This window comes from Thalassotalea euphylliae, assembly GCF_003390335.1.
Lineage (GTDB): Bacteria > Pseudomonadota > Gammaproteobacteria > Enterobacterales > Alteromonadaceae > Thalassotalea_F > Thalassotalea_F euphylliae_B.
In genome coordinates this window covers 2017644-2075314 of the sequence record NZ_QUOU01000001.1, presented here as the reverse complement: position 1 = coordinate 2075314, position 57671 = coordinate 2017644, and the positions used below count along the sequence as shown (strand labels likewise).

At 42.2% G+C, this 57671-nt stretch carries 49 protein-coding genes, 6 tRNA genes and 5 pseudogenes (2 of these 60 cut by a window edge); 32 read left to right on the top strand and 28 right to left on the bottom strand.

The window, feature by feature from the left end; all coding sequences use genetic code 11:
* Positions 1–171, bottom strand: the beginning of a protein-coding gene (locus tag DXX93_RS09145; RefSeq protein WP_116007831.1) for a methyl-accepting chemotaxis protein. 1863 nt of this gene lie to the left of the window's left edge; only the first 171 of its 2034 coding nucleotides appear in the window; it begins with the start codon at positions 169–171; its stop codon lies beyond the left edge, outside the window.
* A 303-nt stretch (positions 172–474) separates the two neighbouring features.
* Here DXX93_RS09145 and DXX93_RS09135 point away from each other — a divergent pair.
* Positions 475–1504 (top strand): IS630 family transposase gene (locus DXX93_RS09135; protein WP_441351376.1). Its coding sequence is split into 2 segments (ribosomal slippage): positions 475–933 and positions 935–1504, totalling 1029 coding nucleotides; the frame shifts between segments, so codons are not numbered across the junction.
* Positions 1505–1731: 227 nt separating this feature from the next.
* On the opposite strand, the gene DXX93_RS09130 is transcribed toward DXX93_RS09135, so the two are convergent.
* The 8 genes from DXX93_RS09130 to dnaQ form a co-directional block, all read right to left on the bottom strand.
* A tRNA-Asp gene (locus DXX93_RS09130) sits at positions 1732–1808 on the bottom strand.
* Between the two features lie 116 nt (positions 1809–1924).
* Positions 1925–2001: transfer RNA gene (locus tag DXX93_RS09125), tRNA-Asp, on the bottom strand.
* A 70-nt stretch (positions 2002–2071) separates the two neighbouring features.
* A tRNA-Asp gene (locus DXX93_RS09120) sits at positions 2072–2148 on the bottom strand.
* A 59-nt stretch (positions 2149–2207) separates the two neighbouring features.
* Positions 2208–2284 (bottom strand) — tRNA-Asp (locus DXX93_RS09115).
* 53 nt (positions 2285–2337) lie between these two features.
* Positions 2338–2414, bottom strand: a tRNA-Asp gene (locus tag DXX93_RS09110).
* Between the two features lie 28 nt (positions 2415–2442).
* Positions 2443–2519, bottom strand: a tRNA-Asp gene (locus DXX93_RS09105).
* 155 nt (positions 2520–2674) lie between these two features.
* Complete coding sequence (locus DXX93_RS09100) at positions 2675–4123, bottom strand: TIGR03503 family protein (protein ID WP_116007828.1); 1449 nt, start codon at positions 4121–4123, stop codon at positions 2675–2677.
* Complete coding sequence (gene dnaQ / locus DXX93_RS09095) at positions 4111–4836, bottom strand: DNA polymerase III subunit epsilon (RefSeq protein ID WP_116007827.1); 726 nt, start codon at positions 4834–4836, stop codon at positions 4111–4113. The genes DXX93_RS09100 and dnaQ overlap by 13 nt, the downstream gene beginning before the upstream one ends.
* Positions 4837–5038: 202 nt before the next feature.
* Here dnaQ and rnhA point away from each other — a divergent pair, with 202 nt between their 5' ends.
* The gene (gene rnhA, locus DXX93_RS09090; protein ID WP_116007826.1) at positions 5039–5503 is read left to right on the top strand and encodes a ribonuclease HI; all 465 of its coding nucleotides are present in this window, start codon (positions 5039–5041) and stop codon (positions 5501–5503) included.
* A gap of 124 nt (positions 5504–5627) precedes the next feature.
* On the opposite strand, the gene DXX93_RS09085 is transcribed toward rnhA, so the two are convergent.
* Positions 5628–6116 carry a DUF2919 family protein gene (locus DXX93_RS09085; protein WP_116007825.1) on the bottom strand — a complete coding sequence of 163 codons (489 nt, stop codon included), beginning with the start codon at positions 6114–6116 and terminating at the stop codon, positions 5628–5630.
* A 6-nt stretch (positions 6117–6122) separates the two neighbouring features.
* Positions 6123–6920 (bottom strand): DUF599 domain-containing protein, encoded by a 798-nt coding sequence (locus DXX93_RS09080; RefSeq protein WP_116007824.1) that lies wholly within the window; start codon positions 6918–6920, stop codon positions 6123–6125.
* A gap of 244 nt (positions 6921–7164) precedes the next feature.
* Between DXX93_RS09080 and DXX93_RS09075 the strand changes: the two genes are divergently transcribed.
* The 6 genes from DXX93_RS09075 to DXX93_RS09050 all read left to right on the top strand — a co-directional run bounded on the left by DXX93_RS09075 (position 7165) and on the right by DXX93_RS09050 (position 16145).
* Positions 7165–9477: a carbohydrate binding family 9 domain-containing protein gene (locus tag DXX93_RS09075; protein WP_116007823.1), complete on the top strand. Its 2313-nt coding sequence runs from the start codon at positions 7165–7167 to the stop codon at positions 9475–9477.
* 127 nt (positions 9478–9604) lie between these two features.
* Positions 9605–10390, top strand: coding sequence for a substrate-binding periplasmic protein (locus DXX93_RS09070; protein WP_181902177.1), 786 nt, complete (start codon positions 9605–9607; stop codon positions 10388–10390).
* Positions 10391–11057: 667 nt separating this feature from the next.
* Positions 11058–13016 carry a serine/threonine protein kinase gene (locus DXX93_RS09065; protein WP_116007821.1) on the top strand — a complete coding sequence of 653 codons (1959 nt, stop codon included), beginning with the start codon at positions 11058–11060 and terminating at the stop codon, positions 13014–13016.
* A gap of 8 nt (positions 13017–13024) precedes the next feature.
* Positions 13025–14005 (top strand): polysaccharide deacetylase family protein, encoded by a 981-nt coding sequence (locus DXX93_RS09060; RefSeq protein WP_116007820.1) that lies wholly within the window; start codon positions 13025–13027, stop codon positions 14003–14005.
* Entirely contained in the window at positions 13959–14870 is a 912-nt protein-coding gene (locus DXX93_RS09055; RefSeq protein WP_116007819.1) for a hypothetical protein, read from the top strand. The genes DXX93_RS09060 and DXX93_RS09055 overlap by 47 nt, the downstream gene beginning before the upstream one ends.
* A gap of 132 nt (positions 14871–15002) precedes the next feature.
* Positions 15003–16145 (top strand): LysM peptidoglycan-binding domain-containing protein, encoded by a 1143-nt coding sequence (locus tag DXX93_RS09050; protein WP_116007818.1) that lies wholly within the window; start codon positions 15003–15005, stop codon positions 16143–16145.
* 52 nt (positions 16146–16197) lie between these two features.
* Here DXX93_RS09050 and DXX93_RS09045 read toward each other — a convergent pair whose 3' ends face one another.
* The 4 genes from DXX93_RS09045 to DXX93_RS09030 all read right to left on the bottom strand — a co-directional run bounded on the left by DXX93_RS09045 (position 16198) and on the right by DXX93_RS09030 (position 20400).
* Positions 16198–16761, bottom strand: coding sequence for a hypothetical protein (locus DXX93_RS09045; protein ID WP_181902176.1), 564 nt, complete (start codon positions 16759–16761; stop codon positions 16198–16200).
* Between the two features lie 55 nt (positions 16762–16816).
* Positions 16817–18223: an RDD family protein gene (locus DXX93_RS09040; RefSeq protein WP_258872633.1), complete on the bottom strand. Its 1407-nt coding sequence runs from the start codon at positions 18221–18223 to the stop codon at positions 16817–16819.
* A 155-nt stretch (positions 18224–18378) separates the two neighbouring features.
* Positions 18379–19551 (bottom strand): vWA domain-containing protein, encoded by a 1173-nt coding sequence (locus DXX93_RS09035; protein WP_116007817.1) that lies wholly within the window; start codon positions 19549–19551, stop codon positions 18379–18381.
* Positions 19552–19554: 3 nt separating this feature from the next.
* Positions 19555–20400 carry an AAA family ATPase gene (locus tag DXX93_RS09030; protein ID WP_116007816.1) on the bottom strand — a complete coding sequence of 282 codons (846 nt, stop codon included), beginning with the start codon at positions 20398–20400 and terminating at the stop codon, positions 19555–19557.
* 160 nt (positions 20401–20560) lie between these two features.
* Between DXX93_RS09030 and cysK the strand changes: the two genes are divergently transcribed.
* Complete coding sequence (cysK, locus tag DXX93_RS09025; protein WP_116007815.1) at positions 20561–21529, top strand: cysteine synthase A; 969 nt, start codon at positions 20561–20563, stop codon at positions 21527–21529.
* 149 nt (positions 21530–21678) lie between these two features.
* A complete protein-coding gene (locus DXX93_RS09020; protein WP_116007814.1) occupies positions 21679–22107 on the top strand; it encodes a hypothetical protein in 429 nt (142 codons plus the stop codon).
* Between the two features lie 86 nt (positions 22108–22193).
* Here DXX93_RS09020 and ggt read toward each other — a convergent pair whose 3' ends face one another.
* Both ggt and DXX93_RS09010 read right to left on the bottom strand, forming a co-directional pair.
* Complete coding sequence (gene ggt / locus DXX93_RS09015; protein WP_116007813.1) at positions 22194–23951, bottom strand: gamma-glutamyltransferase; 1758 nt, start codon at positions 23949–23951, stop codon at positions 22194–22196.
* A gap of 25 nt (positions 23952–23976) precedes the next feature.
* On the bottom strand, positions 23977–24597 hold the full coding sequence (locus tag DXX93_RS09010; RefSeq protein WP_116007812.1) for a tRNA-uridine aminocarboxypropyltransferase: 621 nt from the start codon (positions 24595–24597) through the stop codon (positions 23977–23979).
* 61 nt (positions 24598–24658) lie between these two features.
* Between DXX93_RS09010 and rrtA the strand changes: the two genes are divergently transcribed.
* On the top strand, positions 24659–25258 hold the full coding sequence (gene rrtA, locus DXX93_RS09005) for a rhombosortase (RefSeq protein WP_116007811.1): 600 nt from the start codon (positions 24659–24661) through the stop codon (positions 25256–25258).
* 2 nt (positions 25259–25260) lie between these two features.
* Here the strand turns inward: rrtA and DXX93_RS09000 are convergent, their stop codons facing one another.
* From DXX93_RS09000 to DXX93_RS08990, 3 genes are all read right to left on the bottom strand, one after another.
* Positions 25261–25968: an LrgB family protein gene (locus DXX93_RS09000; protein WP_116007810.1), complete on the bottom strand. Its 708-nt coding sequence runs from the start codon at positions 25966–25968 to the stop codon at positions 25261–25263.
* Positions 25961–26434 carry a CidA/LrgA family protein gene (locus tag DXX93_RS08995; RefSeq protein ID WP_181902175.1) on the bottom strand — a complete coding sequence of 158 codons (474 nt, stop codon included), beginning with the start codon at positions 26432–26434 and terminating at the stop codon, positions 25961–25963. Before DXX93_RS08995 ends, DXX93_RS09000 begins: the two co-directional genes overlap by 8 nt.
* Positions 26435–26973: 539 nt before the next feature.
* On the bottom strand, positions 26974–28185 hold the full coding sequence (locus tag DXX93_RS08990) for an EAL and HDOD domain-containing protein (protein WP_116007808.1): 1212 nt from the start codon (positions 28183–28185) through the stop codon (positions 26974–26976).
* A gap of 364 nt (positions 28186–28549) precedes the next feature.
* On the opposite strand from DXX93_RS08990, the gene DXX93_RS08985 reads away from it, so the two are divergent.
* Positions 28550–30943 (top strand): YgiQ family radical SAM protein, encoded by a 2394-nt coding sequence (locus tag DXX93_RS08985; RefSeq protein WP_116007807.1) that lies wholly within the window; start codon positions 28550–28552, stop codon positions 30941–30943.
* Positions 30944–31064: 121 nt separating this feature from the next.
* Entirely contained in the window at positions 31065–32654 is a 1590-nt protein-coding gene (locus DXX93_RS08980; protein WP_116007806.1) for an ABC-F family ATPase, read from the top strand.
* A 113-nt stretch (positions 32655–32767) separates the two neighbouring features.
* Here the strand turns inward: DXX93_RS08980 and DXX93_RS08975 are convergent, their stop codons facing one another.
* Complete coding sequence (locus DXX93_RS08975; RefSeq protein WP_116007805.1) at positions 32768–33730, bottom strand: integron integrase; 963 nt, start codon at positions 33728–33730, stop codon at positions 32768–32770.
* Between the two features lie 252 nt (positions 33731–33982).
* Between DXX93_RS08975 and DXX93_RS08970 the strand changes: the two genes are divergently transcribed.
* The 12 genes from DXX93_RS08970 to DXX93_RS08915 all read left to right on the top strand — a co-directional run bounded on the left by DXX93_RS08970 (position 33983) and on the right by DXX93_RS08915 (position 45838).
* Positions 33983–34447 (top strand): hypothetical protein, encoded by a 465-nt coding sequence (locus DXX93_RS08970; protein ID WP_116007804.1) that lies wholly within the window; start codon positions 33983–33985, stop codon positions 34445–34447.
* A 439-nt stretch (positions 34448–34886) separates the two neighbouring features.
* Positions 34887–35201: a hypothetical protein gene (locus DXX93_RS08965; RefSeq protein ID WP_116007803.1), complete on the top strand. Its 315-nt coding sequence runs from the start codon at positions 34887–34889 to the stop codon at positions 35199–35201.
* 445 nt (positions 35202–35646) lie between these two features.
* The gene (locus DXX93_RS08960) at positions 35647–35937 is read left to right on the top strand and encodes a hypothetical protein (protein WP_147302667.1); all 291 of its coding nucleotides are present in this window, start codon (positions 35647–35649) and stop codon (positions 35935–35937) included.
* Between the two features lie 118 nt (positions 35938–36055).
* The gene (locus DXX93_RS08955; RefSeq protein ID WP_116007801.1) at positions 36056–36289 is read left to right on the top strand and encodes a hypothetical protein; all 234 of its coding nucleotides are present in this window, start codon (positions 36056–36058) and stop codon (positions 36287–36289) included.
* A 2052-nt stretch (positions 36290–38341) separates the two neighbouring features.
* Positions 38342–38908, top strand: coding sequence for a hypothetical protein (locus DXX93_RS08950; protein ID WP_147302666.1), 567 nt, complete (start codon positions 38342–38344; stop codon positions 38906–38908).
* 131 nt (positions 38909–39039) lie between these two features.
* The gene (locus DXX93_RS08945) at positions 39040–39447 is read left to right on the top strand and encodes a hypothetical protein (RefSeq protein ID WP_116007799.1); all 408 of its coding nucleotides are present in this window, start codon (positions 39040–39042) and stop codon (positions 39445–39447) included.
* Between the two features lie 118 nt (positions 39448–39565).
* On the top strand, positions 39566–39967 hold the full coding sequence (locus DXX93_RS08940) for a hypothetical protein (protein ID WP_147302665.1): 402 nt from the start codon (positions 39566–39568) through the stop codon (positions 39965–39967).
* A 1105-nt stretch (positions 39968–41072) separates the two neighbouring features.
* Complete coding sequence (locus DXX93_RS08935) at positions 41073–42176, top strand: acyltransferase family protein (protein WP_116007797.1); 1104 nt, start codon at positions 41073–41075, stop codon at positions 42174–42176.
* A gap of 942 nt (positions 42177–43118) precedes the next feature.
* Complete coding sequence (locus tag DXX93_RS08930; RefSeq protein ID WP_116007796.1) at positions 43119–43406, top strand: hypothetical protein; 288 nt, start codon at positions 43119–43121, stop codon at positions 43404–43406.
* Positions 43407–43862: 456 nt separating this feature from the next.
* Positions 43863–44855 (top strand): restriction endonuclease, encoded by a 993-nt coding sequence (locus DXX93_RS08925; protein ID WP_116007795.1) that lies wholly within the window; start codon positions 43863–43865, stop codon positions 44853–44855.
* 138 nt (positions 44856–44993) lie between these two features.
* Entirely contained in the window at positions 44994–45416 is a 423-nt protein-coding gene (locus tag DXX93_RS08920; RefSeq protein WP_116007794.1) for a T6SS effector amidase Tae4 family protein, read from the top strand.
* Positions 45413–45838, top strand: a complete 426-nt coding sequence (locus DXX93_RS08915) for a hypothetical protein (RefSeq protein WP_116007793.1) — start codon at positions 45413–45415, stop codon at positions 45836–45838. The genes DXX93_RS08920 and DXX93_RS08915 overlap by 4 nt, the downstream gene beginning before the upstream one ends.
* Before the next feature lie 34 nt (positions 45839–45872).
* Here DXX93_RS08915 and DXX93_RS08910 read toward each other — a convergent pair.
* Positions 45873–46028, bottom strand: a pseudogene (locus tag DXX93_RS08910) (IS110 family transposase); the annotation flags it as partial.
* Between the two features lie 58 nt (positions 46029–46086).
* Between DXX93_RS08910 and DXX93_RS08905 the strand changes: the two are divergent.
* The 3 genes and pseudogenes from DXX93_RS08905 to DXX93_RS08895 form a co-directional block, all read left to right on the top strand.
* Positions 46087–47117: pseudogene (locus tag DXX93_RS08905) on the top strand (IS3 family transposase); the annotation flags it as partial.
* 58 nt (positions 47118–47175) lie between these two features.
* Positions 47176–48378: an IS256 family transposase gene (locus DXX93_RS08900; RefSeq protein ID WP_116006715.1), complete on the top strand. Its 1203-nt coding sequence runs from the start codon at positions 47176–47178 to the stop codon at positions 48376–48378.
* A 34-nt stretch (positions 48379–48412) separates the two neighbouring features.
* A pseudogene (locus DXX93_RS08895) lies at positions 48413–48544 on the top strand (IS3 family transposase); the annotation flags it as partial.
* A gap of 7 nt (positions 48545–48551) precedes the next feature.
* Here the strand turns inward: DXX93_RS08895 and DXX93_RS08890 are convergent.
* From DXX93_RS08890 to DXX93_RS08880, 3 genes and pseudogenes are all read right to left on the bottom strand, one after another.
* Positions 48552–49262 (bottom strand): annotated as a pseudogene (locus DXX93_RS08890) (IS110 family transposase); the annotation flags it as partial.
* A gap of 8 nt (positions 49263–49270) precedes the next feature.
* A protein-coding gene (locus tag DXX93_RS08885) for an IS3 family transposase (protein ID WP_116007792.1) occupies positions 49271–50427 on the bottom strand; the annotation gives its coding sequence in 2 pieces (ribosomal slippage) (positions 49271–50184 and positions 50184–50427; 1158 coding nt in all).
* 63 nt (positions 50428–50490) lie between these two features.
* Positions 50491–50586: pseudogene (locus DXX93_RS08880) on the bottom strand (IS110 family transposase); the annotation flags it as partial.
* Between the two features lie 323 nt (positions 50587–50909).
* Here DXX93_RS08880 and DXX93_RS08875 point away from each other — a divergent pair.
* The 3 genes from DXX93_RS08875 (at position 50910) to DXX93_RS08865 (ending at position 52399) form a co-directional block, all read left to right on the top strand.
* On the top strand, positions 50910–51341 hold the full coding sequence (locus tag DXX93_RS08875) for a hypothetical protein (RefSeq protein ID WP_116007791.1): 432 nt from the start codon (positions 50910–50912) through the stop codon (positions 51339–51341).
* A gap of 225 nt (positions 51342–51566) precedes the next feature.
* Positions 51567–51947, top strand: a complete 381-nt coding sequence (locus tag DXX93_RS08870) for a L,D-transpeptidase (protein ID WP_116007790.1) — start codon at positions 51567–51569, stop codon at positions 51945–51947.
* Positions 51947–52399, top strand: coding sequence for a hypothetical protein (locus DXX93_RS08865; RefSeq protein WP_116007789.1), 453 nt, complete (start codon positions 51947–51949; stop codon positions 52397–52399). The genes DXX93_RS08870 and DXX93_RS08865 overlap by 1 nt, the downstream gene beginning before the upstream one ends.
* Positions 52400–52755: 356 nt before the next feature.
* On the opposite strand, the gene DXX93_RS08860 is transcribed toward DXX93_RS08865, so the two are convergent.
* Entirely contained in the window at positions 52756–53706 is a 951-nt protein-coding gene (locus tag DXX93_RS08860; protein WP_116007788.1) for an IS110 family transposase, read from the bottom strand.
* A gap of 477 nt (positions 53707–54183) precedes the next feature.
* On the opposite strand from DXX93_RS08860, the gene DXX93_RS08855 reads away from it, so the two are divergent.
* Entirely contained in the window at positions 54184–55539 is a 1356-nt protein-coding gene (locus DXX93_RS08855) for a Fic family protein (RefSeq protein ID WP_116007787.1), read from the top strand.
* 239 nt (positions 55540–55778) lie between these two features.
* Here DXX93_RS08855 and dgcA read toward each other — a convergent pair whose 3' ends face one another.
* Together dgcA and dgcN are read right to left on the bottom strand one after the other, a co-directional pair.
* A complete protein-coding gene (gene dgcA, locus DXX93_RS08850) occupies positions 55779–56795 on the bottom strand; it encodes an N-acetyl-D-Glu racemase DgcA (RefSeq protein ID WP_258872632.1) in 1017 nt (338 codons plus the stop codon).
* Positions 56795–57671, bottom strand: the 3' portion of a protein-coding gene (dgcN, locus tag DXX93_RS08845) for an N-acetyltransferase DgcN (protein ID WP_116007786.1). The gene runs 131 nt beyond the window's last position; only the last 877 of its 1008 coding nucleotides appear in the window; its start codon lies off the right edge, out of view — the gene reads right to left on this strand; its stop codon occupies positions 56795–56797. The genes dgcA and dgcN overlap by 1 nt, the downstream gene beginning before the upstream one ends.

Genomic DNA, 57671 nt, shown 5'->3' with positions numbered 1-57671 from the left:
TGTCGTGGTGTTTACTTCTTCACGTAGTGTTTTTTGTTCAACTGCCAATAAGGCACTTGCTGATTGTGTTATTGAAATATAACCGGCAACGATAACCAGTAACACAATGGCGATAGTGGTTGCAACGGCTAATTGAAGCGTCAGAGAAAGTCTGGAAAATTTGGTAAGCATAAATATCCTATAAAAAGCTGGAGATGGTCAGAAATGCTAGGCAATATATTTAGCTTATTAATTGATTGCAATCATAAATAACGTTTTAATTACGAACCATCATCAACATTAACAACAGGTTAACTATTGAAAAAACTGGTTAACATTGACGTTCAAATATTCATCTAAAAATACTGAGCGGAATAAGTATTCAGTTAGCTTTAATGATGAATTGTAAAAACTCAGTCGATAGATTTGTTCACTAATACCAATTGAAATAAACATGTGATCTAATAGCCATGACTTTTCAACCAGTAGATCAGCATGCATCACCCAACAGAATTAAAAAAGCTCGCCCAACAAGAAAGTAACGCGAGAGTCCGAATGAGGTTGCTCGCCATTTATCACTTTTCACTTGGTCAAAATAGAGCGCAAATAGCTCAATTACTCGGTGTTGCTCGAGGCAGCGTTAATAAATGGGTTAACAGCTACCTATCGGCAGGGCTTAAAGGGCTGCAATCCAAAGTAAACAAGGGGAGACCCTCCAAACTCTCACAAGCGCAACTGAATCAGCTGTCAGCATTTGTGTTGTCCCATGCAGAAAAAAACAGTGGCGGTAGACTGATTGGGGAAGATATTCAACAGTTCATTGCTCAAGAATTTGATGTGACTTATTCACTACGCAATATCTATCACCTGCTCCATGCGCTCGGCTTTAGTTGGATAACGAGCCGCTCCAAGCATCCTAAGCAATCCGAACAAGCCCAAGCGGTTTTTAAAAACCTTCCGACTGGAAACGATCCTTAACACCCCATGGCATGTCCAGCCCGAAGACGTTGATGTGTGGTTCCAAGATGAGGCTCGTTTTGGCCAGCAAAATCAAGTAACAAGAACGTGGGCGAAAAAAGGAAGTCGTCCACGGGCGGTTAAACAACAGCAGTTTGACTACGGCTATTTATTTGGTGCTGTTTGCCCTTCGACAGGCCAAACCGAAGCGCTAATTACGCCGCTCGTCAATAAAGCGATGATGACAGAGCACTTGTCTCAAATATCCAAAGCTACACCTCAGGGTAGACATGCGGTGGTTATCATTGATGGTGCGGGGTGGCATACAATGGATACAGCTAGTCCATTTTCTAATCTTACGCTAATCAAGTTGCCACCCTATTCACCAGAGCTAAACCCAATTGAGCAAGTGTGGCAATGGTTACGCCAGCACTGTTTATCTAATCGTGTATTCAGCGGGTTTGATGAAATAGTAGAACAAGTCTCAGTGGCCTGGAATACATTCATTTCGGATATTGATAGGGTGAAAAAACTCTGTACTCGCGATTGGATCAAGGTGGTCAGATAATTATTTCAATTGGTATAAGCAGAATTTGAGCAAAGCGTTGTTATTAAGTAACCGATGTTCAAAGAAGAAGCCGTTGGTGAGCGTGCTAATACCAATATGAGTAAGTATTAAATAAAACTGCGACAAGATAGCTATTTATTAAAGCTAATTTAAAGGACTAAACTGTGATGAGTGCGAACTTAGCGCTTTTATTATTTTCGAAAGGAAAAACAAGATTGAGTAAATAGTGGCGGAGTGGACGGGACTCGAACCCGCGACCCCCGGCGTGACAGGCCGGTATTCTAACCAACTGAACTACCACTCCGCAGTATTTACTATTTAGGCATTCGTATTTAAAAGAACTTAAATAAAACAGCCTGAAATAAATTTTGTATTCAACAAATGTATTGTTTCTTACTGTCGCTTATAAATTAAGAATATTGGCGGAGTGGACGGGACTCGAACCCGCGACCCCCGGCGTGACAGGCCGGTATTCTAACCAACTGAACTACCACTCCGCAGTGCTTAACCTAAGGTTAAATATTTTACTATTCTTAATATTCAAAACGTTAATTCAAGATAAAGAGTTGGCGGAGTGGACGGGACTCGAACCCGCGACCCCCGGCGTGACAGGCCGGTATTCTAACCAACTGAACTACCACTCCGCAGCATGACTTACCGATTAACCGGTAAGATTTTCTTTATTTGAATTCACCTAACGACTTGGCGGAGTGGACGGGACTCGAACCCGCGACCCCCGGCGTGACAGGCCGGTATTCTAACCAACTGAACTACCACTCCGCATTTAGCTATATGCTACGTCGCTAAAATGAAGATTGATTTATTGCATTAAGTGGCGGAGTGGACGGGACTCGAACCCGCGACCCCCGGCGTGACAGGCCGGTATTCTAACCAACTGAACTACCACTCCGCAGTTAATACAAAACAGGATTTTAAATTGGCGGAGTGGACGGGACTCGAACCCGCGACCCCCGGCGTGACAGGCCGGTATTCTAACCAACTGAACTACCACTCCGCGTTTAAAACTCTGCTAATCAACAACATCTCGTTGAATGCGGAGCGAATATTACGGATATGATTCCTATCCGTCAACCACTTTTTTGAGATTATTTTCTAAGTGGACATTTGCCGAACAATAAGATCGAAATACCAGCAAAAACCTGTGATTTTCTAGCTTTTTTCCAACGCTTTAGCGTTTTTCCTGCGGCGTAAAAAAGCGAAAATGCCATAACCAAGTGCCGCAATGATTAAAATAATGCCATTGCCAATACCAATAAATAGCAAGGTTTCTTTTTCTTCTTGCGCTTTAATCGCGGCCTGCTCTTGTTTAAGTATCTCTAGCTCTTCTTCAATGGACAATTTTTCTTCGACGACACTACCTGTTAGCTGATCAAGCTCCTCTTGGCTAAGTTCAATGATCTCACCTTGTTCATTTACTGTTGCCACCAGCTCATTTGGATCGCGCTCAACATTAAACGAAAAGTCAGGAACAACTAATCTAAACTCCCTGCCGTTTTTGGTTTCACCAAACGCACTGATGTTGACGCGGTGAACACCTGGCTCGGTATAACTAATTTCATGTATCCGACTTTTACCAACCCCTTCCATGATTGAAAAAGCTTCGACTTGTTTATCAGGAAACGTGACTTTGCCTTGGAACACCATGCTATCGACGTCGACCAGCTGGTCGTCAATGGCAATATTGAGCAGGTGTTTACTTTGCGCATCCATCGTCGGCTCGGCACTGAGCGTGATCGGATTAGTATGCACAATTACTGGCTGCTGTCTTAGCTCTCGACTCGCCATGGGTAGCTTAATGAAATAAAGTGGTATCCATTCACCTGGCGAGAAGGTCAATTCAAACTCGCCAGTAAAAACACCATCGTCTGCGTATTCATCCAAATTTCGGCCATCATCGCGAAACGAAGTTAACTTAATTGGCTCTGCGCCAAAATTGTCATATGCCGAGTTGTTGGTACTGAAAAAATCAACATCTAAACGAACCACATCTTTAAATGCTGGGTTATCGATAGCTAATTCACCATTATAGAGTTTACCCGTTAGCTTGATGGTTTCTCCTGACAATAAAACACTAGGCAGCGGATCCACTTCAATGCGAACTTGAGACATAACCATAATATGGCTGCCAGTTTGAATTTGCCCTATCGCCTGCCAAGGCCCCGGCATAGGGTTTTTCATTTTAACCATGTCAAAGGTGCGATCGTCATACCAATCCACTTGTTCTCTGTCGTGCTGGTTTACTTTTATTTTGCTGCCGTCAGGGCGAACGAGAATAACGGGCGGCGAACCGGGTTGGCGGTAAAAAAGCAGGGTAACTTCGTCAACTTGTGCATCAATGCGAAAGCGATTATCGAAATACGGTATCTGATTCGTGACATTATCTGCGTCATAATAATCAATTTTAGGGCTCGGCTTGTTTAGCATCGACGGTTGCTTAGCCATGCTGTTAGTTGCGGTGGGTTGACGTTCAATGTCTGTCGTTGCAGTTGTTGCCTGTTCGACTGGCGCTGTGTTTTGTGCCGTCTGTGCCAAACCCGCAAGTGATGAAGTGCTCATCACCAGCACACCAGCACTCAACAACCGGCTTATTTTAACCATAGTGGTGCACTTCCTTTTTGCTCAACTACATCAAGCCTTTCTTGATGTGCTAACAATTCATCGGCAGAAGCGCGCACAATCTTTAGCGGCGATCGGTTTTCCGCCAATCGACGAATGCCACCCGCTTGATCATTACCATCCCCCTCATCTGCATTTAAATTAAACACCTCTTGCTTACGCGTCATTTCGATGTAGACGTAAGCCAATAACTGGGCATCGATCAATGCCCCGTGATAGGTACGGTCAATGAGTTTATCGACACGATAGTGCTTAGCGAGAAAATCTAGCGTTTTAGGAGAGCCAAACTCGTCTTTGGAGACTTTCAAGGTATCGGTTACCGTACAAATGTCATCTGTCATCGGCAACCCAGCATTGACCATGCCAAACTCATGATCCATAAAGCCAACATCGAATCGCGCATTGTGAATGACTAATTCGGCACCGCGAATAAAGTCGATAAACTCTTGGGCAACTTGATTAAACAGCGGCTTGTCCGCCAAGAATTCATTGGTCAAGCCGTGAACGTCAATAACTTCCTGCTCCATTTGGAACATAGGGTTAATATAGGCATGATAGGTGCGCCCCGTTAGCTGACGGTTGATCATTTCAACACAACCTATTTCAACAATACGATGGCCCTCTTTGGGATTAATACCGGTTGTTTCGGTATCCAGTACGATTAAACGTTCTTCTTGCTTAGCTGGGTTTGACACTTAACACCTTTGATTACAGCGCGCCTGCGTAAATTCACTGGCATAATGAAGGAGCTTCATAGGATAATAAAAACTTGATAATAAAAACAGTACAATAAAGTACAAGCACCATTATTGAGTGTTAATGAACAGCGGCGAGTTTGCTTAAACATCTAGTTTGATGGGACTCAATATCGGCAAAAAGTTTAAAAGGCAGTAGTTAATGCAAAAGCATGTTTATATTTATACCGACGGCTCATGTCTCGGTAACCCTGGCCCAGGTGGCTATGGTGCGCTACTCATCTACAAAGCGCACAAAAAAGAATTGTCACAAGGCTATCAACAAACCACGAATAATCGCATGGAGCTATTAGCGCCCATCAAGGCGCTTGAGTCACTAAAAGAAAGTTGCAAAGTCACCATTACTACCGATAGCCAATATGTGCGCCAAGGTATCACCAACTGGATTCACAACTGGCTTAAAAACAACTGGAAAACGGCGAGTAAGCAGCCCGTAAAGAATGTTGACTTATGGAAGCAATTGCACGCCGAAGTGCAACGCCACGAAATCGAATGGAAATGGGTAAAAGGCCATTCCGGTCACCCTGAAAATGAGCGCTGCGACGAGCTTGCACGCACCGCAGCCGAAGGGAAAAATTTAATCATTGATCAAGGATTTGGCAATTAAGCAATTCATGTTCAAGCCCTTCAATGCCTTACTGACTCAGAACCTAAAGAATTAACTGCCTCACAGCTTGAATACCTCAATATTGTAGAAACTCAGCGTTTTGGCACTTGCACCGCTACCCGTCTTATTTTTCTGGTAGCGGCTCAGGAAACTCCGCCAGATTCAATTTCAAGCGTTTACTGCGCAAACACAGTAGCGCCACACACAAAGCCAACGCTAGCTGAATTAACATGGTTGCAAGGTCAGTGAGTTGCCACCAATAAAAGCCCGCAAAAATAATAAGGCTATCTATAATAAGTGCAACGATAATAACGTTAAGCGTATAAGGCCAAGCGCGTTTAACCCAGCCACTGGCATTGGGGCGCCGTAAACTCACGAGTAATACGACCAACAATCCCAAACTACCTGATGCTAAATTCAAATAAAACAACTTAGGATCTGGATAAATTGACTGGATAACCCCCACGCGATCATTAAAGTTGGTCACCGACATCATCCACACTAAGTAGCCGCGCAGCAAGAATGCCAAGGCGAGATATATTGTTTTAGAAAGTTTGACACAATCAAAACGATCGAAATCACTGACGCTGTAGTGTTTAAATTGCTCTACCACAGTGTTTTAGCCGCCTTTCTTTGGAGACACAGTTGAAGGTATCGTATGTGCAGGTTTAATCGATGCCTTGGTTTGATTAATCCCATCACTTTGCTTCTGCTCTCGTTCAACCCATAACAAATCTTGTGCAACAGTAATTGCCCTGACGGCTTTTGACTTAAATTCGCGAATATACAAGGTATAAACCACCACCAAACTCGCCAGCGCAAACAACAGCGGATGGAAAAACCAACAAATAGCCGCTAACGAAAAGTAATATGAGCGCAGTCCATAGTTATACGAGTGCGCCGCCTGATCTTGTACCACCGCCATCTGCTTGGCGTATTGTTTTAAATTGGGGTTAGTTCCGGCTAAATCAATAGGTGCAGCGCCAATCATGACATTCAAAAAACCATATTGACGCATTGACCAAGTAAAATGGAAAAACGCGACGACAAAAATAAAAGCAAGCAAGGCCAATTTCAGTTGAATGGCTAAATGGTTAGAGTGATCGGCGAAAGGCAGTGAAGCAATCACCTCTTCGAGCTTTTCGATTTGCGCAAACAAAGTCAAAATACCCGCAATGACCAACAGTGAGGTTGACGCAAAAAAAGCGATATTGCGCTCTAAGTTCGCCAGCAAAGCGGCCTCGCCAACACGTACATCACGAGTCATTAACTCATACATCCAATGAATTCGATGCTGATGTAAACACCGCGCGATACAGTTCGTTGTTTTAGCTTGGCGCCGAGCAAACATAGTGTAGCCCGCCCAGCAAAGCACAAAGATAGCAATTGCGGAAATGTCAAACCAACTAAATGGCATAAATGAGCGCTCCTAAGTTACGCCAATGGAATTTATCACAAGTGAGCTTATACCAATCGAACTTATGCATCATTTGCTGACCAGCCCTATTCCTATTAACAACTTGCAAGATTAATAAGGTGTGGATAATACCATGTGAAGTAGGTGTAAAGCATTTGTAAACTTAGATTTGTTTACTTCACTGCATTCTGACACAATAACCGCCCGATAAAACAACAATAATATATTATTCAAAGGCTTTTAGATGTTTGCCTACGGCTGTAAAGGACTCACTGTCGCACTTTTATGTTACTCATTTCTTTCACTCGCAGACCCTTTTATACAGCAAGCTAAACAAACGCTTGATATTCCTTTTAGTGATTTAACTGCCAATATCGATGGCGATTTAAGCGACCCTATTTGGCAACAGGCAAAAGTGATTGTGCTTGATAATGTGACTAGCCCTTATGAAAACACGCCAAGTCCCGTAAAAACAGAAGCTTGGGTCATTGATAACGGCAAATCACTGTTAGTTGCATTCAAAGCTTACGATCCCAACCCCAGTCAAATGATCAGCTCTATTGGCGAGCGCGATACTAAATGGTTTGACGATGTCGTGGGCGTTATTATCGACCCACTGAATAACCGCCGATTGAGTTATAACTTTTTTGTTAACCCATACGGCGTACAAAACGATGAAACGTTTAACGAAATTACCGGACAACCTAACGAACTCTGGGATGGTATCTGGCAGTCATATGGCAAGGTAACGGAATTTGGCTACCAAGTTGAAATGGAAATCCCCTATCAAATTCTCAATTTTGATCAGCAAGAAACCATTCAACATTGGCCGTTTGAGCTTGTCCGCATTTACCCAAGAGCTCAACGTTTGCGTATCTCAAACGTAAAACTAGACCGAGACAACGCCTGTTGGCTTTGCCAATACCCGATGGCGACGGGGTTTGAACACGCCCAAATTGGTCGCAATTTACAAATCACCCCTGCACTTGTCGCCAGTTATGATCAGCAAAGAGACATTTATGACGAACAAGCTGATTGGCAAGAGGAAACAGATATTGAGGCAAGCCTTGATTTACGTTGGGGCATTACCCCAAAAACTCTGCTAAATGCGACTTTAAACCCTGATTTTTCCACCGTAGAAGCCGATGCTGGCCAATTAAAAGTTAACAATACGTTTTCATTGTTTTTCGACGAGAAGCGCAGCTTTTTTCTGGAAAACCAACACTATTTTGAGAGTATTACCAATTTAGTGTACACCCGAAATATTGCCGATCCTGATTACGGTGCAAAATTAACGGGCAGTGAAGGTGCCCACAATTTTGGCGCCTTTATCAGCCATGACGAAGAAACCAATTTTATTCTATCGGGGAATTTGAGTGCGCGTATCGCCTCGCTCAATACACAAAGCCACTCTGGTGCACTGCGTTATTTATATGACATTAATCAGGATATCACCTTAGGCGTGATTTCAACGTTTCGCCAAGCCGATGACTATCACAACTATGTGACGGGTATCGACGGTAGTTACCGCCTAAATGGGGCTAATTCCATAAAGCTCCAGTGGTTAACCAGTGATACTGAATACCCTGAGAACTTGTTTAACGATTTTTGCGGTGTTAACTGTTTGCCTAACGAACAAGTGCTGCGCAGCCGCAAAGACGGCAGTTTTTCTGATAAGGCATATCAAATAAAGTATTTACACAACTCTGAGTACTGGACATTCGATGCCCAAAGGCAATGGTTTGGCGACGACTTTAGAGCGGATCTTGGCTTTATTAATCGCGTCGATTACGTCAACGATCATATCAATATTACGCGCAATTTTTACCAAGACGAAAACGCGCTTTGGTCAACAATAGAACTTGGCAGTAAGTATGCCATTCAACACAATGAAAATGGCGAGCTTATCAACCAAGAACAATCATTTTATGTGTTCGCTGACGGCCCATTGTTATCCAGAGTGGAGCTTATCTACGCAGACGCGAATAAAGTGGGGCTGCGTCAAAACGATGCCAGCCTTGCAATTGATGGCAACACCGAGAGATTTAATGAGCGGCAGTGGCGCTTTTTTGGCCAGCTTAGACCTGATAATAAAACCTACCTTTCGCTCAACGGCACACTTGGCGAGAAAATAGATTATGACAACAATCGTTTAGGGGATATTACCGAGCTGGTTGGTAACCTTACTTGGCATCCTACTGCGCATATAGAGCTTGATTTGTACTACACCTATAGCGAGCTAGATGCTCAAGGCGAAAATGTTTTTACCGCTAACTTAACAGATCTTCGCTTGCGCTATTACTTTGATGTCCAAAGCTCACTAAAGCTTAGCCTTGTTTACCGCGATATAGATTACAACCCCGAAAACAATCCGCTTTCGTTCTTCACCGAGCAAGAGCGCGGGTTGGCAACACAACTGATTTACGCCTACAAGTTAAATCCGCATACGGTATTTTTCTTGGGTTATTCTGATAACAGTTTTGAAGATGATTTTATCGGTTCGCTAAAACAAGACAGGCGTACAATATTTACTAAAATAAGTTACGCTTGGCGTTAACCATCAGCCTGTGGCTTTTACACGTATTTTCAGTGCTTGCTACAGATGATTTTATGACTTGCTGACTGAAAAAAATTCAGTTTTATGGAAAAAGAGAGACGCTAGCATGTGCAAAGGAGTTAGAACAATGGGTATATTTACACGCTTATTGTTGTTTGCGTTTTGTCTAAGCTCGGCAAACTTACATGGTGCGAATTTAGTCATTGCTTCTGATGATGCCCCGCCCCATATGATTGCCCGAACAAACAGTGGTATTGACTTGGATATCGTGAGCCAAGTATTAACGAGCCTTGGATATAACCTGAGCTATACCTACGCCCCCTTGCACCGTGCTAAACAAATGGTAATAAGCGGTAAAGCCGATGTCATTGTGCCTACGTTTTACCAGCAAGATAACGAACAACTCTATTTTTCGGCGCCGATCATTGACTATAAGCCGACCATATTTTCACGGCGAAAAGACAGTCTAAATATAAATGATTTTAATGACTTAGCCCACTATTCCGTAATTTCTTTTCAAGGGGCAACGGGCTATTTTGGCCAAGCTTATGAACAAGCCGTATCGAAAACTAACTATCGTGAACTACACGATATGTCAAAATTCCCGGCCTTGTTATTGTCTAAACGTACCGATATTGTGGTACTCGATTACTACATTTTTTATTACTACTTAAATACTATAATCGGTAATGAAGGCGATACTGGCGTGATGTCTCGCCACCAAGCAACTAACTACTTAATACAAAGCCACCCGTTAATACCTCCAGTGAGCGCCTACGCGGCATTTTACTCAAAAGCACTAAGAGATGAATTTAATCGCGCACTGGCTCAGTTTATCAACACCAAGCAATACGAAAAAATCATCAACAGTTATTTATTTTCCACCCGTCCCGACATACAAACGTTGAAATAGCGGTCATTTCGCCAAATCGAAATGAAATGGCAGCTTGTTATTAATATGCTATCAATGGCGTCAATCATATTCACTGGCATCATGTTAAACGGCACAACAACCCCACTTTCAGCTTCTCAAGTACCATTATTTCCTTTGCTGTTCTAGAATTACATTTAATACCTATTGAAATAACTACTTAATCATTCAGCGAGAATTAAAAGGCTTAGAGACACAGGTTATATGCTCCATGCATAACCTAAGTACCTACATCCATGTAGGCAAGGCATTGATTGCAGAGAATGGTTATTCCACTTTTTGCATGGAAAGCAAAATCAATAACGCCGCATATGAGCCTTTTAAACTCGCCCTTTGGGAGCGTGTCAGCGTCGCGATAACTGCGCCAAATTGATGAGATGTAGAATAACTATATCAACAAAAATTTGGCTTGTTCTCCCACCGCTGACATCGCTCTGAATTGATCAATTAATTAATTTCAACTGGTATAACGATAACTTGCTCAAAACAGAGCTGTACACATTGTAACTCGCCAATTAAAGCTGTTATGTGCGTGCTGACCAATAACCAGTTTTAGCGATTTTTTATCAACGGTTTTCCGCTGTTTATTGAAAACTCCAGCTCAGCGCTGATATGCGTTAACGGAATTAACAGTATTGCAGGCAAGAACATGAATAAAAATATTGGACGCTACAAAGTTATTTCAACCATTGGCTCTGGAGCTATGGCGAATGTATACAAGGCCCACGACCCACAAATCAATCGCACCTTAGCGATAAAAGTACTCAAACCTGAACATGCGAGTAATGAAGAATACCGGTTTAGGTTTGTGCGCGAAGCAAAAGCCGCTGGCGTACTAGTCCACCCAAATATTGTCACTGTGTACGACGTTGGCGAGGAAGACCAACACCCCTATATGGTGATGGAGTTACTCGAAGGTAAAATGCTTGAAGACTACATGGAAGATGAGTTTGAGTTTCAACTAGAAGATATTATCAATATTGGCATTCAACTGGCAGAAGCATTAGATTACTCCCATCAAAAAGGTGTTGTGCACCGAGATATCAAGCCTTCCAATATCATTTATGTCAAAGAGTGCTCGCAAGTACGCATTACCGATTTTGGTATTGCCCATTTAGACGAAACACAAAATACAAAGTTAACCCAAGTCGGTATGGTGTTAGGCACCCCGCAATACATGTCGCCAGAGCAAATTAAGGGAGAAGCGGTCGATGGTCGCTCTGATTTGTTTTCAGTTGGGGTGATTTTATACCAGTTACTCGCAAACGAACGTCCGTTTACTGCCAATACCCTTGCTACCTTGTTTATGGAGATCATCAATAAAACGCCACCACCGTTAGAAACCGTGAGACCCCACCTGCCCAGTAAACTCTATGGCGTGATAGAAAAACTCCTTCATAAGCAGCCTGATAAGCGGTTTCAAACGGGTGGTGATTTGGCCGAAGCGCTAAAAAAAGCCCACAAGCAATTGTCTAGCTCTGAAGACACTATGAGTAGCCGCTATGCCATCAAGCTCTTACTCGCTTGGTTAACGAGTCAGACTAAGTATTACAGCTACTTAGTGGCCCGTGGATTAACCAATAAAATAGATTTCTTAATGACCAAACTTGGCAAAGAAAGCACTAATTGGTCACAGCAGATTAAAAAAACGGCAAAAACCTTAGATCATAAGGTCGAGCAAAAGAAAAAACTCTGTGAAGAGCATCGTCAGCATTTAAAAATTCCACTCAAACTCAAATGGCTTGCCGTAATGACGATTGGCGTCAGTATCACGCTGACTCTGGCCAGTTCAATTGTCTATCACGCGCAACTCAATTCAATGCGACACTTTATTCTGGATTCGGGAAGTTCACTGGCGAAGCTGTTGGCAACGGAGAGCGCCTTGCCAGTGTTGAGTGAAGACTGGATAAACATCAAGACGATTGTCGACAGCCTGCAAAACAATCAGGAATTTATGTATCTCTATATTCTTGATCATAGAGGCATTTTACGTGGCAGTTTTGATATCGACCAGCTCGGGCAACCATTTGAATTTAAGAATTTACCACCGCAATCACAGCCTTATGCCAATACCATCATTAGAGACTGGCAGTCACATGAGTCCGGTGCCGTTTTTGATTTTGAAGCCGCAATTACGTTTCAAAACAAAAAAGTAGGCACTGTGCACTTGGGGCTAAGCCAAGCGCCACTCTCATCTGCTGCCAATGTCACCATGTGGATGATGTTACTTTTGTTCGTCGTCACCACACTATCAGTGATCATCGTCACTTACCTACTGATCAAAAGGATCACGACATCCATCGAGCAAATTGACGAAGCAATCGTCAATGTCATTGAAGGCAACTATGAAACGGTTGATGAAAGCGCCCGTGTCGATGAATTTGGCGTGTTAGCAAGTAATTTAAACAAGCTCATTGTCAAGATTGACACCCTCAGCCCCGCACCCGACAAAGAACCAAAAACTGTCGCCCCCTCCAGCACGCCAGATAGCGATAAAACCATAGTGAAAGTGGCACATACTGAGCAGCTGATACAAGATACAGACGAAACCGTGATCATGACCAGTAATCACGGCGCTGAGCCAAAGTCAACGAGCGTAGAAAAGTAGGTAATATCGTGACACATGTCTCTGCTATTTTGGTTTCTCTTTGCTTGCTGATGCTCAGCGGCTGCGCTCAGCATTCAGGCTTATCGATAGAAATTGCGAAAAACGCAGAAGAAGTCATCATTTTCACAGGAGAAAACGACAGCTTTAACAGCATAGCAAAACGCTATTTGGGCAATAGCGACTTAAAGTGGCGAATCCAAGACCACAATGACATTAATACTTATCAACCTGGGCTTTATTTAAGTATTCCACTCGCGCGAAAAACCCATTTTGGCTTTTATGACGATTATGAACAACAAGTCCCGATACTGGTTTATCACAACTTTGGTCGCGTCAATACGGCAACTACCATTACTGCTGATAAATTTAAACAACAACTGTTGTATTTAGTTAACAACAATTTTAGGGTAATCAGCTTAAAGCAATATTTTCAGCATATTCAATTGGGTCAGCAAATCCCCAAACGCGCTGTGATTATTACTATCGACGATGGCTATCGAGCCACCTATTCCATTGCTTTTCCGATATTAAAAGCGCTGAATTTACCAGCAACGGTGTTTATTTACTCTGACTACATCAGCAACGGAGGTCTATCAAAAAAACAGTTAAACATAATGCAGGCATCAGCATTAATCGATGTGCAACCACACTCTAAAACCCACCGAAACTTTAACCGACTGCACAAGGCAGAAACCCAACAGGCATATTTAGACAGCATTGACGAGGAAGTTGAAGTTTCAACGCAAAAAGTCGCAAAAACTCTCAATTCGATATTATCACCGCGTTTTTTTGCCTATCCATATGGCGAAGTTAATCCAGTAGTCACAGACAAACTCACGAGTGAAGGCTTTGACCTTGCATTCACTGTTGTCGGGCAAAGCAACAAAGCCTATAACGCTCCTCTACTGTTGAAAAGATACCAAATATTCGGAAATCACAGTTTTGAAAAATTTCAGCAGATCATCGAAAGCAATAAAGATTTTCACTAGCGTAGCGGTCGCAGCGGCCGCACTCGTTTTCTTGTCGAGCTGCAAACTGACCTCAGCTAAACACCAATTTGCTGCCGAGCAATACTTTGCAGCAAAGGCTCAGCAAGCCATTCGCGATAAGCAGTGGCAGCAAGCAGAGATATATGCAAATGCAAGGCAATCAGTTAACCCATCTCAAGACGGACAAAGTGAACGACAAACAATTAACGCCCATAGGTCACAAGCAATTGCGTCACTAACGTCTCAACTGACACAAAAAAACACCAACCAAGTTGAGATTTTGCGCAGTTTGTTAACCATTGAGCCGAGTAACTCAGATTATTTCCAGCAATTGAGATCCTTAGTCACAAAGCAGCAAATGGCGCGTTTAGCGAGAAAACATCACAGGCGTGAAATTGCTTGGCAAGCGCAATTCGACTCGCTAGCAAAAACACAAACAGCTGCTACCAACAAGGCCAAAAACAAAGGTCAAAGCAAGGCAGTTAACGCGGAAGTCGCAGTAAAAAGCGCAGCGCCAATCGCAGGTAATCAAGCAACGGCAAAACCGTTTGATAATAAGCGCTGGCAGCGAACATTTGCGACACTAATTGAGCAGGGACAATTAGCCAACGCCGCTAATATACTTATTGCACAGAGTCACAGCGCTGCTAACCAAAATACCAATACGCAAACCTTTATCGCTGAAAAACGCTCTGCTTTAGTGGAAGCTCTTTACCAAAAAGGGCAAATCGTATTCGCTACCAGTATCAATGAAGCAATTAAGCTATGGCAACTGTGTGTCGAGTTAGATCAGCAATACCAAAAAGCCAAGATTAAACTCATGATGGCATATAAAGTTCAGAAGAATTTTAATGAAATTGAATGAGGCCTTTTCAGACTATCGCTGTGCGCCAATAAAAACAAAACGACTTACGGGATAACTGCTAGAATTATATCAATTAAATGTAAATTCCTGAAAACAGCACCAACCTTTATGTACATCTAAAGGAAAGTACATATGAATGACACCAAGCACAGTGTTTTACTGATACTGCCATTGTTGCTCTTATCGGCCTGCCAATTGGGCGGGCAAAAAAACGTGGCCCCCTCACCGCAAGTTGTAGCAACCAATGAGCAGCCTGCACCTAAGTTATATACAGGTAATAGTCATCAAGACGTCATTGCTGCGACCAATGCTTTACATCAAGGGCGCACTGCCGACGCCAAAATCATACTTGAGTACGTGCTTAACCAAAAACCAGACAATTACTTAGCGAACAAACTGCTAAAACAAATCAACACAAATCCAGTCGCGCTATTGGGGGAAACGTACTTTATTCATCAAATTAAAAGCGGGGAGTCACTGTCTAAACTGGCCAAACAGTACCTTAACGATCAATATATGTTTTTCGCATTAGCGCGCTATAACAATATTGCTAACCCTGGCCGAATAAAGGTGGGTGATAAGATAAAAATACCAGGCGAAGCACCCAGTATCACTGAAATAGCATCGTCAGACACGACAGATAACCTTGACGATGAAGAAGCGACGAGTGAAATTGAAGCTTTGGCCGAAACTAACATAGCAGAAATAAGCGAGCCAATAGTTAGCAACGACGTTGAAATAGCAGAGCAGTTTGAACGCCAGAATTATCACGAAGTATTGCTGCGCGCAACTCAGATTGAATTAAGCCCTTTTGATCAAGATTTGGTAAAAGAAGCCGCATTAGCACTGAGCAAAGAAGCTGATGAAGAAGGAGCGCCAGCACGAGGATTAGAAATACTCAGCAATATTGGCGTTTTGCTGGATGACCCGCAGTCGTTGCAGCCGAGGATAAACGAGCTCAACCAACACCTGCAAGCCAAACAAACACTCGCTGACATTGATGTTAGTGAGCGCCCTGCAAACCTGTATGAAAGTCTGCTAACCGTAAAACGCCAGTATCCTCAACTGGCAACGACCAGTAAGTACCAGATGCTACAAAGCAAGCTCAGTGAAGACTATCACACGCAAGCTATGCTCGCCCTTCGTCAGCAGCAACTGGACTCGGCGATTGCCCTTTGGGACAAGGTGCTGACATTAGACAGCAAGCATGAACTGGCAATAATTCACCTCGATAGAGCTAAATCGTTAAAGCAAAAGTTGCAATCACTTGAATAGCTTGTTTCAGCGATTGAAACTTCGATATGAAATATCAGCCACCGCAAGTGAATTATTTAAATTTCACCTTTTTATTGGAGCGTTGGTAAGTGCGACGCTCAGGCTCTGTCCACTGCCCTTTTTTTAGATAACTTGTCGATACGGTAAGCTTTTCAGGGCTCATGGTACTGGTCGATTTTACCTGTGTAATACCATCTTTGTTGCCCGTCACCGCTTCATAAGCAACAAAACGGTTGTCACTTAATACCTCAATCGTACCTTGGGTGTAAAAGCCTGCCGTAGTGAAGTAGTAAAACACCAACTGCCGTTTGGTTTTATCAAAGAAAATTAACGACTCACCACCATACATACCATCATTGATCGAATGCAGGGTACGCAATGTCGTACCATTTAATGCCTTTTCCCAATGCGACACGTCAACAACGGTAGGCTTGCCATTTTCTTCCTCAAAAACCGCTTCCCACGTGCCTAAGTATGGTTCAAACATGGCCAGTTGCTCGACAAAAGGAGCGCCCTTTGCAAAGGCTCCCAACGGCACGATGTAGAGAGTTAGGTAAACAGCTAGGTAAAGAGCTGGGTAGAGCAAGCTAGCCGATAATAAGTTACGTACCTTCATTTTATGCTCTCCAATTCATTTTTTACTTTCTTTTACATACTGAGTTTTTACACGCTTAATGTCTTGGGTTCACCGCTTTGGCATCAACAACGACAGTTGCAGAGATCTTATCGTGAATTGCCTGACGGTTTGCATCCCAAAAAATCTGCATAAACCCTAATAACCCCGTTGCAATACCGGCTCCGTAACCACCGTATCGACCAAAGCTATCCCATAGAGAAAGCGGCGTACCATCAAGTTGAATCACCCGTATGCCACATAGTTTTTTACCCGGTGTTTGACCACGCCACACAGCGGTTAGCGCCGTAAAATAAAACGCAGCCCAGCCAAAGCCTAGTCCTAAATCGTGAATAATGCCCTTAAATAGTTCAACCAGTGAATAAATCGGTTTATCTGGGGCTTTTGCTTTCTCTACTGTAGGGGGATTTTCAACGGGCGATGCCTTTTCGGAATCATCAGTTTTTGCACTTTGTGCCACTTGCGTCTCTTCAATTGGCACAGCAGTTGAACTATCTGAAGTGCCCTGTTCAGCCTGCGGTGATAAATCAAGCGAGGCAATAAGTTTATCCTCCAGCACCTGATACTGCCCTTCTGGTACGTCAATATCTGCAAGGCTTTGCTTGATCACTTCCTTTTTTTCGGCCATGGTCAAACCCGTTTCATCAAGTGTCGCAACGCTAGGTGCGAGGGCTTGATACCAGCAGTCGGCATCCATGCACTCGTCCTCACTTAAAGCAGACATTGCTTGTCCTATCGCTAAACTAAACAGTATTTTGTCACCAATGGTTGCCGCTATTTCTTCGCCTTTTTCAGCATTGAGCTCTTGGTAGACTTTATCTGTGTACTCGTTTTTGCCACTGTCATAATATTTGTTGCTGTCCGACCAGCCTAAGCCATTAAACATATCCGGTAATATCGACAACAAGACAATAAAAGTCGTAAATGCAGCGACAAAGCGCATTAACTTACGACGTTTTCTGCCTTTGGTATAGCCCATTTCGTCGGCGCGCTTTTGACTCCCCAAACGGTACAAGGTGACCGCAATCACAATCGCCAAGAGCTCGCCAGGCGCGCCACTTAACATGGCAATCAGCAGGCCGTCAATGGTAATCGCAACACCGCGCTTCATTGGCGAGGCAAGTGGTAAGCCAAACAGTGATTTGTCTATTTCAAACGCAAATGGCGTCAAAATTTGGCGCGTTTCATTGCTGCTCATTGGTGGATATGGGTGTGACTGAGATTGTAGATTTGGCACTTTTTCTTGAGTTTGGCGAATAAGTTTTTCGCTTTCTTTTTCGTATTTGAGATCGCCTTCGGTACTTGCTTTATTGTTTAGCTTGTGTTGTTCACTGCTTTGTTGGGGCTGACTTGTTGCTTTCTCGCCATTTATTGGGGAGGCGTTAAGTTTTTCTGTTACTTGCCCAGTTTTTGGGGTTTCATTGGCTTGTAATTCGGTTGGCACGAATAGCTCCTTTTGGCGTGCACTGAAAAGTGAGCTTTTTTCTTGATGTTTTTTGCTCACTTTTCTCATCTTTTTTGAAAGTAAAAGTTTCTGAAAATTAATGTTTCTGATAGCTAAATTTTTTGGAAGCTAGTGTTTCTAAAAAAAGCGCCACATTACAGTAGCGCTTTAATCCCCTCGGTAAGACCGGAAATGGTCATTGGGTACATTTTTTTATCCACCAATTGATGCATAATCTTGATTGACGGATAGTAATGCCAAGCTTGCTCTGGCTGAGGGTTTAACCAAATCACCTTATCAAAGTGATCGGTGATACGCTCCATCCACACGCTACCGGGTTCTTGATTCCAGTGCTCAACACTGCCACCGGGGTAAGTAATTTCGTAAGGCCCCATGGTCGCATCACCGACGAAAATCACCTTGTAATCACGGCTAAATTTATGGATCACATCGAGCACGTCCATCCCTTCATTGTAGCGACGTTCGTTGTCGTGCCATACCTGCTCGTACAAACAGTTGTGAAAATAAAAGAATTCTAAATGCTTAAACTCGGTGTGCACAGCCGAGAACAACTGCTCACACACGCGGATGTGATCATCCATCGAGCCACCAACATCAAAAAACATCAAGACCTTAACTGCGTTATGGCGCTCGGGCTTCATTTTAATATCGAGGTAGCCAGCATTTTTCGCCGTCGCAGAAATCGTATCATCCATCGCCAGTTCCTCACTGGCGCCAGTGCGAGCAAACTGTCTTAACTTGCGCAGTGCGACTTTAATATTGCGCGTGCCGATCTCAACTTGATTGTCTAAATTGCGATATTGGCGTTTATCCCACACTTTCACCGCTTTGCGATGACGTGATTCATTTTGACCAATGCGAATACCTTCGGGGTTATAGCCATAAGCACCGAATGGCGAGGTGCCTCCTGTGCCAATCCATTTGTTGCCCCCTTGGTGGCGTTTTTCCTGCTCTTTTAGGCGCTCGGCAAGTGTTTCCATTAACTTGTCAAAACCGCCCATGGCTTCAATCGCTTGCTTTTCTTCTTCGCTCAGTGTCTTCTCTAACTGCTTGCGCAACCAATCGTCAGGAATCGTCGATAAATCCAATTCCAACGACTCAACACCCTTAAAGTAATCGGCAAAAGCGCGATCAAAGCGGTCAAAGTAGCTTTCGTCTTTGACTAAAATGGCGCGGCTAATCGTGTAAAAGTTATCAATATCGGCAAATACGACGTTTTGCTCGAGCGCGCGAATTAAATCCAACAGTTCGCGAATCGTGCATGGCACCCGATATTCACGTACTTTCAGGAAAAAATCTATCAGCATAATTTATCGACCTGAGCGATTCATAAAGGCAAGTTTTTCAAATAAATGCACATCTTGTTCGTTTTTCAATAACGCCCCATGTAGCGGTGGAATTGCTTTAGACTGCTGGCTTTCGCGTAACACTTCTGGCGAAATGTCCTCAGCTAACAAGAGTTTTAACCAATCGATTAGCTCAGAGGTAGACGGCTTTTTCTTTAATCCCGGAATATCGCGCAATTCAAAGAATGACGCCAAGGCTTGATCAAGTAACTGCTTTTTGATGCCAGGGAAATGCACATCAACAATTGCTTGCATCTCGGGTTTATCCGGGAAATTAATGTAGTGGAAGAAGCAACGGCGTAAAAATGCGTCAGGCAGCTCTTTTTCGTTGTTGGAGGTAATGATCACAATGGGGCGCTGCTTGGCAACCACGCGTTCTTGTGTTTCATACACGAAGAACTCCATTTTATCGAGCTCTAGTAGTAAGTCATTCGGGAATTCAATATCCGCTTTATCAATCTCGTCAATCAACAAGATTGGGCGCTTTTCATGGGTAAACGCCTGCCATAACTTGCCCTTAACGATGTAATTGCCAATATCTTTGACCTTTTCGTCACCGAGTTGGCTGTCACGAAGACGCGATACCGCATCGTATTCATACAAACCTTGCTGCGCTTTGGTGGTCGATTTGATATGCCACTGGATCAATTCGGTGTCTAAGCTCGCCGCCAACTGTTCCGCCAGCATGGTTTTACCTGTGCCCGGCTCACCTTTAATAAGCAATGGACGCTCTAATGCAATGGCAGCATTAACGGCAAGTTGCAATTCTTTCGAGGCAATGTATTCAGAAGTACCTGTAAATTGAGTCATAAAAATCCCAAAAATTGATCTAAAATCGTAATTTCGTTATTCCATTTTTGCATATAAGATATAACGAAATATCACTTTTTTTTTTGTAATATCTAGCTACTCTAATGGAGTAATTCCAACAATTCTATATTGTTAACAGAATATTCTACAGGATCCGAACATGACTTCTATCTTTCAAGACAACTCAACCAGTATTGGTCGTACTCCTCTGGTTAAGCTTAATCGCGTAACTGGCGGCAATGTATACGCAAAAGTTGAAGCAAGAAACCCAAGTTTTAGTGTTAAGTGTCGTATTGGCGCGAGTATGGTCTGGGATGCAGAGCAAAAAGGTTTGCTTGGCGAAGGCAAAGAAATTATCGAACCAACCAGTGGTAACACAGGTATTGCCCTAGCCTTTGTCGCAGCTGCACGCGGTTACGCAATTACCTTAACCATGCCAAACACCATGAGCCTAGAGCGTCGTAAGTTATTAGCAGCACTTGGCGCAAAATTAGAGCTAACTGAAGGCGCAAAAGGCATGAAAGGCGCCATTGAAAAAGCACAAGAAATTCGCGATTCAGATCCAGAGCGTTACGTGTTGTTAGGTCAATTCGACAACCCAGCTAACCCTCAAATTCACGAAGAAACAACAGGGCCAGAAATTTGGAACGACCTTGACGGTCAAGTTGATGTATTCGTCGCCGGTGTTGGTACGGGCGGTACCATTTCAGGTACCAGCCGTTACTTCAAGAAGACGCAAGGTAAAGACGTCCTATCAGTGGCAGTAGAGCCAACCGATTCGCCAGTGATTACCCAAGCCAAAGCGGGTCAAGACCTGACACCAGGCCCACACAAAATTCAAGGTATTGGCGCAGGTTTTATTCCTGGCAACCTGGATTTAGACTTAGTTGACCAAGTTGAGCAAGTGTCTAATGACGACGCCATGGCAATGGCTCATCGCCTCATGAAAGAAGAAGGTATATTAGCGGGTATTTCTTCTGGTGCGGCCGTGGTTGCAGCGAAACGACTAGCAGAGCTTCCTGAAAACAAAGACAAAAACGTTGTTGTTATTTTACCAAGTTCAGCTGAGCGTTACTTAACGAGCCCATTGTTCTCTGACAGCTTCAGCGACAAAGAGCTAGTCCAATAAGCCCGTCTAATAAACTTGGCTAAAAATCAGATAACTCTCTGATTTGATTAAAAAAGGCGCACTTGGCGCCTTTTTTCGTGCATCTGCGTTAAAGTTATGGCTAAAATAGGCCAAACCACGGATTCTATTTAGGTAATTGACCACTCATCATGAAACGACTCGTTGCTATTTTCGCTGCTTTCAGTATTTTTCTTACTGGTTGCTCAGGTGAAGACGAAATCACAGAACTGGCAAATCCCGAACTTGTTGCCGTCGCATTCTTTGACGCGCTATACAATCAAAAAGATGTGCAAAAAGCCGCCTCTGTATGTACCCCAAAACTGGCGCGCATTTTATTGCATTACAAGTCACCAACCGCTGTTAGCCGCCACCTGTTCAACATGCAGTACGACAAAGTTGAGATCAGCCCCGACGATACCGGCGTAAAAGTACGTGAGCAATTCAAAGATGATGCTGATATCGTGCTTTACTTTGACGGCTATTTTCAAAATGAGCGCGTTAAAGATGTTAAACGCATCAGCTTAAAGCAGTTAGACGGTCGATGGGTGATCGACAAAATTCTAAAAGACCCGTTCTAAAACCAAAACTATAATTTAAATAACAAAAGGGCTTCCAATTGGAAGCCCTTTTGTTTTGAAGATAACGCATTACGCTAATAACACGTCTACTTGGCGAATACCTTACCTTCACGGCGTGGGTCGGCACCGCCGTATAATTTGCCATTTTTCACTTCAATAGCATGCACACCACTGTTTAAATCACGCACCATCACTTTATGGCCTCTCGCCTCAAATGCCGCTTTTAACCCTTCAAGCTCAGTGCCTTTTTCTAGTGTCGTCACTTTGTTGCGATTGGTGACTTTCGGCAAATTGATCGCTTGCTGCGGATTTAACTGCCAATCCAGCACACCGACAATGGTTTGCGCGACGTAATTGATAATTCGACTCCCGCCTGGCGAGCCAACAACAAGTTTTAAACTACCGTCTGGGTTAAAGACCATCATAGGTGCCATTGAGCTACGTGGCCGCTTAAATGGCTCGACGCGATTTGCCACGGGCTTACCATCACGCTCTGGCGACAGTGCAAAGTCCGTCAGTTGATTGTTTAAAATAAAACCATCCACCATGACTGCTGAGCCAAAGGCCATTTCAACACTTGTCGTCATTGAAATGGCATTGCCATCACCGTCGACAATGGAAATATGACTTGTTGACGGTAGCTCAAAGCTGTCGTTATCAGCGTACGTTAACGCGACTGGCTGACCGGCATTGGCCGTTCCCATGTCTTTGTCTGGCTTAATTAACTGCGCGCGTTCATTCATATAACTATCAGCCAATAAGGCTTGCGTCGGCACAGTGACAAAATCTTCATCTGCGACATATTTATCGCGATCGGCAAAGGCTAGGCGCGAACTTTGCGTGAATAAATGCCATGGCTCAATACTGTTGGCGGGTAATTTCGCCAAATTAAAGGCTTCCAATTGTTTGAGTATTTGAATAACCGCGATACCACCGGAGCTTGGTGGCGCCATACCGCAAACTCGGTAGCTGTGATATTGACCACAAACAGGTTCGCGCCACTTGGGTTGATAGTCTTTCATATCCTTTAGTGACAGGGTACCTGGTGCAATCGGCGCATTGTTGACCGCCGAGACAATACGCTGTGCGATTTGGCCTTGATAGAAAGCATCTACGCCCTGCTCGGCAATGGTACGATATACCTGAGCAAGCGGCTTGTTGACTAAGCGCTGACCAGCTTTGATGGGTTCACCATGGGGGAAAAAGTAGTTCGCAATTTCAGGCAGTTTGACGATACCTGGGTTAAATTTCATCGCCACTAATTTTTCAAGCCGAGGCGACACAATAAATCCCTGATCTGCAAGGGTAATGGCGTCATCGAAAAGTGCCGCCCAAGGCAGTTTTCCATAGTTGTCGTGAGCAGCTTTCAAGCCGCGTAATACGCCTGGTACACCAACCGAGCGACCGCCAACAACGGCGTCAATCCACTTAATCGGCTTACCTGAGCTGTCGATAAACATATCAGCAGAAGCTTTGGCAGGAGCCGTTTCACGGCCATCTACTGTGGTAAGCTGTTTATTGGCTTTATCCCAGTGGAGAATAAAAGCACCGCCGCCAATACCTGACGACTGCGGCTCGACTAAGGTCAGGACCAGTTGCACGGCAATCGCAGCATCAATGGCACTGCCGCCCTTGGCTAAAATTTTATAACCAGCTTCACTGGCATAAGGGTTGGCAGCGGCGACCATATAGTCGTTACCAACAACAACTTGCTTTTGGGTAAGCCCCGTTGCCGCTTCTGGCTCACGTGTTTCGCGGACTTTGCCATCGGTAAACGCAGCAGCGCTAAACGAGCAGGTTAAGGCGAGGCTTAACACACTCATGGATAATAAGTGTTTTTTCATGGATAGTGCGACCTGATAAATTAGCTTAGCTCTTGGGTCTAAACGATAACTGATGTTGATTGTATTGCGCAAAACTTTCTCTTAGCGCCGTGTAACAATCAGGTGACTGTTCGATAGCAGCAAGTGCATAACACGTTGCTTCTAACGTAGACAATGCATTCGCTTTCTGTGTTTTGCGCATGTCGTATTGCCCGTTTATGCCACTGGGTAGACAGAGCTGCGGCAACTGCTGCAAGCACTTGGACAATTGGAACATTTTGTATGCTTTTTTCCAGGTGCCATCAATAATCACTAACGCAATGTCAGACAATGACCTTGTTTGCCCGCCACCACAATGAGGTGGTAGCTCAGGTAATAATTGAGGTGTTAACTCAACGGCCTTTTCCCCCGGAAAAATAACGTACAGTTGCTTGTTGGTTGATTGCAACAGCGATTGAAATGCGTCGTGCTCATCAAAGTTCTCACCAATAAATAATTGCTTGTGTGCTAGTGACGTTAATAGTAAATCTGCACTGCCTTTGGGGTGAGCAACTTCTTTGGGGTGCTGAAGTAATATAATTTCTACTTTGTTGACTAGCGATACAACATAGCGGCAAATACACCTAGCAGGTGGGCGACAACATTTGTCACAAGTGGCTCTAGCCATGTTTACCTCAACTCTTTAGACTAAGCGCAAATACTAAATTAGCGCAGGTAAAATACAAGGTTTGTTTTCCTTACAACGCATCAAATGCTCAACTTGGCAGCAATTCGCCATAGCCACAGGACTTGCACTGCTCGCCTTGCTCGCCTTTTACTTTGACAGCCAAGTGAAACACTTTGATTTTTATCGCTTGGCAATTTATGAAGGCGAATATTGGCGACTCCTTACTGGCCATCTATTTCACACCAACGGCACACATTTACTGTTAAACTTAACCGGATTGGCGCTAATTACCGCCCTACATCGCCACTTTTATCAGCCGATAACCTTTACCTCACTGACACTATTTTCCGCGATATTTATCAGTGGCTTTTTAATACTTGATGGCGATCTTGAGCGCTATGTCGGCCTATCTGGGCTGCTCCATAGTTTTTTTGCTTGGGGAGCGCTAAAAGACATCCAAGCGAAAGAAAAAACGGGGGTATTCCTCTACCTGGGTCTGTGGGTCAAAATTTTAATGGAGCAAACTCAAGGTGCAAGCCAGCAGATTGCAACCTTAATCAACGCCAACGTTGCCATTGACGCACACCTTAGCGGCGCCATTGCTGGCACCTTGTTCTTTGCACTGGGTCTAATGATTAAACGCGTGAACACAAAGGGCTAGGCTTACATCAATATTTGCAGCAGCACAGGCGTTAACAAGGGGCTAAAAACAGCGGTTAAAAATGCCGATAAAATTAACGCGAGTGAAGCAAATGCGCCATGGTCGTAACTGATCGATGTAATGCTGGCGGTGCCTAATGCGTGGCTCGCGCAACCAATAGCAAGCCCTTGCGATTTTTTACAATCAACACCGCACAATGATAGTAACTTAGGCCCAAGTGCCGCCCCAACAACGCCAGCCACAATAATCCCAACCGCAGTGATCGCCGCCACGCCGTGAAGTTCATCGGTTAAGGCTAAACCAATCGGCGTTGTTACCGACTTTAAAGACAAAGACACCGCCACGTCAGTTTTGTTAAACAACCAATAAGCCATTGAAAAGTTTGCGCAAAACATCAAACCAATGGCGCCACTTAGCACCAACACCACTTGCTTAAACTGCTTTTTGATCACTTGTAGCTGCTGGTATAAAGGAAACCCCAGGGCAACCACCGCAGGTTCCAGTAAAAAGCTATAAAACTGGGTATGTTGATAATATTGCGCGTAACCAATATCGGCGTACAGCAACAATGGGATGATGACTAACATCGACATCACCATAGGGTTTAACCAAATTAACTGTGTTTTTTGTTGAAATTTAGCAAAACACTGATAAATCAGTAACGTGAGTAAGCAATAAACAAGAAATTCTGCAATTAAAAAACTAGTCATGTGGCGTTTGCTCGGTGCTTAATTGTGTCGCTTTTTTCGTGACTTTGGGTGTCGGTTTTTGCGTCACTCGTTGATAGCTCCAACCAACCAACACCATCAATGCCAAGGTTGAGACAATGGTAAACAATAACAATTGCCAGCCACTCGCTTTAAGTAGGCCAAAATAATTCATGATGCCAACGCCTGCGGGCACAAAACAAACCCCGATGTGCTTCAAAATAAAACTTACGGTTTGCCCAATGCGCTGAGCGTCTAGCCAATTAAAGTGCAGCCCAAGTGCGAGGTAGCACATGCCATATAAACTGGCAGGTAGAATAGAGAAAAAGGCGCAGGTAAGGTATCCCAACGCCAAACAAATAAAAATAGCCACTAGGCTGTATAACGCTTGATAAGCTGGTGCTCGAAAGGAGTGCAATGCCCGAAAAAACTGACGCAAAATCAACACAGAAGTAAAAAGTAAAGTCACGCTATCATATCAGGCAATGGGAAATTGTCATCACTAGCGCATCAATGCTGAGTATAACCGCCTAAAATTGCATCACCGGCCCTGCTGATATGAGATGAATTATCACTCATGGCTGCGTTTCGGCCGCGACAGCCGAGTTAGTAGGGATAACAGCTTGAACGGTATGACAGCTCACTCAACAGCTCGCGATTTGAAAGCGTTGAACGTCGCCGCTTTACGCTAAGGTGTGATGCATCAATATATCTGAGCCGATAAAATCGTCAATCCAAGCGTTTCGTACTTAGTATATAAATTCGGCAAAGTAGACAGTGGGCTAGCGTGAACGCCTTGCGCGGAAAGTATCAGCATAATAAACAATACCGAGGCCGTTTAAGCTCAGTAAGACATATCAGAAACAAGCCTTGATTGAATAATAGGCAAGTATTGGAGCAAACCTTTTATTTATTCACAAGACAAACGGCGATAGCACTTTAAAACTCGCTGGTTTTGCAACCAGTTAGCGTATTTGTTATTTCTTCGTTAGCAATAGACAGTTCACATTACGCCGTTAATGATTGGCACCACTTACTTGCTGCAACAAAGTCCTGATGGATTATTTGAGCGTCAAGCATATAGGTATCAATTAAACTGTTAATTTCTTCGCTATTACCCAGTATGTAACTCGTCGTTAAGGTTAGCAGTTCCCCTAACAAACCGTCATTGCCCAGTAGCGCCAGTTCGATTGGTTTTGCCAATGGAATTTGCCTAACCACTTCACTAATCGGCTGACCTAACACAACATCAATAGAGCTCAGCAAGCCGGTAATAAAGGCCAATTCTTTAATTTGCACAAACATCCCTTGGCCAGCAATCGCTTCCATCAATTTAGCCGTCACTAATGCCTGCTTTGCTGCTTCTTGGGTTTTTTCTGTCGTCATTTTGGACAATGCCAAAATTGACACAAATTGGCGTAATTTTTCTTCACCTAAATAAGCAGCGGCTTGTTTTAACGAGGTAATTTCAACACGCGTGCCAGTTGCTACATTGTTCACCATTTTTAACAGGCCAACACTCAATTGCACATCTTGACTTATCACCCGCGCGATAGCATCAAAATCCATTGGCGATTTGAATGCCTCGTTCATCAAACTCACCATTTGTGCTTTTACAGGTGCTAGGGTTTGCCCCTCAATAATTTCAGGTTCGTGATAAAAGTAGCCCTGATAATAGTTAAATCCAACTTCTACCAATGATAAGAGCTGCAGATTACTTTCCACTTTCTCCGCCACCAACTTAATATCGTACGGCTTTAGTCGCTCGCTCACGCTAAATAAACGCTTGGGGTTAATAACGTCTATATCGACTTTGATATATGCTAGGTAGGGAAAAAATGCGTCCCACTTACGGCCTGTATCATACGCCGTTAATGCCAGTTGATAGCCACGCTGATGGTACGATTTCACTAGTTTGAGTAGGCGCTCAGCGTTATTTTCTTGCTCAGCGACCTCTATCACTATCGATTTTGGATCAAACAACAGGGGGAACTTATGGACTAAGCACTCTTGGGTAAAATTAATAAACGCCACTTTCCCCATTGTTATCGCTTCAATATCACCATGAATGTGGTTTTGAATAATAAGCTTAGCGCTCGCCACATCGGGATCCACAATAGGAAATTCGTTTTTCGAACTATCGCGAAAGAGTAATTCGTAACCTATGGTATTGGCATTGCGGTCTAAAATAGCTTGTCTTGCGATATAAGTACTGTACATGATAAAGGCATTATTCCTGCTGTTTAACGCTTATTTAAAGCTTTTTAAACGCCTAGTGTTGTTGTAAAGGCGACATAAAATACATGATTTTTACCACCAAGAAAATGTAAACCAAATGTTATTAGATGCAATTACAGTTAGTACAACTGGGTTTGTTAAAAAATTGCTAACTAAAACAAAGCTTAGTATCAATTTGGGCGGTGATCGAATTGTGTAAAAAAGTTGTCGCTAAACACCGCTCCAATATTTTGTTATAATCGCGCGCCCGCAATTTGGCGCACACCAGATGCGAGGCTATACACTGACTGTGTAGAAACTATGTTTAAAGAAATTACGTTTAACATCGATTGATTAGGCCAATTTAATGATTCCATTGCCGAAAACCACCTTGTTTGAATACCCAAAGTACTGGGCAGAATGCTATGGCACGGCGCCGTTTTTGCCGATGTCGCGTGCAGAAATGGACGAACTTGGCTGGGACAGCTGCGACATTATTCTCATTACTGGTGATGCTTACGTTGATCATCCAAGCTTTGGCATGGCGGTGATTGGCCGTATGTTGGAATCACAGGGCTTTCGCGTGGGCATCATTGCCCAACCAGACTGGCACTCGAAAGATGCCTTTATGCAGCTAGGTAAACCTAATCTGTATTTTGGCGTGACCGCTGGCAATATGGATTCAATGATCAATCGCTACACCGCTGAGCGACGTTTGCGCCATGACGATGCCTACACACCGAACAACGAAGGGGGCAAACGCCCCGACCGCGCCACTCTTGTGTATTCACAGCGCTGTAAAGAAGCCTACAAAGACGTGCCCGTAGTGCTTGGCGGTATTGAAGCCAGCCTGCGCCGTATTGCCCATTATGACTACTGGTCAGAAAAAGTTCGCCGCTCAATTTTATTTGATGCCAAAGCCGATATTTTAATTTACGGCAACGCCGAGCGCCCGTTGGTGGAAGTAAGCCACCGTATCGCAAAAGGCGAACCAATTGACACCATTACTGACGTGCGCGGCACCGCATTTTTAGCCAAACATGCCTTACCCGGCTGGAAAGGTATCGATTCTCGCTCAATTGATAAACCGGGCAAAATTGACCCCATTCCAAGCCCATACATTGACACCACTGCCAGTGAAACGTGTGATTCAGCTAAAACTCAAGTGCAAACAGTTGAGCCAGAAAAAGATATCACCAAAGCGGCGCAACCCATTCAGATAGCCGAGTATCGAAACACACAGTACCGAAATAAAACATGGGAAAAGAAAAGTAAGCCATGGGAAACCACTTACATTAACTTGCCTACATTTGAACAAGTGCGTGATAACAAAACGCTTTACGCCCATGCATCACGGATTTTCCACCAAGAGGTAAACCCCGGCAGTGCGAAACCGCTTGTGCAAAAACATGCCGACCGCATTATTTGGTTAAATCCACCCGCTTACCCGTTATCAGAAGCGGAAATGGACGGCGTATTTGGCTTACCGTATCAGCGTGTACCTCACCCGACTTACGGTAAGGCGAAAATACCCGCGTACGATATGATCAAAACCTCGATTAACATTATGCGCGGCTGTTTCGGCGGTTGTACCTTCTGCTCAATTACCGAGCACGAAGGCCGTATTATTCAATCTCGCTCAGAAGAGTCGATTTTACAAGAAATTGAAGATATTAAAGAAAAAGTACCGGGCTTTACTGGGGTAATTTCTGATTTAGGCGGCCCAACTGCCAACATGTACCAGCTGCGCTGTAAAAGCCCGAAAGCGGAAGCGACATGCCGAAAGCCAAGTTGTGTGTGGCCTACCATTTGTGGTCATTTAGATACAGATCACACGCCAACGATTAACCTTTACCGCAAAGCACGCAATGTAAAAGGCATTAAAAAAGTACTGATTGCCTCAGGTGTGCGCTATGACTTAGCCGTTGAAGACCCGGCTTATGTCAAAGAACTGGCCGAGCATCATGTCGGTGGTTATTTGAAAATAGCGCCAGAGCATACTGAAGAAGGGCCACTGAATAAAATGATGAAGCCCGGCATGGGCAGTTATTATCGTTTTAAAGAGCTATTCGATCATTACTCGAAGGCAGCGGGTAAAAAACAATACCTGATCCCGTATTTTATTTCTGCGCACCCGGGCACCAAAGATATCGACATGGTGAATTTGGCGCTGTGGCTAAAAGAAAACGACTTTAAGCTAGATCAGGTACAAAACTTCTACCCTTCACCACTAGCGAATGCCACGACCTTGTATCACACGGAAATTGATTCACTGCGCAACGTCAGAAAAAACAGTGAAACCGTGCCTGTGCCTAAAGGTGGGCGCCAGCGCCGCTTACACAAAGCCATTTTACGCTATCACGATCCAAACAACTGGCCACTTATTCGTGAGGCATTAACCAAAATGGGGCTAGCCAAACTCATTGGTAATAAACCCGGCTGCTTAGTGCCAGCCCAAAGCAAACAAGAAGGCAGTTATCAGCACCACAAAAAAGGTGGTAAAGGTAAAAACAACGCCCAAGGCTTTAAAAAAGGCGAAGGCGTCAGACGCTCATCAGGTGCTTCAAGTAAAAAGGGCAAACAAGGCTTAACACGCTTTAGCGATAATCAATTTGCTGATAGGCAAAATGACGCCGAAAAATCAGGCTCAGGCGCTAAAAAGCGCCCTGCTGATAAGCGCAAGCAGTCAAGGCCAAAATTCTCTGGTAACAAGCCAGCTGCAAACAAAAACAACAGCAAGAATAAGAACAAACCACGTTAGCGCTAGCGAAGGTGTGCGCAAGCCTGTCTGTTAACGTGCTGACGAAAGTGTAAATTTAAAAATTAAATAAATCGCGAGCGCTAGCTTATTTTACTAATCGCTCCACTAAGGAAAATATCACGTGCTAATTGCAAATAATATCACCCAACAGTTTGGCGCTAAGCCACTGTTTGAAAACATTTCTCAAAAATTTGGTAACGGTAACCGCTATGGTTTAATTGGTGCCAATGGCTGCGGTAAATCGACCTTTATGAAAATTTTAGGTAGCGATTTAGAGCCAACGGGCGGCAATATCAGCCTAGATCAAAACGATCGCATTGGTAAGCTTCGCCAAGACCAGTTCGCGTTTGAAGACTATTCGGTAGTCGATACTGTGATCATGGGTCACACCGAATTATGGGCAGTAAAAGAAGAGCGCGATCGCATATACGCCCTGCCTGAAATGAGTGAAGAAGACGGCATGCGCGTTGGCGATTTAGAATCACTTTACGCTGAAATGGACGGCTACAGTGCAGAAAGCCGCGCGGGTGAATTACTGCTCGGCGTAGGTATTCCAACCGAGCAGCACTACGGCAAAATGAGTGAAGTAGCGCCCGGTTGGAAGCTACGTGTGCTATTGGCACAGGCACTATTTTCTGATCCTGATATTCTGCTGCTCGACGAGCCAACCAACAACTTGGACATTCACACCATCAAATGGCTTGAAGACACGTTAAACGAGCGTGACTCAACCATGATCATTATTTCCCATGACCGTCACTTCTTAAACTCAGTGTGTACCCACATGGCAGATTTGGACTACGGTGAACTGCGTGTTTACCCAGGTAACTACGACGAATACATGCTGGCAGCAACTCAAGCTCGTGCTCGCCTTCTTGCCGACAACGCGAAAAAACAAGCACAAATTGCTGAATTGAAAACGTTCGTGGCGCGCTTCTCAGCTAACGCCTCTAAAGCGAAACAAGCCACTTCTCGTGCTAAGCAAATTGATAAAATTCAATTAGATGAAGTAAAAGCCTCGAGCCGAGTTAACCCATTCATTCGCTTTGAACAAGAAAAGCCCTTGTTCAGAAACGTGATTGAAATTGAAGGCTTAAACAAAAGTTTCGACGATTTACACGTGCTAAAAAACATCAACTTAATGGCAGAAGTAGGCGAGCGCATTGCGGTTATTGGTGAGAACGGTGTCGGTAAAACCACGTTCTTACGCACCTTAATGAGCGAGTTAACCCCAGATTCGGGTGAAGTGAAATGGTCAGAAAACCACAACATAGGTTACTACGCGCAAGATCACGCTCACGAATTTGAACAAGACATGAACTTGTTCGACTGGATGAGCCAGTGGCGTAAAGAAGGTGACGACGAACAAACCATTCGCGGCTTCCTAGGTCGTATGTTGTTTTCTGCTGACGATATTAAAAAGTCAGTGAAAGTGCTATCTGGTGGTGAACAAGGTCGCATGCTATTTGGTAAGCTAATGATGCAAAAGCCAAATATTCTGGTAATGGACGAACCGACCAACCACTTAGATATGGAATCCATTGAATCACTGAACATGGCATTAGAGCAGTTCGAAGGCTCTTTAGTTTTCGTATCACATGACCGTGAGTTTGTTTCGAGCTTAGCGACGCGTATTATCGAAATCACAGCCGATGGTTATACCGACTTTGCTGGCACTTACGACGAATACTTAGCTTCGCAAAGCAAATAATTCTTTACTGCCCAAGTAGCTGAATTAAAAGCCGCTAAACTGCCTATTGTATGGGCTGTTGAGCGGCTTTTTTTGACTGATTTTGTAAGTCAGGGCTTTTGTAAATCAGATTTCTATAGGTCAGACAGAGGGCTTCTTACCCCATTGGCGCCTTGCTGCAATATGTGGGTGTAAATTTGTGTTGTTTTCACATCACTGTGCCCGAGTTGATCTTGAACCGTGCGAATATCGGCACCTGATTGTAATAAATGCGTAGCAAAAGAATGTCGCAATGTATGTGGCGTCACGTGTTTGTCTATATGCGCATTTGCGCTGGCTTGCTTTATCGTTCGTTGGATCTGCTTTTCATTGATATGATGCCTTCTAAGTAACCCACTTTCAGGATCAGTACTTAGCCTGCTTGCGGGAAAAACATACTGCCAAATCAAAGTTTTGTTTGCACCACTATATTTGTCACGTAAACGGTGTGGAAGCCAAACACCATCATAGTGATTTTTTTCAACGTCACACGACAACAAATATTTCACTTGTTCAATTTGCGCGGTAATTTTGGGAATTAATTCAGGCGCTAAGGTAACCACTCTATGTTTACCGCCTTTGCCATTGAAAATACGCAAACAACGATAATCGATATCGACGTCAATGACTCTTAGCCTCACCGCCTCCATTAAACGCAGTCCACTGCCATAAAGCAAACTCACCAATAAATGATGTTTTGCAGGAATGAAACTCATTAGCTGTTTAACTTCACCCTTAGTTAACACCACTGGCAGTTTGGTTTGCCGTTGACTTTTCACAAATGTGAGCTCTACGCCAAGCGGGTTTACAAAAATTTCGCGGTATAAAAAACTCAATGCATTCAGCGCTAAAGCTTGTGTTTTAGGGGCAACATTCCTGTTAATAACAATGTGAGTAAGAAACGACTCAACCTCCCTGTCATGTAAATCTTGGGGATGGGCAAAATCATGGAACCGAATAAAATCAGCGATCACTTTAAGGTAGCTAGCAATGGTGCGTTTTGCGTATCGGCGCTGATACATGTAATCGTGAATAGAAGTTAAAAACGGCGATTTCATTATTGTTCCTTCAATAAGATAAAAACCAAAAGCTGTATTTATATACAGTTTAGCTGGATTTATCAAAATTGCAGGATCGCGGACATTTTGTCCAATTTCGTCCGAGATAAAAATATTCTAGGGGAATTACTATGTAAAATTATATGCTTAGGGTATGGTTTAAAATTATTAAGAAGATTATTGGACAAAATGGCGTTAGAAAATTGGACATTTTGTCAGATAATAAATTGTTATGTATCACGGAGGAATGTGTTGAAAAAATTAAATCTTGTTGTTCTTTTCGTTCTTTTAGCAGGCTGTGTTTCTCTTCCTAAATCGGAGCAAGAGTTAAGAACAAACCACTATAAAATCGAATCTAAGTGCGCCCAAACAGAATTATTTGAAGCATTTGAAATCATTGCTCAAAATACAGCTCGTTGTCATGGCGGCTCTGAAGGTACAATCGTTCCAGCAGCAGGTTCTTATATGGCGTTATCTAGTGAAGATCGTATTGAAGGTTTAATTTCCAAAGATAGAACATCTGCCAAAATATCAGTCGAACACATTAACCCAGTTGCAGGTGGTTTTCTTCAACTTATCGAGCTACAAAAAACAGAATCTTGCCCAACTAATATAAAGGTTTATTTGCTTAATGATTCAACTAAGTGGAAAACGGCAACTGAATCAGTATTTAAATGGCTTGAGGGTGATAAAGATTCTTGCTTTGACTTAATGTGATACATAACAAAGCAATCAAGTGCGGACTAAAAAAGCTTGGCTTAGTTCGTTCCTCACTAATTATAGCCAAGCCTTTTTAGCCGCTTATTGCGGCGTTATGTACCACCACAAATTCAAGGATGAAAATTAATCAAAGAAAGCACTCTTTTCTGAATTTATCTGCACATTCATGTGTTTTTCGCCGTTAGTATTTTGTGCTTTTTTCCAAGAACAATTAGCGGCTCAAAATTCAGATTTAGTGTGTTGTGGTGGCGGGTAGCTGGCAGGTTGGGTTCAAATACTTTCTAAGTTTGGCTTTTAATCCAAACCTCAGTAAAGTAAGAAAAATTACATAACAAAACAATCAAACGGACGCGTAACGCTTGGCTCGCGCTCGTGCCTCGCTTAGTTTAGCCAAGCATTACTTGCCGTTTATTGCGGCGTTAGGTTACCAAAGCACATGGATGAATTAATAGAACTCAGCGTAAAAGGAAAGTTTCAGCTTTTTAGCTGTGCTAAAAATCCAAGACGTTCACTTGGAAGTGCCGCTTATCGACCTAACCACCAATTCGAGGGTCAAAAAGATTTTTTCATCGGGTTCGTTGAATTCGAAAATGGAGAATGCTTTCCTAATAAGACCGTAGCATCCGAAATTCATGTTATTTGTTCTAAACAAAAAGTTTCTTATTTTAAGCCTAATTGCCAATGGCTTGTTTTTGAAGGTAATGTACTTGTTGGTAAAGTTACTGCAAATTCCGTTGAACAGGTAACCTAACAAGCCAATTAAGTGCGGGACTGCTAAAGCTTGGCTCGGTTCCGCTTCGCTACACAAGTTTAGCCAAGCATTTATCAGCCTCTTATTGGGGCGTTATGTACCACCACATAGTCAAGGATGAAAATTAATCAAAGCATGCGCCATTTTCTGAATTTATCAGCACGTTCATGTGTTTTTCGCCGTTCGCGTTTAGTGTTTTTTCAAGAACAATTAGCGGCTCAAAATTCAGATTCAGCGTGTTGTGGTGGCGAGTAGCTGGCAGGCTGGGTACGTATACTTTCTAGGTTTGGCTTTTAACCTAACCTAATGTAAAGTAAGAAAAATTACATAACAAAACAATCAAACGGACGCGTAACGCTTGGCTCGTGCTCGTTCCTCGCCGATTTTAGCCAAGCATCACTTGCCGCTTATTGCGGCGTTATATGCCAAGGAAAATCCGTTTACCATGAAGGTTCAAATTACAAATATCTCTGGTCACCAAACAAGTAAAGTGTTTGCACTCACTTTTGCGATTTTAATGTTGCCATTAAGCTTTATCTCATTATTTATGTTTTTTATGGCACCAGAAATGGAAACTAACAATGGTGAACCATTCCCAAGCTTTCCGTTTCTATTTTTTGCTTTGGCTCCTTTATTTTACGGTGTAATGTTTTACTTTATGCAGCGTATATTCTGCTGGGCTTATAATATGGTCGCTAAAAAATTTGGTGGCTTCGAGTTTGAAACTCAAGACTAACTGGCATATAACAAGCGCTTCAACGGGACAAATAAAGCTTAGCTCCCGTCGCTGCGCTCCTAATTTTAGCTAAGCTAATTATTTGCCTGTTAAGCGGGCGTTATGTGTATAGGGAAGTATGAATCCAATCGAAAAAGAAGTTGAAAAACTATTAGATCAGGTTTGTGTCGATTTAGGTTTTTGCCTTCCGCCCAACGTAAAATCTAGGTTAATTAAATTCCCTCCTAAAACTTCAGAAAAATTCACTAAAACATTAATCGAAGTTGAGGGTTTTACTATAGAAACAATTGATAAATCTTTATACAAACAGTTGTTTGATAAGATTGATAGCGTTTATAGTAAATACACATAACAAGCCATTGCAGTGCGGGACTTTTTACAGTTGGCTTTCCTCACTGCGTTCGTTATTTTAGCCAACAATAAAAAGCCCCTGAATGGGGCGTTATGTACACCCACAAAGTCAGCGTTCGATAAACTGCTAGTTTAGTGGTTTTTCTCAAGATCGAGCGAGTTTCAATCTTTGTTACTGATAGATTTGTGGCAAGTACCGCCAAAAGTGAGTTTTTCGCCTGTTCAGTTTGGGAGCTAACGCTTGTTTGGGTAGGGTGTTTGTCAGCAGTTAGTAGCTTGTCGCTAAATCAACTATTGGAGCATGGCTCAAAATTATAACCTGGAGTGCTTAGCAAGCTAAAATAAAGTCAGCCAATGTGTTTTTCGCCAGTCTAATCTTGTAGTTGCCGCTCATTCAGGTATTGTTGCTTTCGAGCATTGGTTTTGTCGCAAAAATTAGATTTTTCTTGCGGCTTAATATGTAGTTTCTGGTATGGGTTCCAAGTAGGTTAGGGCTTATCGCTAATTCAAGTTTTGGCGTTTGGCTCAAAAGGCAAGCATCGAGTACTGTGGGCGTGAGGGTTGTTGTTTCCTCCGCCTCTTCTACAAACATTAGTTTTTTTGGTAAGTATCGATGGCCTCAGATAGAATACATAACCAGAAAATTAATCGGACTAAAAACGCTTGGCTTGGTTCGCTGCGCTCCCTATGATAGCCAAGCATTTTTAGCCGTTTATTTTAAGCGTTAGGTACCACCACAATTTCAAGGATGAAAGTTATTCCAATCAAGCGCCCTATCCTGAATTTATTTGCACGTTCATGTGTTTTTCGCCGTTAGCGTTTAGCTTTTTTTCAAGAACAGCTTGCGGCTCAAAATTCAAATTTAGCGTGTTGTGGTGGCGAGTAGCTGGCTGGTTCGGTACGTATACTTTCTGAGTTTGGCTTTTAACCCAACCTTCAGTAAACCAAGCTAAAATTTCCTAACAAAAAGTTCAACCGGACTTGTAACGCTTGTCTCGGTTTTTGCAAAAGACGCAAAAACACCAGCCAATCATTACAAGCCGTTTAACTAAAGCGTTATGTACCACCACAAATTCAAGGATGAAAATTAATCAAAGAAAGCACTCTTTTCTGAATTTATCTGCACATTCATGTGTTTTTCGCCGTTAGTATTTTGTGCTTTTTTCCAAGAACAATTAGCGGCTCAAAATTCAGATTTAGTGTGTTGTGGTGGCGGGTAGCTGGCAGGTTGGGTTCAAATACTTTCTAAGTTTGGCTTTTAATCCAAACCTCAGTAAAGTAAGAAAAATTACATAACAAAACAATCAAACGGACGCGTAACGCTTGGCTCGCGCTCGTGCCTCGCTTAGTTTAGCCAAGCATTACTTGCCGTTTATTGCGGCGTTATGTACCACCACAATTTCAAGGATGAATGTTAATAAATTCAAGCGCCCTTTTCTGAATTTATTCGCGCGTTCATGCGTTTTTCGCCGTTAGCATTTAGTGCTTTTTTCGAGAACAGTTTGCGGCTCAAAATTCAGATTCTGTGTGTTGTGGTGGCGAGTGGCTGGCAGGTTCAGTACGTATACTTTCTAGGTTTAGCTTTTATTCTAACTCTCCGTAAAGTAAGGTAAATTACATAACAAGCAAATTAACTGGGACTTAAAACTGCGGGCTCTTTTCGCTTCGCTCAAGTTTAGCCCACAATTTTAAGCCCGTTATTTGGGCGTTATGTACCACCACAATGCCAAGGATGAAAGCTAGTCAAATCAAGCGCTTTTTTCAGAATTTATAAGCACGTTCATGTGTTTTTCGCCGATAGTATTTAGTGCTTTTTTCAAGAACAGTTTGCGGCTCAAAATTCAGGCTTTGTGTGTTGTGGTGGCAAGTAGCTGGCAGGCTGGGTTCAAATACTTTCTAAGGTTGGCTTTTAACCCAACCCAATGTAAAGTAAGAAAAATTACATAACAAAACAATCAATCGGACGCGTAACGCTTGGCTCGCGCTCGTGCCTCGCGGATTTTAGCCAAGCATTACTTGCCGTTTATTGCGGCGTTAGGCTTTTATGGAGCATATGAGTAAATTCAGCATAAAATCCAACATTTGCCCTGATTCTTCCGAAATAACATACACCACTTTCTATGATGGTAAAAAATGCCAACATCAAGAAGTTACAGGAAAAATTGCAAAGAGAAGATTAGCTTTGGAGTACATAGTTAGAGACTTGTCTTCTTGTTTTGAATATCTACATTTACTCAAAAGCTGCCAAGAATCAGAAATAGCAAAACCTATATATGATGCCTTTGTTATTAAATATGGAAAGTGTTTTGCTTCAGGCAATGAACGTGGGCTGTCTTTAAAACCCAAAAATTATTTTCAAAATGAATCTATGTTTTATAAGACTCACCTAAACATTATAAAAACCAGAAACAAATATGTAGCTCATTCGGATAGTAGTGTTTATGAGCAAGGAGAGGTTTATTTAGCGACTAATGGCAGCGAGTCAAAGGTTTTTATTCCTGTAATCAACTACTCTCACCCAACAGATAAATCACTTGATCGGGAAATAGAGCTTTGCAAGCACTTAACTTCAAAAGTTGTGCTTGAGATTCAAAAACTTGATAGTAAGATCAAAGCCTAACAAGCGCATTAACAGGGACAAAAAACTGTTGGCTTTTGCTCCTTCGTCGCTGATTATAGCCAACAATTTTTTGCCCGTTATGCGGGCGTTAGGTTCACCCAAATTATCCAGCCGTGGTGCTAAGGACATATATGAATAACATTCATCTTTTTGCAGCCTTTTTCATCATTTATTTTTTATCTGGCTGTGCTGTCGGCTATGAACCTTGGGCAGAATTTCAAGACAAATTAATTGGGAAAAAAGCTTGGCGGATGGAGCCCCATAGGTTTGAGAATGCAGGTGAGCTTATTCGTGCTGATTATTTAGTAGCAGGAGAAGGCTTTACTCACACCTCAGTCAATGAAAACGGTGACATTATTCAACATTGGTTTGATGCTGAGGTTCTCCCAAACTTTTACAACAAAAATGAGATGCGTGGACACAAAGAATGGATCGGAAAATGTAAATTTTACCTAGTAGTAGATCCCGAAACATACGTAATAAAAAGCTGGGGCCATGATGAAGGCGGTAATCCACAAAGTTGTAGGCATTGGCCTTAGAGGTTATGAACCTAACAAGGCCATTATGGCAGGGACGCAAAACGCTTGGCTTGCGCTCCTTCGTCGCTGATTTTAGCCAAGCATTTGTGCGCCCCATATGGCGGCGTTAGGTATACCAATGAAATCCGAGCAAGGCGTACCACCGAAAAAAGAGTTTTTTATAGGTGTGCTCTTAACACTGGTTGTTGTTTTCGTTATTAATTTTTTCATTTCTGACGAAAAAGATGATCGCTTTCGTTTAATGTTTAGTGGATTTAATAATAACGAAATTCAAAGAATTACCTTGAATATCGAGGACTCTACTCTAGATTTTGTTAATCCTAAACTTGAGTTTCCACCAGTAAATAAGCAAACATTAACGTTTGTTGTCCCAAGTGAAACAGGAACGATTAACCTGACGGTCGTTACAAACAGTGGCGCTAAATATTCATTGTCAGATATCCCGTATAAAAGTGGTAAGTCAAATTACATCACCAAACAAGAAAACAGCATTATTTACGTAAAGGCACATTGGCAGTAAAGTATACCTAACAAGCTGTTTAACAAGGACAAAATACAGTTGGCTTTTGCTCCTTCGTCGCTTAATTTTAGCCAACTATATTTTGCCCATTAACAGGGCGTTATGTACCACCACAATTTCAAGGATGAAGGTTAATCAAATCAAGCGCCCTATTCTAAATTTAATCGCACGTTCATGTGTTTTTCGCCGATTGTAATTAGCTTTATTTTCTAGAACAATTGGCGGCTCAAAATTCGGATTTAGTGTGTTGTGGTGGCGAGTTGCTGGCAGGTTAGGTACGTATACTTTCTAGGTTTAGCTGTTAATCTAACTTTCGGTAAAGTAAGAAAAATTACATAACAAAACAATCAAACGGACGCGTAACGCTTGGCTCGCGCTCGTTCCTCGCTTAGTTTAGCCAAGCATTACTTGCCGCTTATTGCGGCGTTATGTACCACCACAAAGTCAAGGATGAAAATCAATCAAAGCAAGCACTCTTTTCTGAATTTATCTGCACGTTCACGTGTTTTTCGCCGTTAGTATTTGGTGCTTTTTTCAAGAACAATTAGCGGCTCAAAATTCAGATTCAGCGTGTTGTGGTGGCGAGTTGCAGGCAGGTTCAGTACGTATACTTTCTGGGTTTAGCTTTTAATCAACCCTCAGTAAAGTAAGGTAAATTACATAACAAAACAATCAATCGGACGCGTAACGCTTGGCTCGCGCTCGTGCCTCGCTTAGTTTAGCCAAGCATTTCGCGCCGTTTATTGCGGCGTTATGTACCACCACAATGTCAAGGATGAAAGTTAGTCAAATAAAGTACTCTTTTCTGAAATTATTAGTACGTTCATGTGTTTTTCGCCGTTAGCATTTAGTGCTATTTTCGAGAACAGCTTGTGGCTCAAAATTCAGATTTGGCGTGTTGTGGTGGCGAGTAGCTGGCAGGCTGGGTACGTATACTTTCTAGGTTTGGCTTTTAACCTAACCTAATGTAAAGTAAGAATAATTACATAACAAAACAATCAAACGGACGCGTAACGCTTGGCTCGCGCTCGTGCCTCGCGGATTTTAGCCAAGCATTACTTGCCGCTTATTGCGGCGTTATAAGCCAAAGGAAGGTTTTGCATTCATGGGTAGTTATAGATATTCAGAATTAGATTGGTTAAGAGTCGTTTTAATCTTCGCTGTTTTCTTGCATCATGTTTTCATGCCATTTAATGGTGACGGTTGGCATGTAATGAACAAAGAGTCGAGCAAAGTGCTGGACGATATCATGGTGTATTTCGAACAACTGCGCCTGCAAACACTATTTTTCATTGCTGGAGCAGGTAGTTTTATTCTCCTCAACAAAGTGAGTGGGAAAACCTTTCTAACCAGCAAATTTCATCGTTTATTTGTGCCGCTTATTGTTGGCATGGTCTTAATCGTACCGCCGCAAATCTATTTTGAAGAGATTGACAACTACTCAGGCATTCTAGATGCGTATAGCAAATTAGCCCTTTCATTTAATGCCAACCATCTGTGGTTTATAGAGTTCCTCATTGTGTTTATGTTACTCGCTGTGCCGCTAAACAAACTTTTAAAAACCCAATTTGCTAACTTAGCCGCTCATAAATTAGCGAGATTAGCTGAAAAGCCTAGCGGACTTTTTTCACTTGTATTGATTGTAATTATCGTGAGGCTTACCTTGAAGTATGTAATGCCATCACAAAGCCACAGCATTGAAAATTTATCAGTTTCTATCTTCTTTTTATTTTTTTTCCTCGCGGGTATGTTTTTTATTAATAATGCTAGTGTTTGGCTGGCTCTGGAAAAGCACCGAGCAACTAACCTCAAGTGGTTCGTGCTCAGTTCCGTTATATTTTACGCTTACTATTTCAAACCCGACATTAGCGAATATGTTTCTCTGTCAATGCGATGGCAATTATGGTGGTTAGTTTGCACGCTTGTTTCTTGGTCTGGATTATTAACCTTAGTAGGGTATGCTAGTGTTCTTTGCAAAGAATCTCCAAAATGGCTACATTCTGCAAACGAAATCATTTATCCATTTTACATTTTGCATCAAAGCATTATTGTCGTATTTGCATTTTATATTGTGCAGTGGGATGCTGGAATAGCTGTAAAATCTATTAGCCTATTATTGTCCTCTTTATTGGTTTGTATCACTACTATTTATCTATTGATAAAGCCATTTAATGTGACACGTTACATGTTTGGTCTCAAAATTCGCTAGTTGGCTTATAACAAACTGTTCAAGTGGGACTGCTAAAGTTTGGCTCGGTTTCGCTTCGCTACACATTATAGCCAAACATTTATCAACCCCTTAACAGGGCGTTATGCCCACCCACAAAGTCAGCGTTTGATAATCTGTTAGTTCAGCTTTTTCATTTAAGATCGAGTGTGATTCATTCTTTGGTGTTGCACGTTTCTGATTTTAGCCAGAGTTAATTCGTGTAAGCAAAATGAGTTTTTCGCCATTCTAGTCTTGTAGTTATCGCTCATTCAATTATGGTTGCTGTCAGCATTTGGTTTGCAGCTAAATTGAGTTTTACCTCCTGCTCAAAGTGTAAATTTTTATATGGGTATCAAGCAGGTTAGGGCTTATCGCTAATTCTAGTTTTAGTGTGTGGCTCAAAAGGGAAGTATCAAGTGTTGTGGGTGCAATGGTTGTTGTATCTTTCGCCTCTTCTGTAGGGGTTGGTTGTATTGGCAGGTTTTGGTTGCCTCAGAGAGTTTGCATAACAAGTCGCTTAAAAGGACAAAAAACTGTTGGCTAGCCTCACTTCGTTCGGTATTGTAGCCAAGCATTTTTAGCCGTTTATTTAAGCGTTATGTACCACCACAATTTCAAGGATGAAAATCAATCAAATCAAGCGCCCTTTTCTGAATTTAGTTGCATGTTCATGTGTTTTTCGCCGTTAGCATTTGGTGCTATTTTCGAGGACTGTTTGCGGCTCAAAATTCAGGTTTAGCTTGTTGTGGTGGCGAGTCGCTGGTAGGTTCGGTACGTATACTTTCTAGGCTTAGCTTTAAATCTAACCCTCAGTAAAGTAAGGTGAATTACATAACAAGCAAATCAACTGGGACTTAAAACTGCGGGCTCTTTTCGCTTCGCTCAAGTTTAGCCCACAATTTTAAGCCCGTTATTTGGGCGTTATACACAAGGAGTGTCATCATGGATAAGGATTCTTTTGAGTTAGCTAAGCATACCTCTACGCTTAGCTTAACCCTTCTAGCTATAGTTTTCGTTGCAGCAGATCGAATAAAAGCTTTCAACAGTTTTCCTTGGCTTGAGTCTGTTGTATCTGCTGTGCTTTCTATAGCATTTGTAACGAGTATAGTATCGATGCTCTTCAACTCAAAAAAGGATGCTAAGTCAAAAGAAACTTCGTTGGTTCTTTCAAGGTTCTCAGCAGGGATTTTAGGAGCTATTGTGTTTGCAACTTTACTGAAATTGTTTTGAGATAGTGTATAACAAGTTACTCAAAAGGACGCAAAACGCTTGGCTTGTGCTCCTTCGTCGCAAAGTATAGCCAAGCATTTTCCGCCTTTTAGTAAGGCGTTATGTACCACCACAATGTCAAGGATGAGAGTTAATCAATTCAAGCGCCCTTTTCTGAATTTAGTCGCACGTTCATGTGTTTTTCGCCGTTAGCATTTAGCGCCATTTTTCTAGAACAAATAGCGGCTCAAAATTCGGATTTAGTGTGTTGTGGTGGCGAGTAGCTGGCAGGCTGGGTACGTATACTTTCTAGGTTTGGCTTTTAACCTAACCTAATGTAAAGTAAGAAAAATTACATAACAAAACAATCAAACGGACGCGTAACGCTTGGCTCGCGCTCGTGCCTCGCGGATTTTAGCCAAGCATTACTTGCCGTTTATTGCGGCGTTATACGAATCTCGAGGGTAGAGTTTAATTATGGATGGTTATCTCCAAACAGGAATAGGTATCGCGGTTTCGATACTATTGTTTTGGCTTAGCTACCGACAAACAATCGGAGCTAAAAAAGAACGAACTAAAAATGCTAATAAATCATTACATCGTGCTGTAATGAGACGAATGGTTCTAGAAGACTACAGCCCGCAATATAAAGATATATCTCGAATTATTGAAGGGAAAGCCCGAGAATTTAATACATCTTCAAATGATATGCTGTCCGAAGAGCAACTCTTAAATAGTATATATACTGAGGTATTCGATAGTGACCTTATCTCACCACCTCAAAGGGTAGAAATTGAGTCAAGGCTAGATAAGCTCTTTAATAAAATAGAGAGCAAACCTTCAGTTCCTTCCGTGCAAGAATTTAAGCAAATGAGGGAAGAGAATAAAAGAAAGAGAAGTTCATTAGCCTTGCTTACGGCTAGTGTTTCAATGGTTGGTGCAACAACTTCTGTAATGTATAGCTATTTCAAAAATCCTGGTTCTTTAATTGCCTCCAACTCTGAATGGCTATTATCGGGAGTTGGTGTATTCATAGCTAGTTTTGTAATGCTTACATTTTTATCAATTATTAGGCGAGAAAAAGAGGAGGTAATAACGGTAAGTCGTAATACATCTGCAATTTCTGCCGTAGCTTTTGAAATTGAAGTAGCTAAAGCAATTGAAAAATCTGGTTATCACTATAAGTCTGAACCACGTGTAGGAAATCATAGACCAGACTTCATTATTGAAGCTGGAGGCAAAAATATTGCTATCGATGCAAAGGCATGGGGAGAAGTGGTTCCATTAAACAGTATTAAGCGCACAATTCACAGACTGGAGTCTATGGCTAAAGAAGAGGCAATAGACAGCGTATATTTAGTTACTAAAAAACCAACTCCGTCTAAAGGTTTTTCAAATGATGATAGTAACGTTAAGGTTGTTAGTATGAACGAGTTCGCATCAATACTTAAAAACAAGCAAGTTGCATAATTCGTATAACAAGTTACTCAAACGGACAAAAAACAGCTGGCTTTTGCTCCTTCGTCGCTAATTTTAGCCAACAATTTTTTGCCCATTATGCGGGCGTTATATTTTTAGCATGGTATTGAGTAATTATAAGGATATAAAATGAGTAGACCATCTTTCTCTGCTGTAAAAAAGCACTATAAAACAAACCCTTCAAGTATTCATTCATGTAGCATGTATTTTCCAAATACTTGTGCAATTCGTATGAGCGAGGCTTTATCTGCTGCATCGGAGTCAACAAAAGCTAGAATTAGCGGATTTCCTAGAAACAAATGCCCTCATGGTTACCTTCGTGGGGCACAAGATCTAGGGGCGGCACTCAGATCTGCATGGGGAACTCGTGATTTTGGTTGGTCGGGGTCTGGTGCTACACCCAAAACCGCTATGGGAGTTCAGGGAGTTATCTGCTTTATGAACATTCCTGGTTTCGGAGGACAAGGGCATATAGATTTGTGGGATAAGGATCATGCTATAGGAAGCGAATATTGGGATGCTGGAACTATTTGGCTTTGGAAACTTGCATGATGAAATACTTATTAATATCAATACTTCTATTGGCTTGGTCGTTTTGCGTGCAGTCTGAAGAAGTATTCCCTTGGATAATGGGAAAATATTCTGTACAGCTTAAACAGCCTTGTACTATTCAAGTTCAAGTGAATGAATCTCTTCAGGAAATTAATAACGTGTTTGGGAAAAATATCGATTGTAGCATTGCTAACTTGTCTCAAACCAACATACCTAATGCATTTGTGATTGGAGGAGGGCATATTTTAATTATCGAGAAAAAAATAAATATTGGAGAAACTTGCCGGAGAGTATCTAAAGCTCTTTATCTTCCGAATGTAGGCGAAGCGGTGATAAGCAAGAAAGAGGTAAAAAGCGGTAATTGTGATGGTCATATCGAGGGTAACTCAGCGATGTATTTAGTTTCACCTCATTTAAAATAAATATAACAAGAGACTATGGCGTCAATAGCTATTTTTAAGCTTTTGGCGCTTCCCACATTACTCCATCTCTGAGCATCGAATTTAATATCACCACCATCTTTCTGATACAGGCAATTATCGCCACTTTTTTAGGTTTGCCTGCACCAACTAATCGTTGATAGGTATCTTTAAACACCGGATTACTTTGAACTGGTTTAATTGAGCCGGACACTTTAATAAAGGACAATGTTCCAATATTGAGGTGTTAAATGACAAAACGAAAAAACAAAACCTATACAACCGAATTTAAACAAGAAGCTGTAGCCTTAGTGACTGAGCAAGGCTATACGGTCTCACAAGCCTCAGCTTCTTTGGGGATCACCACTAAACTCATTTATAACTGGAAAGCGAAACTTGAACAACAACAAGCTGGTAATGCGTTAAGTGAAGATGAACGAGCAGAGCTAAAACGGCTCAGAAAAGAAAATAAAGAACTCAAAATGGAGAAAGAGATCTTAAAAAAGGCAAGCGCCTTCTTTGCGAAAGAAATGAAGTAAAGTATGGGTTCGTCAAGGCCAATAGTCAGGCTCATGACGTCCGAAAGATGTGTGCTGTGATGCAAGTCAGTCGTTCAGCTTATTATGCATGGCTTAAACGACCAGCCAAGTTAATTACGGCAGAAGAGCTTCATTTATATCGGCGAGCTAAAGCACTGTTTAAACGTAGCCGCGAGAGCTTGGGCTATCGCGAACTACGTAAGAATTTACGCAAAGAAGGCTTTGAAATTGGTAAGCACAGAACTCGAAAGCTCATGGAAGCGTTAAACCTGAAAGTAAAGCAGCGAGTTGCCTACAAGGTAACAACGAAGCGTAAGCATGCTGATGCAGTTGCAGATAATTTGCTTAATCAGAACTTTAATCCGTTGGGGCCAAATCAGATTTGGGCTGGTGATGTGACTTATTTAAAAACAGGCGAAGGTTGGATGTATCTTGCTGTTGTGATGGATTTATATTCTCGACGCATTGTTGGTTGGCATATAGATAAACGTATGACGACTGACTTAGTGATGAAAGCCATGATTAGGGCTTATAACCTGAGAAAACCAGCTAAAGGCTTAATATTCCACTCTGACCGAGGCTCTCAATACACCAGTAAGCGTTACCGTCAGCTGCTCGAACAATTTGGTATTCGAGCGAGTATGGGTGATGTGGGAGCCTGTTGGGATAACGCAGTAGTGGAGAGGTTCCTTGGCAGTTTGAAACATGATTGGTTACTTAAAGTGGCTCAACCTACGCGTGAGCAGGTAGTGTTTAGAAATCTGTGTCATTTCAGTAATATTAAGAAAATAGGAATGACACATGACTCAATCTTTCGACTTCAACAAAGCATTAGCAGAACTTCAATCAGGTAAAGGGTTAACGGGTGAAGATGGTGTTTTAACGCCACTCATTAAACAATTAACAGAAGCTGCACTCAAAGCCGAGCTAGAGCAACACCTAGACTCAGAGCAACAACCTAACCGTAAGAACGGTACAAGCAAGAAAACGGTTAAATCCTCCGTAGGCCAGTTTGAGCTTGAAACCCCAAGAGACCGTACTGGCTCATTTGAACCTCAACTCGTTAAGAAAAATCAAACTAAGCTAACCGCTGAGATTGACCATAAAATCCTATCCATGTTTGCGTTAGGCATGAGCTATCGTGATATTCGCAGCCATGTTCAGGAAATGTACGGCATTGAAATCTCAGAAGCCACGATAACAGGCGTTACAGACCAGCTCATACCAGAGCTAAAAGCGTGGCAATCACGTAGCCTTGATACGCTGTACCCGTTTATCTGGCTTGATGCTATTCACTATAAAATCAAGGAAAGTGGCCGTTATGTTAGCAAAGCTGTTTACACCGTACTCGGCATAAATATCGAAGGTCGCAAAGAGTTACTTGGCTTATACGTCTCAGAAAGCGAAGGCGCTAACTACTGGCTATCAGTGCTCACCGATTTACACAATCGCGGCGTATCCGATATTTTAATTGCTTGTGTTGATGGACTTAAAGGCTTTCCTGAGGCCATTGGTACTATCTATCCTGAAACAGAGGTTCAACAGTGCGTTATTCATCAAATTCGTAACTCGATGAAGTATGTTGCTTCAAAGCACCAGAAAGCATTTATGGCGGACTTAAAGCCTGTTTACCGTGCAACGACCAAAGATGCCGCAGAAGCAGCCTTAGACGAATTAGATGCTAAATGGGGCAAGCTATATCCCATCGTGATTGAGTCTTGGCGCAGAAAATGGGCTAACTTGTCGGTTTACTTCAAGTATCCAGACTACGTGCGCAAAGCTATTTACACCACCAATGCTATCGAGGCAGTGCACCGCCAGTTTAGGAAATTGACCAAAACGAAAGGCGCTTTCCCGAACGAAAATAGCTTGATGAAATTATTGTATGCGGGCATATTGAACGCTTCGAAGAAATGGACAATGCCAATCCACAGTTGGAACCTGACATTGTCGCAATTAGCCATCCACTTCGAGGGGCGATTAGATGGCGTGCTAGATATTTAGCAATTTAGGCTGACACAGAATTCTGAACGCCCTCCGTGAGCATATGAAAAATGATGTTGTCGATTATATGAAGTATTACAACTTAGAAAGACTGCATTCAGCTAATAGTGATCTGTCACCAGTAGAGTATGAAAATTCTTTTAGAAAAGTGTCCGGCGGTAGTTGACCAGAACACTTTGAATCGCTGACAGCATCGCCATATATAACACCGTGCGCACTTGGTGCCGTCCACCTTGGATTCTCCGTTGTCCTTTATAGCGGCCACTTTCTCGATTCATCGGCGCAACACCAACTAGGCTGCTCGCTTGTTTACCCGTCACATAGCCAAGCTCTGGCAAATTACTGATGATTGATGAGGCCGCTATTTTACCGATACCTGTCATGCTTTGCAGAATCGTATTTTTCTTCTGGTATTCAGGGCAAGATTCGATGAGTTCAACGAGTTTCTTTTCAATTTTTAGGATTTGATGTTTAAACGCGGTAAGTATCGGCTTGATGGTCATTGATAAGCTTTTTGGCAGAGACTGAAGGCGGTTCTTTTCCATCGTTTGCATCACAAGTAACTGATTTCTTCTGGCGACCAAATCACTCATGACTTGCATAGTGGCTGGTTTGAGTTGTGATAGTGCTGGTTTAATCACTTCCCCATAATGAGCGATAAGCTGCGCATCAAGTTTGTCTGTTTTAGCGCGCTGTCCAATCGCACCTGCAAAGCGTTTGATGTGAATAGGATTGGCGATAACAAACGGCAGTTTGCTGTTCGCACACGCCATAATAAACGGCATTTCTAACCGCCCTGTCGCTTCAATGACGATGCGTTCAACAGGGTATTGCTTGAGCTGATTTATGGCTTCTGCAATCCCTTTTTCGTCATTGGGGACGGTTGTTCTGGTCAACTCCAGCCGGACACTTTTCTAAAAGAATTTTCATACTCTACTGGTGACAGATCACTATTAGCTGAATGCAGTCTTTCTAAGTTGTAATACTTCATATAATCGACAACATCATTTTTCATATGCTCACGCGTAGGTTGAGCCACTTTAAGTAACCAATCATGTTTCAAACTGCCAAAGAACCTCTCCACTACTGCGTTATCCCAACAGGCTCCCACATCACCCATACTCGCTCGAATACCAAATTGTTCGAGCAGCTGACGGTAACGCTTACTGGTGTATTGAGAGCCTCGGTCAGAGTGGAATATTAAGCCTTTAGCTGGTTTTCTCAGGTTATAAGCCCTAATCATGGCTTTCATCACTAAGTCAGTCGTCATACGTTTATCTATATGCCAACCAACAATGCGTCGAGAATATAAATCCATCACAACAGCAAGATACATCCAACCTTCGCCTGTTTTTAAATAAGTCACATCACCAGCCCAAATCTGATTTGGCCCCAACGGATTAAAGTTCTGATTAAGCAAATTATCTGCAACTGCATCAGCATGCTTACGCTTCGTTGTTACCTTGTAGGCAACTCGCTGCTTTACTTTTAGGTTTAACGCTTCCATGAGCTTTCGAGTTCTGTGCTTACCAATTTCAAAGCCTTCTTTGCGTAAGTTTTTATGTAGCTCGCGATAGCCCAAGCTTTCACGACTGCGTTTAAACAGCGCTTTAGCTCGCCGATATAAATGAAGCTCTTCTGCCGTAATTAACTTGGCTGGCCGTTTGAGCCATGCATAGTAAGCAGAGCGACTGACTTGCATCACAGCACACATCTTGCGGACGTCATGAGCCTGACTATTGGCTTTGACGAACTCGTACTTTACTTCATTTCTTTCGCAAAGAAGGCGCTTGCCTTTTTTAAGATCTCTTTCTCCATTTTGAGTTCTTTATTTTCTTTTCTGAGCCGTTTTAGCTCTGCTCGTTCATCTTCACTTAACGCATTACCAGCTTGTTGTTGTTCAAGTTTAGCTTTCCAGTTATAAATGAGTTTAGTTGTAATTCCCAAAGAGGCTGCGGCTTGTGAGACCGTATAGCCTTGCTCAGTCACTAAAGCTACAGCTTCTTGTTTAAATTCGGTTGTATAGGTTTTGTTTTTTCGTTTTGTCATTTAACACCTCAATATTGGAACATTGTCCTTTATTAAAGTGTCCGGCTCAATTAAACCAGTTCAGGTGAAGTAAATGTCCAAAGGACGAAGATATATATCAAGTTGGTACTTACCTGTATCTACCCCAACGTGAATCTTTTGATTGATGACTGTTTTCATAATAAGCTAACCCTTGCTTGCATAATGCGGGTTCGAGACCCAGTAGACTATTCGAGTATGTTGCTTGGAGTCTTTTACAGCGTTCGTTCTTGTTATCGGTCTCTCGATTGAGGAGCCATTAATCAATCGAACTACTGTAAAAGAAGGCCTTAGTTGCCGCTAAGGCTTGGGTCTCACTTTACCGAAAATAGTTATTTAGGTGGGTAATTATCCATACAAGCAAATCAACTGGGACTTAAAACTGCGGGCTTTTTTCGCTTCGCTCAAGTTTAGCCCACAATTTTAAGCCCGTTATTTGGGCGTTAGGCTACAAGGAGAGTTCGTTGAAAAAATTAATAGTCGTTTTAATTTTTATAGCTTCAAATTCAGCAGCAGGAAATATTGACTTTGAGAATATTGAATGCCCTGAATTAAGTTATGACTCGCTTATTGGTAAATGGTATAGCGAACAAAAAAACGATGGGGATACCTACCAACGCTGGTTAATGCATCGCTTTCCAAATGGCACTTACAAAACAACTATAGAATATTCAACTCTTAGTACGTCGGAAGTAACCATAGAGAAACATAAGGGCTTTTGGGCATACTCAAAATGTTTATATTCAACCCAAATACTAGAGTTTAACAACGAACCATATTCTATGAGTACAATATACTTGGTATTGGATTTAGATGGGCATTCATTTAAATACCAAAGTACGGCCACAGGTACTAAATACACTATCACTAAAGTGGACAATGACTTTAAATTGTAGCCTAACAAGCTGTTAAACAAGGACAAAAAACTGTTGGCTTTTTGCTCCTTCGTCGCTAATTTTAGCCAACAATGTTTTGCCTGTTAACAGAGCGTTATATTTTTCCAAGCAGCTAACTCCGAGTAAATCAGCATCAGTGTTTTTCGCATTTCTCAATTTATTGTGTTATTAATAACTTGCGATTGAGATCGCTAATTTTAAGCACCAAATTTAAAAGGAATTAATATGCCAACTCTAACATACGATCATAGTTCTAAAACATTATCTTGGCCTGGAAATGGTAAATGGGATGCGCTAAGTGGTCCATATGGCAAAGGACGTCTACCTAATGGAATTTACAAAGTAAGTAGAAGAGAAGTTACTGCCTATTCATCAGCAGTTCCGAAGGGATTTCAAGATGGCACTGGAAAGGGCTTTTTCATTCCAATATATGCAGAATTTGCAACTAGCAGAGGGAAATCTGGAGGGCGTTTAGGTATTCACCCAGATGGAAATAAGCCTGGTACTTTAGGGTGCATAGGAATTCGCTCGGATGCTAAAAGGTTTTACGATTTGATTGCCGCAACAGCGACAAGCGCCGATTTAAAATTAGAGGTTGTCGATTAATGAAAATAAAAATAATGTTAATTGCTTTGCTTCTATCGGCATGTACTAGTAATGAAGTTGCGAAACTAACATTTTTTGATGCATCGCTTGAATCATATACATTTTCCAATGTATCAGAAAAATTATCGCATAAGTACGGCTATAAAATAACTCCTGTAATTATTCTCATGGTTTCACGTGATCCAAAATCTGAAAAAGCGAGTGAGCAATTAAAAATTTTGAGGGATGATGGCTTTATAGAAGAGAATCAAATTCTTCTTATTCAATCTGGAGGAGATGAACATCATAAAGGATTTTATCATTTAAATATAGCTGACTCTCAACGGGTTCTAGATAGATACGATCCAGAATTTAATGTTTTTATCATTTCATCAAAAAGCAAAATTTTACTTCAATCTCAAGAACCAGTAAGTATCAACCAAATTGAAAAGGTACTTAATAGCCAAATATAACAAGAAAATTAAATCGGACTAAAAACGCTTGGCTTGGTTCGCTTCGCTCCCAAAGTATAGCCAAGCATTTTTAGCCGTTTATTTAAGCGTTATGTACCACCACAATGCCAAGGATGAAAGTTAATCAAAGGAAGCGCCCTTTTCTGAATTTATCTACACGTTCATGTGTTTTTCGCCGTTAACATTTAGTGCTTTTTTCGAGAACAGTTTGCGGCTCAAAATTCAGATTTAGCGTGTTGTGGTGGCCAGTTGCGGGCAGGTTCGGTACGTATACTTTCTAGGGTTAGCTTTAAATCTAACCCTCAGTAAAGTAAGGTAAATTACATAACAAGAGACTATGGCGTCAATAGCTATTTTTAAGCTTTTGGCGCTTCCCACATTACTCCATCTCTGAGCATCGAATTTAATATCACCACCATCTTTCTGATACAGGCAATTATCGCCACTTTTTTAGGTTTGCCTGCACCAACTAATCGTTGATAGGTATCTTTAAACACCGGATTACTTTGAATCGCTGACAGCATCGCCATATATAACACCGTGCGCACTTGGTGCCGTCCACCTTGGATTCTCCGTTGTCCTTTATAGCGGCCACTTTCTCGATTCATCGGCGCAACACCAACTAGGCTGCTCGCTTGTTTACCCGTCACATAGCCAAGCTCTGGCAAATTACTGATGATTGATGAGGCCGCTATTTTACCGATACCTGTCATGCTTTGCAGAATCGTATTTTTCTTCTGGTATTCAGGGCAAGATTCGATGAGTTCAACGAGTTTCTTTTCAATTTTTAGGATTTGATGTTTAAACGCGGTAAGTATCGGCTTGATGGTCATTGATAAGCTTTTTGGCAGAGACTGAAGGCGGTTCTTTTCCATCGTTTGCATCACAAGTAACTGATTTCTTCTGGCGACCAAATCACTCATGACTTGCATAGTGGCTGGTTTGAGTTGTGATAGTGCTGGTTTAATCACTTCCCCATAATGAGCGATAAGCTGCGCATCAAGTTTGTCTGTTTTAGCGCGCTGTCCAATCGCACCTGCAAAGCGTTTGATGTGAATAGGATTGGCGATAACAAACGGCAGTTTGCTGTTCGCACACGCCATAATAAACGGCATTTCTAACCGCCCTGTCGCTTCAATGACGATGCGTTCAACAGGGTATTGCTTGAGCTGATTTATGGCTTCTGCAATCCCTTTTTCGTCATTGGGGACGGTGAAGTAAATGTCCAAAGGACGAAGATATATATCAAGTTGGTACTTACCTGTATCTACCCCAACGTGAATCTTTTGATTGATGACTGTTTTCATAATAAGCTAACCCTTGCTTGCATAATGCGGGTTCGAGACCCAGTAGACTATTCGAGTATGTTGCTTGGAGTCTTTTACAGCGTTCGTTCTTGTTATCGGTCTCTCGATTGAGGAGCCATTAATCAATCGAACTACTGTAAAAGAAGGCCTTAGTTGCCGCTAAGGCTTGGGTCTCACTTTACCGAAAATAGTTATTTAGGTGGGTAATTATCCATACAAGCAAATTAACTGGGACTTAAAACTGCGGGCTCTTTTCGCTTCGCTCAAGTTTAGCCCACAATTTTAAGCCCGTTATTTGGGCGTTATATTTTCAACTATTCCGCTCGAAACTAAACTCAAGTATAAAAATTTAATTGTTACTTTTTTACTTTTTTACTTTTTTACATAAGCATAAAAACACAAAAAATCATATTTGAGTTGAATTGTTCTTAATTTAATATAAACTCGATTTATCAATTTTGTTTTTTCAGGTGTTTTATGGCACGGATAAGAACTCCCATTCCATTTAATAAATTAATGGAAGAGACGCTCCCGCAAAACTTTATTCATTTATTGGCAAAATATAAAGCCACAGATCCTAAAGGTAACTATCTTCACTGGGATAAGTTTAAGTGGAAGGTTGAAAAAGGTGATGATGAAACTGCTGCTTGGATAGCAACTAAGCTTTCTAGAAAAACTATTACTAAATACATAGAGCCCTTACAAGGAAAAAAAGAAAGAGAATTATTTAGTTATTGTGTGCCTGACTCATTATTCTCTCAGCTACATCATATTGATAAATTAACTGGTGGTGGTCATTCAATTGGTGATGGTTCATTTATTACTGCACGAGAAAAAGATCGGTATTTAGTAAAGAACTTGATGATGGAAGAAGCGATAACATCATCACAACTCGAAGGAGCATCCACCACAAGAAAAGTGGCAAAAGACATGTTGGAGAATAATAGAAAACCCTCTGACAAGTCAGAACAAATGATATTTAATAATTATCTGCTGATGAAAAAGGTAGTTGAAAGAAAAGATGAAGAATTAAGTATAGCTTTGTTATTGGAACTCCATGAAATAGCTACACACAATGCAATTGATAATAATGCAATACCTGGTGAAATTCGTAACGATAACGATATTACAGTTAAAGATATGTATAACGAAATCGCGCATGAACCTCCTTGCTATAAATCTTTAAAAGAACGGCTAACTCTTCTATGTGAATTTGCAAACCAATGTAATGACGGTGAAAACAGTGATAGTTTCATTCATCCTCTTGTGAAAGCTATCATACTTCACTTTATGATAGGTTTTATCCACCCTTTTGGTGACGGAAATGGTAGAACAGCGAGAGCATTGTTTTATTGGTTTATGTTAAGAAGTGGGTATTGGCTTTTTGAATACGTTTCTATTAGTAAACTAATACAAGAAAAAAGAAGTGATTACGATACTGCATATATTTATACGGAGACAGATGACTTAGATTTAACTTATTTTATTTATCATCAAACAGAAATTGTTAGAAAGGCTGTAGACGCTCTTCAAAACCATATTGAAGCTAAGAAAAGTGAGTTTTATCAGTTCATGGAATGGATTGAAAAAAGCCCACTGTCCAAGAAACTTAAACGTGCTCAGTTGGAATTATTAAAAGACGCTGTAAAAGAACCCGGCAAAATATTTACTTCAAAACAGGTATCAACAGATTTTGATATTAACGAGGGTACGGCTAGAACATATTTAAATGGACTTGTTGACGAAGACTTGCTTATTTCTACTAAGAGTAAAAAGGGTAAAACTATTCTTTATCTAGCCCCTCAAGGGCTAAGAGATAAATTGAAAATATAACAAGAGACTATGGTGTCAGTCGAGTTCTTTTTGAGCTTCACTGATATACCGCTACATGCCTTTACGTTACATCGTCCGAGAGCACGTAGATATTAAATGGACGAAAAAAAGCCCCATATAGGGGCTGAGACAGGAGAATTTCAGAAAAACTAAATGCTGGTTAGCCATTCAAAGTTAGTTCACTGCCAACCTAAACTAGATAAAAGGCCGCTAATTCATTAACTTTGCTAAAATGCCTGTTATTCGCCGTAATTTGCGCTAGCACCACCCCATAATCTGTGGTCAAGTGCCGACATCACGCCGCGATCAATATTAAAACCATATTCACGATCTTTAGCGACTAACACAGGGCCGTCTAAATCAACGTATTTTGCTTGTGATGCCAGCAGATAAGCTGGTGCCATCGCCAGTGAACTACCGACCATACAACCAACCATAATGTCTAAACCAAGTGCTTGGGCTTCTTGTGCAAGTGCAACGGCTTCGGTTAATCCCCCCGTCTTATCAAGCTTGATGTTAACCGCTTGGTAACGCGCGGCTAGATAGTCTAAATCTTTACGCGTATGGCAAGATTCATCAGCACAGAGCGCGACAGGTAAATTAATATCGATGAGATCGGCATCTTCACCCGTAGATAACGGCTGCTCAATCAAAGCCACATTGCAATCAGCCAGTAGTTGAGCATTATCAACTAGCTGCTCAAGGCTCCAGCCTTCGTTAGCATCAACAATAAACTGACTATGCGGTGATGATTTGTAAATTGCCTGCATTTTTTCAGCGATGTCTTGATTATCAAGCTTCACTTTAATCAGTGGGGGATGATCAAGTGCCGCCGCCGCTAGCGCCATCGCTTCTGGCGTATCAATACTCAAGGTTTGAGCAGTAATACATGACGCTGGTTCACTCAGCGACAACAACTGCGATACGGTTTTACCTGCTAGCTTGGCTTTCAAATCCCAGTAGGCACAATCAATCGCGTTCTTCGCTGAACCTGGTGACATAGCCGCTAAAATAAGATCAATATCAACACCGCTTGCTAACCGGCTTTGTACGTAATCTAACTGATTTGCAACACTGCCTATGGTTTCTTGATAGCGGTTGTAAGGCACAGATTCTGCGCGCCCTACCTTGCCATCTTGCATCAGCGTAACTTCAACCACTTTTGCTTCAGTTTTGGCACCGCGAGCGATGCGAAATACTTGCGCCAGCGGGAAGTCAATTTGTCGATATTTTAGGCTAATAGCGGCACTCATCATTAAAACTCCTGCTGTAGGCGTTCAACAATAGCGTCACAACCATCACGCACAGGATCAACACATGGTAGTGATAATTCTTCACTAATTTGCTGACAAATAGCACGGCCTTCTTCTACGCTAACACTTGATGTGTTAACTGCAATGCCCGCTACTTTAACGTTTGGATTGGTTAGTTTCGCGGCTTGTACGTTTAGTTCGATGGTCTCTTGCAAGCTAGGGAACTTAGTATTTGGTAAACCGCGCATATGGTGACGATTTAACGCATGACAAATCACCAATGCATCAGGCTGAGAGCCGTGCAATAGCCCCATACTAACACCTGCAAATGCAGGGTGTGAGAGTGAGCCTTGGCCTTCAATAATATCCCAGTGACCTTCACTGTTATCTGGCGATAATGATTCTGTCGCACCTGAAATGAAGTCAGAGATAACACAATCAATAGCAACCCCTTGCCCAGCGATCAAAATACCGCACTGACCAGTAGCGCGGAAGTCGACGTCTATGCCTTTGTCTTTCATTGCTTTTTCAAGGCTTAACGAGGTATACATTTTACCTACAGAGCAGTCTGTACCGACAGTTAACAAACGCTTGCCTTGACGCGGCTCTGCTGTACCTGTTTTGAATTCACCGTCGGGGTGGCGAATATCAAGCAATTTAACGTTATTGTGTTGCGCAGCTTCGGCAAGCGCTGGCACATCAGCCATTTTCTCGTGCAAGCCACTCACTACATCCATACCAGCAGCTAGTGCTTCTAAAATGTATGGGTGCCATTTAGGGTCTAATACACCGCCGCTGTTTGCAAAACCTAGTACAAATGTTTTTGCGCCTTTAGCTACAGCCTCAGCAATGGTGAGTTGCGGCAAGCCAGTAGTTACC

Coding starts and splice junctions, on each gene's coding strand:
- DXX93_RS08925 (WP_116007795.1), top strand. CDS start 43,863: ATGGATGGTTATCTCCAAACAGGAATAGGTATCGCGGTTTCGATACTA.
- DXX93_RS08855 (WP_116007787.1), top strand. CDS start 54,184: ATGGCACGGATAAGAACTCCCATTCCATTTAATAAATTAATGGAAGAG.
- ggt (WP_116007813.1), bottom strand. CDS start 23,951: ATGAAAAAACACTTATTATCCATGAGTGTGTTAAGCCTCGCCTTAACC.
- DXX93_RS08950 (WP_147302666.1), top strand. CDS start 38,342: ATGAGTAAATTCAGCATAAAATCCAACATTTGCCCTGATTCTTCCGAA.
- DXX93_RS09080 (WP_116007824.1), bottom strand. CDS start 6,920: ATGCCATTTAGTTGGTTTGACATTTCCGCAATTGCTATCTTTGTGCTT.
- DXX93_RS08955 (WP_116007801.1), top strand. CDS start 36,056: ATGAATCCAATCGAAAAAGAAGTTGAAAAACTATTAGATCAGGTTTGT.
- DXX93_RS08975 (WP_116007805.1), bottom strand. CDS start 33,730: ATGAAATCGCCGTTTTTAACTTCTATTCACGATTACATGTATCAGCGC.
- cysK (WP_116007815.1), top strand. CDS start 20,561: ATGACTTCTATCTTTCAAGACAACTCAACCAGTATTGGTCGTACTCCT.
- DXX93_RS08945 (WP_116007799.1), top strand. CDS start 39,040: ATGAATAACATTCATCTTTTTGCAGCCTTTTTCATCATTTATTTTTTA.
- DXX93_RS09100 (WP_116007828.1), bottom strand. CDS start 4,123: ATGGTTAAAATAAGCCGGTTGTTGAGTGCTGGTGTGCTGGTGATGAGC.
- DXX93_RS09010 (WP_116007812.1), bottom strand. CDS start 24,597: ATGGCTAGAGCCACTTGTGACAAATGTTGTCGCCCACCTGCTAGGTGT.
- DXX93_RS08900 (WP_116006715.1), top strand. CDS start 47,176: ATGACTCAATCTTTCGACTTCAACAAAGCATTAGCAGAACTTCAATCA.
- DXX93_RS08985 (WP_116007807.1), top strand. CDS start 28,550: ATGATTCCATTGCCGAAAACCACCTTGTTTGAATACCCAAAGTACTGG.
- DXX93_RS08915 (WP_116007793.1), top strand. CDS start 45,413: ATGATGAAATACTTATTAATATCAATACTTCTATTGGCTTGGTCGTTT.
- dgcA (WP_258872632.1), bottom strand. CDS start 56,795: ATGATGAGTGCCGCTATTAGCCTAAAATATCGACAAATTGACTTCCCG.
- DXX93_RS08865 (WP_116007789.1), top strand. CDS start 51,947: ATGAAAATAAAAATAATGTTAATTGCTTTGCTTCTATCGGCATGTACT.
- DXX93_RS08965 (WP_116007803.1), top strand. CDS start 34,887: ATGGATGAATTAATAGAACTCAGCGTAAAAGGAAAGTTTCAGCTTTTT.
- DXX93_RS08935 (WP_116007797.1), top strand. CDS start 41,073: ATGGGTAGTTATAGATATTCAGAATTAGATTGGTTAAGAGTCGTTTTA.
- DXX93_RS09045 (WP_181902176.1), bottom strand. CDS start 16,761: ATGAAGGTACGTAACTTATTATCGGCTAGCTTGCTCTACCCAGCTCTT.
- DXX93_RS09075 (WP_116007823.1), top strand. CDS start 7,165: ATGTTTGCCTACGGCTGTAAAGGACTCACTGTCGCACTTTTATGTTAC.
- DXX93_RS09020 (WP_116007814.1), top strand. CDS start 21,679: ATGAAACGACTCGTTGCTATTTTCGCTGCTTTCAGTATTTTTCTTACT.
- DXX93_RS08990 (WP_116007808.1), bottom strand. CDS start 28,185: ATGTACAGTACTTATATCGCAAGACAAGCTATTTTAGACCGCAATGCC.
- DXX93_RS09050 (WP_116007818.1), top strand. CDS start 15,003: ATGAATGACACCAAGCACAGTGTTTTACTGATACTGCCATTGTTGCTC.
- DXX93_RS09070 (WP_181902177.1), top strand. CDS start 9,605: ATGGGTATATTTACACGCTTATTGTTGTTTGCGTTTTGTCTAAGCTCG.
- DXX93_RS09065 (WP_116007821.1), top strand. CDS start 11,058: ATGAATAAAAATATTGGACGCTACAAAGTTATTTCAACCATTGGCTCT.
- DXX93_RS09035 (WP_116007817.1), bottom strand. CDS start 19,551: ATGCTGATAGATTTTTTCCTGAAAGTACGTGAATATCGGGTGCCATGC.
- DXX93_RS08930 (WP_116007796.1), top strand. CDS start 43,119: ATGGATAAGGATTCTTTTGAGTTAGCTAAGCATACCTCTACGCTTAGC.
- DXX93_RS08860 (WP_116007788.1), bottom strand. CDS start 53,706: ATGAAAACAGTCATCAATCAAAAGATTCACGTTGGGGTAGATACAGGT.
- DXX93_RS08920 (WP_116007794.1), top strand. CDS start 44,994: ATGAGTAGACCATCTTTCTCTGCTGTAAAAAAGCACTATAAAACAAAC.
- DXX93_RS08870 (WP_116007790.1), top strand. CDS start 51,567: ATGCCAACTCTAACATACGATCATAGTTCTAAAACATTATCTTGGCCT.
- rnhA (WP_116007826.1), top strand. CDS start 5,039: ATGCAAAAGCATGTTTATATTTATACCGACGGCTCATGTCTCGGTAAC.
- DXX93_RS09000 (WP_116007810.1), bottom strand. CDS start 25,968: ATGACTAGTTTTTTAATTGCAGAATTTCTTGTTTATTGCTTACTCACG.
- DXX93_RS08960 (WP_147302667.1), top strand. CDS start 35,647: ATGAAGGTTCAAATTACAAATATCTCTGGTCACCAAACAAGTAAAGTG.
- DXX93_RS08940 (WP_147302665.1), top strand. CDS start 39,566: ATGAAATCCGAGCAAGGCGTACCACCGAAAAAAGAGTTTTTTATAGGT.
- DXX93_RS09030 (WP_116007816.1), bottom strand. CDS start 20,400: ATGACTCAATTTACAGGTACTTCTGAATACATTGCCTCGAAAGAATTG.